Origin of the sequence: Rhabdothermincola salaria (genome assembly GCF_021246445.1) — a bacterium.
Taxonomy (GTDB): domain Bacteria; phylum Actinomycetota; class Acidimicrobiia; order Acidimicrobiales; family Acidimicrobilacustridaceae; genus Rhabdothermincola_A; species Rhabdothermincola_A salaria.
The window spans coordinates 396,930-453,900 of record NZ_JAJQXW010000002.1 but is presented as its reverse complement, the minus strand read 5'-3'; the positions used below and the strand labels follow the sequence as shown (position 1 = coordinate 453,900).

The following is a 56,971-nucleotide window of genomic DNA, read 5'->3' as shown; positions in this document are numbered from 1 at the left end:
CACCATCTCCAACCTCACCGACACCACCTTCGATGAGCAGATCGGCTCCGCCACCGAGCCCGTGATCGTCGATTTCTGGGCCGAGTGGTGCGGTCCGTGCAAGATGATCGCCCCGATCCTCGAAGAGATCGCCTCCGAGCAGGCCGGCAAGCTCTCCGTGTCGAAGCTCAACGTCGACGACAACCCCGATGTGGCCCGCCGCTACGGCGTCATGAGCATCCCCACCATGATCGTGTTCAAGGACGGTCAGGAAGCGGCCCGCATCGTCGGGGCCAAGGGCAAGGGCCAGCTCCTCGAGGATCTGCGACCCTTCCTCTGAGCCGCTCGGGCCCCACACCCGGACCACCTGTCATCGTCGTCGATGATCCTCTCGGCCCCGGTGCGGAGGGCCCCGCTGTCCGTGATGTTCAGCAACGCTTGCACCTGACAGGCATCACTGTCGATCGGGGCGAGCTGGGGATCTTCGGACCGAGCACGCAACACGCCATCGAGGCTTTCCAGGAGCAGCGAGGTCTGCTCGTCACCGGCCTGTGCGACGACGCCACCTGGCACGCCTTGGTCGAAGCGGGCTACCGGCTGGGCGACCGTCTCATCTACCTGCGCAGCCCCATGCTGCGCGGCGACGACGTCCAGGCCCTCCAGCTCGGCCTCGGCGCCCTCGGCTTCGACGCCGGGCGCGTCGACGGCATCTTCGGCCCCCAGACCGAGAGCGCCCTGCGTCAGTTCCAGCGCAACCAGGGCCTCACCACCGACGGGGTGTGCGGTCCCGAGGTGGGCGCCGCGCTCGCCCGGCTCGGGGGCCGCACCACTTCCGACAGCGTGGCGGGCGTGCGCGAGCGCGAGCGGCTCCGGGCGGCACCACCACAGCTCGAGCGACGCCGGATCGTCATCGGTCAGCACGGCGGCCTCGACGTGCTCGCCTCCGCCATCGGTCGGCTCCTGCACGACGAAGGGGCCGTGGTGGCCGTGCTGCACCACCCCGATCCGTCCACCCAGGCGCGCGAGGCCAACGCCTTCGACGCCGACTTGTACATCGGCCTCGAGCTCCTCGCCCACGCCGAGTGCCGCACCGCCTTCTACGCCACCGAGGGCTTCCGTTCGGTCGGCGGGGCCCAGCTGGCCGAGCTCCTCACCGAACGTCTCCCCGGCGTCGCTGGGATCGACGAGAGCCGGGCCTCGGGGCTGCGCCTGCCCATCCTGCGCGAGACGCGCATGCCCGCGGTCGTGTGCTTCCTGGGCCCCGCTCCGGTGGTGGTGGAACGGTCCTCGATGGTGGCCTCGACGATCGTCGAGGCCGTCCGCAGCTGGGTCACCGAGCCGGTCGAGGGTTCATAGGCGGTCACACGGCCCAGCCGTCGACTCGACATTGACCACAGGTTTTGCCACAGCCTGTGGAGAACCCTTCACCGCCACGAGCGGGTGAGGGTCAAGCGCCGTCGCCCTCCGGGCCTTCGGCCATGACCCGGTAGATGCGCTCGAGATCCTCGAGGGTGGCGAACTCCACGACCAGTCGCCCCCGCTTGGCGCCGACCGACACCTGCACACGCGTGTCGAGCAGGTTGGCCAGCATCTCCTCGAGCTCGAGCACCGCGGCCGGGCGCACCGGCGCCGGCGCCTTGGTCGGGGGCGGCGTCGCCGGATCGTCGGTCTCGGTCTGGTGACGCCGCACCTCCTCCTCCACATCGCGAACCGTCAGGCGCTCCGCCACCGCCCGCTGGGCCAACGCCTCTTGGAACTGCCGATCCGGCGTGCCGAGCAGGGCCCGGGCATGGCCGGCCGACAGCTGGCCGTCCTGCACCAGGCGCTGGATGGTGGCCGGTAGGTGCAGGAGGCGCAGCGTGTTGGCCACCGCGGAGCGGCTCTTGCCCACCCGAGTCGCCACCTCCTCCTGGGTGTGATCGAACTCCTCGATCAACTGCTGGTAGGCCGCCGCCTCCTCCAGGGGGTTCAGGTCGGCTCGGTGGAGGTTCTCGACCAAGGCGTGCTCGAGCGAGCGGACGTCCTCGGTCTGGCGCACGAGGGCGGGGATGGTCTGCAGGCCTGCTCGGCGGGCGGCCCTCCATCGACGCTCACCGGCGATGAGCTCGTAGCGCTCCGGGCCGGCGGGTCGCACCAGCACCGGCTGCAGGACCCCCACAGCGCGGATGGAAGCCGCCAGGCTGACCAGCTGCTCCTCGTCGAAGTACTCGCGTGGCTGGTACCGGTTGGGTTCGATCTGGCTGATCGGCAGCTCGTGGAGTTGTGCTTCCTCTTCGACCGTGGCCGTGGTGGGGATCAGCGCCCCGAGCCCCTTACCCAATCCGCTTCGGCGTCCCACCACTGACCTCCTTGGCCAACTGCCGATAGGCGATGGCGCCCCGGCTACTCGGATCGAACGTGATGATCGGCTGACCGAACGACGGGGCCTCGGACAGCCGCACCGTCCGGGGGATGATCTGACGACAGACCTTGTCGCCGAAGTGGGCCCGGACCTCCGCCGCCACCTGGTCGGACAACTTGGTGCGGGCGTCGTACATCACCAGCACGATGGCGCTGACCTCCAGCGCGGTGTTCAGGTTCTTCTGGACCAGGTCCACGTTGCGCAGCAGCTGCCCCAGGCCCTCGAGGGCGTAGTACTCGCACTGGATCGGGACCAAGACCTCACTGGCGGCCGCGAGAGCGTTCACGGTCAGCAGACCGAGCGAGGGCGGGCAGTCGATGAAGACGAAGTCGTAGTCGTCGTGCACGGTGGCCAGGGCGTTGCGCAGCTTGAGCTCCCGGCTGAACGCCGGCACCAGCTCGATCTCCGCTCCGGCCAGGTCGAGGCTCGCCGGGGCCACGAAGAGGTTGCGCACCGAGCTGCCCTCGATGCAGTCCTCGAGCGGGGTGTCGGCGAGGAGGACGTCGTACATCGAGACCTCGAGAGCCCGGGGATTGATGCCGAGCCCGGTGGAGGCGTTGCCCTGAGGGTCCAGGTCGACCAACAACGTCCGGTAGCCCAGCTCGGCCAGGCAGGCCCCGAGATTCACCGTGGTCGTGGTCTTGCCCACGCCACCCTTCTGATTGGCCACGGCGATGATCCGAGGGAAGGGGCGATCCTGTGAGATGGGGGAACCCGCCTCGATCACATCGCCCATGGCCGCGAGCTCCGGGGGGATCTCGACGCTGCGCGGCTCGGCAACCGGGGCCACGGGCGCCTGTGCCGGGACGTCCGAGGGCCCGGTGTCGGCAGCGGGCGCAGCGCCGTCGGGTGGGCCCGAGGCAGGACGTGATGTGGCAGACGTGTCGTCGGGATCCATACACCCACTCAGAGGCCGAGCACGTCGCGGATCGACGTGGCGGACAGGCACCACCGAAGCGTTCTCCGGTGTGCGGGCCCATCCTGGCCGGGAGGCCACCACAGGTCAAGGACCCGAGGGTGTGTTCCACGTGAAACACACCCTCGACCATGGCCGCGTGGCGCGCCGGGCGGACGGGCCTCCCCAGCAGCACCGGCCAACTGGACAGGGGCCGGGCTCGAACGCATTGTGGGGACATGCCCGACGTCAGCGTTGCCCTTCGCCAGGCCCTCGAGCGGGCTCGGCGCCTGGGTGTCCTCGGCCCCACCCCCATCGACGAGCACCTCCGCCACGCTCACCACTTCCTCGATGCCCTGGGCTCCGGGGCCGGAACCCTCCTGGATCTCGGGAGCGGGGCCGGGCTCCCGGGCCTGGTCATCGCCGACATGCGTCCGGAGCTGACCATCACCTTGCTCGATGCCCAGGACAAACGGGTGGCCCTCCTCCGTCAGGCGGTCACCGCTATGGGCTGCGGCGAGCGGGTGCAGGTGCTCCACGGCCGGGCCGAGGCGTTGGCTCACGAGGTCGATCTCCGAGGAACGTTCGACACCGTGACGGCCCGACTGTTCGGTCCTCCGGCGGTGGTGGCTGAGTGCGGAGCACCCTTCCTCGCCCCCCAGGGACGGCTGCTCGTCAGCGAGCCACCCGGATCCGGCGACCGATGGCCCCCGGAGGGCCTCGACCGTGTGGGCCTGGTTCGCGACCCCCGCTCGTCGTCACAGCTCACCGTGCTGCGCTCCGTCCAGCCCTGCCCCACCGAACTCCCCCGCCGGGTGGGGATCCCCGCCAAGCGCCCCCTCTTCTGAGCTGCCCATCACCCTGCGACCCAGCACCGGAACCGAGGCGGCCCGCCAAGAGCTCACGGCCGATGATGATGATGGCGCCACCCGCCCGCCGCACCCGCCCGACCGCTCCGGTCTGAGGGAGGGCGACCATCGCCGCGACCACCCGGGCCCCGTCGTCACTCCCCGGGCACCAGGCGTTCAACCATGCGTTCGAGCACGAGGTCACGACCCCACGAGCCAGGCCCTCCGCGCACGAGCCGAGCTCCCCTGGCCCATCGCCACCGGCCGGACGCCGGCGCCCTCCCCAGACATGGATGCGCAGCGGGAGCCGATGCCTGAGGTGCTGCAGCTGGACCCGCCTGGGCGATCACCTTCTAGCCCTGAGCTCGGCCCCGCAGCCCCAGGGCGGTGCCGCTGCGACGCTCGCCGATGGATCGGGAGTCCGGGTCACCGCGTCGGGGGCCGGGCTCACCTGGCCGCCAACGGGTTCCCGAGCCGGACTCCGGTCGTGGCCGTGCTCTCGAACCCCTGCCGTGCCCGTCCTCCGGGTCGTCGTGGTCGGGAACGGTCGGGGGCGGCCGCCCCGGGGGACCTCCGGGCGCGCTGCGGCAGCATCGGGAGACCCTGCGGACGCCGTCCCCCGAGCGGGCCCGCGTTCGGCTCGGCGCACGACGGGTGGCTGGGGGGGGCGGGGTCGATCCCTCGACCGTCCGACGACGATGGCCTCGATGGCCGACTCCCAGCCACCCCCTCGCCCGGCCGGGAGCACCACCGGCGCGCCGCGGCGGGGTCCCACCACCCTGGTGCCGTCGCCTGCCGAGAGCAGCCGAGCCGGCAGACGCGACGGGGAGGCCTGCCGCCCCCGGTGGTCGAAGCCGACTCGTTGACCGCACAGGACCTCGACTCGCGAGGGACGAACGACCGGACCACCCCTGATGGATGGACAGCCGGTCTCGGCCCAGTCGCCCCGACCCCCGGAGGAGACCGACCACCCACGACCCTCCTGGTTGGTGGTGGCCCGCCGAGGGTGGCGACACCCAGGGGCGCCCTCGGGGGTCGACGCCACTCTGGGGACGGGGAGCGAAGCCGCCGGGTCCCCGCGCCGGGGCACAGAAGCCTCTCGGTCGTGCCGCCATCGCCCGCGTGAGGGTCACGGTCCCCAGTGCACCCCTCCCGCCGCTCGGCGGCGAACCCGTGGTGCACCCCCTGGCAGGGGAGAGGCACGGACAACGACCATCGGACACGGCTCGGCTCCCGCGCCCGGCCTCGGGCTCGGGCTCGGTCCAGACCGACCGGACCACCCCGACGCCTCTTCGAAGGGCGTCGTTGCTGCCGTCCGGCGGGCATCGGCGCTGCGTTCCAGCGCTGCGGCGATGCTGTGCGGCTGTGGGGAGTGGGGCAGTGATGCAGTGGTGGGCCACCGCAGCCCGGCGACGATGGTGTTTCACGTGAAACGGGCCGGGAACGACGAAGACCCAGCCCTCAGGCTGGGTCTTCGTCTCACCGCTGCGGGCCCGGTCGGGCCAAGGGCTCGTTCAGTCGTCGGGGGCGATCACGACTCGACGACGGGGCTCCTCGCCCTCGGAGATCGTTCGCACGCCGTCGATCTCGTTCACCGTGTCGTGGACGACCTTGCGGTCGGGGGGCGACATGGGCTCCAACGCCTTCTGCACGCCTGACTCCCGCACCTGCTCGGCGATGGACTGCACGAACCGCTCGAGGGCCTCACGACGCATCTGGCGATAGCCGGCGACGTCGACGCGAACCCGGCCCGCGGCGGTACCGGGCACCTGGCGGTGCACCACGGTGCGGGAGAGCTCCTGGACGGCCGCGAGGGTGGCGCCCTTGGGCCCGACCAGGAGGCCGAGGTCGCTGCCGGTGACCCGGACCTCGACGTTGTCGTCGTCGACCTTCTCGGCGGCGACGGTGCCCTCGGCCCCGAACGCGTCGACGAGGCCGGTGACGAAGTCGGTCACGATGGTGGTGTGGGTGTCGATGTCGACGTCTCGGTCGGTGTCGCTCACGGGAGCTCCCTGGGGGGTTTCGGCGGCTTTGGTGGACTGACCACGGGAGCTCCGACCGCGCGGCGGGCGAGCCGGGGTGGGCTCGTCCGCGGCGACGGGAGCGGGGTCGGGGGTCTCCTCGGCCTCGGTCGTGGTCTCGGTGGCCCCGGTCGAGGCCGAACGGCTGCTGCGCCCCTCACCGCCCCGCCCCTTGCCCTTGCGACGGTCACGTCGCTCGACCTTGGGCCTGGGTTGGGTGGGGCGGATGCGGGCCCGGACCCGGGCCTCCCCACGGGTACGGCCGAAGAGGCCCTGCTTGGGCTCTTCGAGGACCTCGAACTCGGCGTCCTCGTCGGCGATGCCGAGCTCGTCGAGGGCGGCGTCCTTGGCTTCTTCCAGTGACTTCCCGGTGGTTTCGACCCACTCCACGTGCGTTACCTCTTCTTCTGGTTCTTGCGAGCACGGGGCTGCAGGGTCGGGGGTGGTGTGTTCCCCGCCGCGCTCTTGCCGCTGCTCGACTTGGATGGACGTTTTGCGCCGCTCTTGGCGCCGCTCTTGGCGCTGGTCTTGGTGGCGGTGCCGCCCTTGGCGGATCCGCCGGTCTTCGCCGCGGACTTGCTCCGGGCGCCGCTCTTGGCAGGAGTGGGCTTGGCCGCCTTGGCCTTGGCGGTGGTCTCGGCGTTCTTCTTGGCCAGGCCGAACATCTCGCGGAAGGACTGCTGGGGCGCCGCGTCGTCGTCGCCACCCTTGCCGGCGAGCACCGAGGGTTGGCCCTTCTTCATCCCGTAGATGCTGCGGGAGATGAAGGCCTGCTGACCGATCCGGTAGAGGTTGGACACCGCGAAGTAGACCACCAGGCCGGCAGGGAGGCCGAAGGAGATCACCGGCAGGAAGATCGGCATGATCTTCATGATCATCTGCTGCTGGGGGTTGATCGACGCTCCAGGGTTGCGGCCCTGGATCTGGCGCTGCTGGATGAAGCCGGTGGCGCCGACGATGGCGATCAGGATGAGGAAGGGCAGGGCGGTCAGGATCCCTTCACCGAGCGCCTGGCTGGCACTCTGGCTGAGATCCATCCCGAAGGCGTCCATCTCGGTGGAGCCGGCGAGGCTCTGGTAGAGCGACGAGCTCTCGTTGACATACGATGGATCGAACGCTCGTTCGATCGCAGGTGCCTCGGTGATCGGATCGCCCGCAGCGAACAGGTTGGAGGCCCAGCCGACGTCGAAGCCCATGTCGGTCACCCGACGGGTGAGACCGCGCAGCACCTGGTAGAGGACGAGAAACACCGGCATCTGCACCAACAGCGGCAGACAGCCCCCGAGGGGGTTGATGTTGTTCTCCTTGTAGAACTTGAGCAGCTCTTCGTTGAGCTTCTGGCGATCGTCCTTGTAGCGCGTCTGGATCTTGCGCATCTCGGGCTGGAGCTGCTGCATCATCATCATGGAGCGCGTGCCCTTGAGGGTCAGCGGCGTCACCACGACCATCACGACGAGGGTGAGCATGATGATGGCGAACGCGTAGTTCGGCACCAGGTCGTAGAAGAACGCCAGCACAGCGGCGAGGGCGTCGAAGAACACCTGCATGACTTACGAGACCTTCCGAGGAGGAACGGGGTCGTGTCCGTGGCCACCCCACGGGTGGCAGCGACCCAGACGGCGCACCGACAGCCAGGTGCCCCGGACGACGCCGTGCACCTCGAGGGCTTCGAGAGCGTAGGTGGAGCAGCTGGGCACATAGCGGCAGGGCGAGATCCGCCACGCGAAGGCCCACTGGTAGGCGCGGACCGGGGCCTGCGCAGCCCGGGCCGCCAAAGAGGCCCGAGGCCCGGCGGTGTCGGCGATCGCGGTCATCGGCGTCGGTCCAACCGATCGAGGCAGCCTTCGACCAGATCGGCGATCTCGGGGCCGCCCAGCCCGGCGGCCTCGGGGCGCACCGTCACGAGGTAGGCACCGGGAGCGACGCCGCGGCGGGGATCACGGACCCGCTGGAGCAGCCGGCCCTTGACGCAGCGGCGGATGCGGTTGCGCACGACGGCGTTGCCAACCTTGCGGGGCACGGCGAACGCCACTCGGGGGTGCTGGGCAGGCGCCTCGGGATCGTCCGGGAGATGGATCACCGCGACGGGTCCACGACGGGCGCGCGTCCCCGACCGGCGGAGCTCGAGGAACGTTCGCCGGTCACGGATGCGCCAGATCAGGCCGACAGGCGCGAACGGCCCTTGAGCCGGCGAGCCCGGACCACGGCACGACCACCGCGCGTCGCCATGCGATGGCGAAAACCGTGCCGCTTGGCACGGCGCCGGTTGTTGGGCTGAAAGGTGCGCTTCACGTCCTGCCTCCTCGACCATGCGAGCCTCCCGGCCCCAGGTCTGTCACGATGATGACCATCCGCCGAATGCCGCGACGATGACGCGGCCCGGCTCTGGCTCGCCGTCACGGTAGAGCGAAGTCCACCGGTGCGGCAACATCGGCGAGCGTGCTACGGTCCGGCACCCGTTCGGCGGTAACGACCGCCTGCGGGGGAAGAACACGGGAGTCCACCGCCTGACCGGCCCGTTTCCACGGGCAGCGCTGCCTTTTTCCACACATGTGGACGTGGCTGTGGACCAGAGATCGTCGATCGAGGGCGTTTGTGCAGGTGGACCAGGCCGAATCGCTGTGGACAGCATGTGCCGAGGTCCTGCGGACGCAGGTCTCCGAGGCGGTCTGGCACACCACCTTCTCCGCCGCCGTCCCGATCGGCCTGGCCGAGGACCGCCTGTTGTTGGCCGTGCCCAGCTCGGTCGTCAAGGACCGCGTCGAGCACCGCTACCTGACCCTGGTCGAGGGAGCGCTGGCCGACATCGGCCGCCCCGAGGTGCGCCTCGCCGTCCAGGTGGTCACCGACGCCGCCCCGGTGGGCCACGACGAGGGCCCGGGCGATGCCGGCGAGGACCTCGAGCTCTTCGAAGCCGACGATGCCCCGCTGCGCCACCCGGCGCCACCGCAGCAGCACGAATCGGCCGTCGAACCGGCCAAGACCGGGCTCCCGGGCCAGCCCGTCAACGACCGCTACACCTTCGAGGCCTTCGTCACCGGCACCTCCAACCGCTTCGCCCACGCAGCCGCGCTCAGCGTGGCCGAGACCCCGGCGCGGTCGTACAACCCGCTGTTCATCTACGGCGACCCGGGACTGGGCAAGACCCACCTCCTGCAGGCCATCGCCAACTACGTCTCGGTGAACTACCCGAGCTACCGGGTCCGCTACGTCTCCACCGAGCAGTTCCTCAACCAGTTCGTCGACGCCATGCGCCTCGGCCGGGGCCGCATGGCCACCTTCAAGGAGCACTACCGAGCCGTCGACGTGCTGCTCCTCGACGACATCCAGCTCATCGAGGGCAAGGAGAACCTCCAAGAGGAGCTCTTCCACACCTTCGAGTCGCTCCACCAGGCCGACCGCCAGATCGTGCTGTCCTCCGATCGGCCCCCGGATGCCATCTCGACCCTCGAGGACCGTCTCCGCAGCCGCTTCAAGATGGGCCTCATCACCGAGATCAACCCCCCCGAGCTCGAGACCCGCCTCGCCATCCTGCGCAAGAAGGCCGAGCGCGAGCCGGTGGAACCCCCGCCCGAGGTGCTCGAGTTCATCGCCACCCACATCACCAACAACATCCGCGAGCTCGAGGGCGCCCTCATCCGGGTGTGCGCCTATGCCAGCCTCACCCGCCAACAGCTCAGCGTCCCGATGGTCCAAGAGGTCCTCGACGACATCCTCTCGGACACCCAACCCCGGGCCATCACCCCGGAACTCATCCTCGAGCGCACCTCGGAGATGTTCGGGTTCCCGATCGAGGAGATCCAGGGCAAGAGCCGGCGCCGCCCGCTCGTCACGGCTCGCCAGATCAGCATGTACGTGTTCCGTGAGCTCACCGACCTGTCGTACCCGGCCATCGCCCGGGAGTTCGGTGGCCGGGACCACACCACCGTCATCCATGCCGTGGAGAAGATCGGCGGTCTCATGAAGGAGAAGCGCCAGATCTACGACCAGGTCACCGAGCTCATCCAACGGATCAAGAACGGATGACCCCGCCTGTGCACGGATCCGTGGACATCTCGGTGGACGAGGCCGCGCCGGCCGGTGGACGATCGGTGGACGACGAGGGGTTCATCCCCCGGGGTCGGCGCACGGTGCGCGAGCCTGTGCGCAGCTGTGGACATCGCGAGGACGACCACATGGTCCCTGACCAGGGAGAACACCAGGTTGTCCACGATCCACAGGCCCTACTACGACTACTACCTAGAGATCACACTTCTTCAGTAGAGGTACGAGAAAGCGAGCTGGTGTGAAGTTCCGATGCGAACGTGATCCCCTGGTCGACGCCCTGAACGCCGCCGGGCGGGCCGTCACCAGCCGGGGCAGCTCGCTGCCCGTGCTCTCCGGGTTGCGCCTCGAGGTCAAGGGCGACCAGCTGTCGGTCACCGGCAGCGACCTCGACCTGACCATCTCGGTCCGTGCCGCCGTGAGCGGCGAGACCGACGGTGTCGCCGTGGTGCCGTCCAAGCTGTTGGGCGACATCAGCCGGGCCCTTCCGCCCGGGGCGGTCACCGTCGAGGTCACCGACGAGGAGGCCCGCATCAGCTCGGGGCGCTCGCAGTTCGCGGTGCGCACCATCCCCGCCCAGGAGTTCCCCCAGCTCCCCGAGCCCGCCGAGCGCTCCGTCGACCTCGACGCCGCCGGTTTCGCCGATGCCCTCCGACAGGTGGTCTCGGCCGCCAGCAACGACGAGTCGCGGCCCATCCTCACGGGCGTCCTGCTCGCCGCCGAGGGCGACGGGCTGCGTCTCGTGGCCACCGACAGCTACCGGCTGGCCGTGCGCGACCTGCCCGGCACGTCGGTGCTCGACGAGGGCCAGCAGGTCCTGGTGCCCTCGACCGCCCTCAAGGAGCTCTCCCGCCTCCTGGGCAGCGCCGAGACCGTCACCCTGCGCCTGGGCGAGCGCGACGTGGCGTTCGAGGTCGGCGACGTGCGGGTGACCAGCCGGTTGATCGAGGGCGACTTCCCCAACTACCGGGGCCTGATTCCGAGCAGCCAGCCCAACCAGCTCCGCGTCGGGCGCGACGCCCTGTTGGAGGCCCTGCGTCGCGTGCGGCTGCTCGCTCGCGAGGCCACCCCGGTCCGTCTCGTCATGTCCGCCGACACCCTCGAGCTGTTGGCCATCACCCAGGACGTGGGCCAGGCCCGGGAGGAGCTCGACGCCAAGTACAGCGGCAACGAGCTCACCGTCGCCTTCAACCCGGAATACCTCATCGCCGGAATAGAGGTCACGCCCGGTGACGAGATCACCCTGGAGACCATCGACGCGCTCAAGCCGGCGCTCGTGAAGGCCGTCGACAGCCCGGACTTCCTGTACCTGTTGATGCCCGTTCGGGTCTCCTAGACCGCCGGCTCGCCCGGTGCTGCTGCGGTCCCTCTGGCTGACCGACTTCCGGTCCTACCCCAGCGCCGAACTGGAGCTCGGGACCGGCCTCACGGTGCTGCTCGGCGCCAACGGCGAGGGCAAGACCAACCTGTTGGAGGCCGTGGGCTACCTGGCCACGCTCTCGTCGTTCCGGGGTGCTCCCAACGAGGCGATGGTCGCCAGCGGCGCCGCCACGGCGATCGTGCGAGCCGAGGGCGAGCGCGAGGGTCGTTCCCTGCTCATCGAGGCCGAGATCACGCCCTCGGGACGGGGACGGGTGATGGTCAACCGCCAGCGCCTCACCCGGGGACGTGACCTGCTGGGGGCGCTGAGGGTGAGCGTCTTCGCTCCCGACGACCTCGACCTGGTCAAGGGCGGTCCCGCCGGGCGACGGCGCTACCTCGACGACGCCCTGGTTGCCCGCCGGCCCGGGCTCGACGTCCTGCGCACCGATCTCGACAAGGTGCTGCGTCAACGCAACGCGCTGTTGCGCCAGGCCGGGGGTCGCATCACCGAGGAGGTCGAGCTGACCCTGGCGGTGTGGGACACCAAGCTCATCGAATCGGGCGAGGCGCTGGCGTCGGCACGCGAGGACCTCGTGGAAGAGCTGCGCCCGTTCCTGGCCCGGGCCTACGACCGCGTGGCCGGCCGACCGGCCGAGGTCACCGTCGACTACGTGGCGCCGTGGCGGGCCGAGGGCCTCGAGGCGGCGCTGGCGCGGGTTCGCCGCGACGAGGTCCGTCGGGGCGTGAGCCTGGTGGGACCCCACCGCGACGACGTGGACCTGCGCATCGGAGGTCTGCCGTCGCGCACCCATGCGTCCCAGGGAGAGCAGCGTTCCCTGGCCCTGGCCCTGCGCCTGGCCGCCCACGAGGCGGTGACCACCGCGACCGGGACACCACCGGTGCTGTTGCTCGACGACGTGTTCTCCGAGCTCGATCCCGACCGTTCGGGTGCGCTGCTGACCCACCTGCCCGAAGGCCAGACGCTGCTGACCAGCGCCGCCGGTCTTCCCCCCGGCGCTCGGCCCGACGTGGTCTTCCGCGTCGCCGGTGGCCAGGTGACCAGGGAGATCTGAGCGGTCGCACCGCATGGGTACAGTCAGCCTCGTGCCCTGGTCGCCCCTTCCCGGTTCCGCCGCCGAGGAGCCCGCGCCCATGGGCGGTGCCCTCGATCGGGTCGTGCGCCACCTCGGCGGGCCGTCCGTGGATGCCCTCGGCGCGCTCTACCAGCGGTGGGACGAGCTGGTGGGCCCTCGGCTCAGCGGGCACACCCGGCCGTTGAGCCTGCGTGGGGGCACCCTGGTGATCGGGGTCACCGACCCGGCCTGGGCCACCCAGCTCCGCTTCCTCGAGGCCACCCTCCTCGAGCGGCTGGCCGGCCTCGACGGGGCGCCGGTGACCTCGATCGAGGTCCGGGTGCGGCCCATCTGACCCGCTCTGGGTGACGCGGGCCCCGGTCCCGTGGGGGGACCCAGCGCCACCCCTCGGACGAGACGACGCGGAATCCTGGGACCGAATCGGCGCCCGATGCTCTCCGGCGCCCTGAAAGGCTCAGGATCGTCCCACCCCACTGGTAGACTGACTACCTCGCGATGTGAGCTGTCGATGTGGCCGCTGAGCCACTGGGGTCCGAGCCATCGGGGTGTCGGCGTCAGCGCCGTCCACCCGGCTCTCGACCGTCGTCACGGACCGCATCGCCGTCGTTCACCCGTCACCGAAAGAGGTTGGCCGCGCGTGGCCCAGACCACCGAAACGTACGGGGCCAAGGACATCACCGTCCTTGAAGGCCTCGAAGCCGTGCGCAAGCGCCCGGGCATGTACATCGGCTCCACCGGCGTGGGGGGGCTGCACCACCTGGTCTACGAGGTGGTCGACAACTCCGTCGACGAGGCCATGGCCGGTCACGCCAGCCGCATCGAGGTCACGTTGCTGCCCGACGGCGGGTGCGAGGTCGTCGACGACGGTCGTGGCATCCCGGTCGACTCCACCAACGACCCCCGCATGAAGGGCAAGAGCGCCGCCGAGGTCGTGCTCACCGTGCTGCACGCCGGCGGCAAGTTCGGCGGCAGCGGCTACAAGGTCTCCGGCGGCCTCCACGGCGTCGGCATCTCGGTGGTGAACGCCCTCTCCGAACGGGTCGAGGTCGAGATCGACCGCAACGGCGACCGCCACCGCATGACCTTCGCCAACGGCGGCAAGACCGTCGACAAGCTCGGCGTCATCGGCCCGGCCCCCCGCGGGCGCACCGGCACCACGGTGCGCTTCTGGCCGGACGCGACCATCTTCGAGGACACCAACTTCCGGGCCCAGACCCTCCTCGAGCGCTTTCAGATGATGGCCTTCCTCAACAAGGGCCTCGAGATCCGCTTCGTCGACAAGCGACCCGATGCCATCTCCTCGGAGCAGGTCACCTACAAGTACGCCGGCGGCATCAAGGACTTCGTCAGCCACCTCAACTCCTCCAAGGAAGCGCTCTTCAAGGGCGTCGGCTACCTCGAGCAGGTGGAGGAGGACCAAGAGGTCGAGATCGCGTTCCAGTGGAACACCGGCTTCAACGCCGACGGCCTGCACTCCTTCGCCAACGGCATCGCCACCATCGAAGGCGGCATGCACGTCGAGGGGTTCCGCAAGTCCCTCACCAACGTGGTCAACAAGTACGCCCGGGCCAAGGGCCTCCTGAAGGAAAAGGAGGAGAACCTCCAGGGCGAGGACATCCGCGAGGGCCTCACCGCCATCATCTCGGTGCGCCTGCGCGAACCGCAGTTCGAGGGCCAGACCAAGGGCAAGCTGGGCAACGTCTCCATCCGCTCGCTGGTCGAGCGGGCCACCAACGAACGGCTGGCCGACTGGTTCGAGGAGAACCCCACCGAGGGTCGCAAGGTGGTCACCAAGGCCATCAACGCCGCCCGCGCCCGGCTGGCCGCCCGCAACGCTCGCGAGGCCACCCGGCGCAAGTCCGCCCTCGAGGGGGCGGGGATGCCCGAGAAGCTCAAGGACTGCGCCAGCCGAGACCCGGCCGAGAGCGAGCTGTTCATCGTCGAGGGCGACTCCGCCGGTGGTTCCGCGGTGGCCGCCCGCGAGCCGCGCACCCAGGCGATCCTGCCCATCCGGGGCAAGATCCTCAACGTCGAGCGGGCGCGGCTCGACAAGATGCTCAAGAACAACGAGATCCAAGCCCTCATCTCGGCCATCGGTGCCGGTGTCGGCGAGGAGTTCGACATCACCAAGATCCGGTACCACAAGATCATCTTGATGGCCGACGCCGACGTCGACGGCTCGCACATCCGCACCCTGCTGCTCACGTTCTTCTTCCGCCAGATGCGCGAGCTCGTCGAGCGCGAGCACGTGTACATCGCCCAACCCCCGCTGTACTCCACGGTGGTGGGCAAGGAGAAGGTGTACCTGAAGGACGACACGTCCAAGGACGCCTTCATGGCCGAGCACCCGAACCACAAGAAGGAGTTCCAGCGCCTCAAGGGCCTGGGCGAGATGGACTACGACGAGCTCGGCGAGACCACCATGGACGCCGATCGCCGCACGCTGCTCAAGGTCTCGGTCGAGCAGGCCGCCATCGCCGACGACATCTTCTCGGTGCTGATGGGCGACGACGTCGAGTCGCGCAAGCACTTCATCCAGACCAACGCCAAGGACGTGCGCTTCCTCGACATCTGAGGCGAGCGACCCGGCACCACCCACGAGGAACCCCACCACCCATGACCGACGTGACGCCACCCGACGACGGCAACGGCGAGGGCACTGCCCTCGGCCTCGGCGGCATCGAGCCGATCGAGATCCAAGAGGAGATGGAACGCTCCTTCCTGGACTACGCCATGTCGGTGATCGTGTCGCGGGCGCTGCCCGACGCACGTGACGGCCTGAAGCCGGTGCACCGCCGCATCCTCTGGGGCATGTACGACCTGCGGGCCCTCCCGGACCGGCCCACCATGAAGTGCGCCCGCGTCACCGGCGAGGTCATGGGCAAGTACCACCCCCACGGCGACTCGTCGATCTACGACGCGCTGGTCCGCATGGGCCAGACCTTCAGCCTGCGCCACCCGCTCATCCACCCGAAGGGCAACTTCGGCTCGCTCGACGACCCTCCGGCAGCGGCCCGCTACACCGAGTGCCGTCTGGCCCCGCTGGCGCTCGAGATGCTGCGCGACATCGACGAGAACACGGTCGACTTCGGCGAGAACTACTCGGGTGAGTTCACCGAGCCGCTGGTCCTTCCCTCGCGCTTCCCAAACCTCTTGGTCAACGGCTCCCAGGGCATCGCCGTGGGCATGGCCACCAACATCCCGCCGCACAACCTGGCCGAGGTCATCGACGCCGTCGACCACCTCCTCGCCCACCCCGAGGCCACCTCCGACGACCTCATGGCGTTCGTGAAGGGTCCCGACTTCCCCACCGGCGCCCTCATCATGGGTCGCCAGGGGATCATGGACGCCTACCGGACCGGCCGGGGCTCCATCAAGCTGCGGGGCAAGGCCGAGATCGAAGAGGGCGCCCGCTCCGACTACATCGTGATCAGCGAGCTGCCCTACCAGGTGAGCCCCAACCAGTTCATCGTCAAGGTCAAGGAGCTGGTCGACAACCGCGAGCTCGAGGGCATCGCCGAGCTCAACGACGAGTCGGCCAAGGGCCAGCTGCGCCTGGTGCTGCGCCTCAAGCGCGACGCGCCGGCGCTGGTCATCCTCAACAACCTCTACAAGCGCACGCCGCTGCAGACCAACTTCTCGGTCAACACCGTCGCCCTGGTCGACGGCATCCCCCGCACGCTCAACCTGGCCGACGCCCTCCACGCCTACATCGACCACCAGAAAGAGGTCATCCGGCGGCGTTCGCAGTATCGCCTCGACAAGGCGCGGGAGCGGGCCCACATCGTCGAAGGCCTGCTCAAGGCCCTCGACCTGATCGACGAGATCATCGCCGCCATCCGGGCCAGCGACGACAAGGCCGCCGCCCGAGAGGCGCTCATGGCCGACCCCTTCGGGTTCTCCTACGAGCAGGCCGAGCACATCCTCGACATGACCCTGGCCCGGCTCACCCGCCTGGGTCGCTCTCAGCTCGAAGAGGAGATGGCCCAGCTGCGCGAGACCATCGCCGAGCTCGAGGCCATCCTGGGCGACGAGGTGAAGCTCCGCGCCGTCATCAGCGAGGAGATGGGCGAGATCAAGGCCGCCTACGCCCAGCCGCGCCGCAGCCAGATCACCTACGACGTGGGCGACATCGACATCGAGGACCTCATCGACGACGAGGACCTCGTCGTCACCATGAGCGCCAAGGGCTACGTCAAGACCGTGGCGGCCGACACCTTCCGCACCCAGGGTCGCGGCGGCCGGGGGGTGGCCGGGGCCAAGCTCAAGGACGAGGACTACGTCAACCACATCATCCACACGACGGCCCACGCCTACCTGCTCTTCTTCTCGAACCGTGGTCGCGTCTACCGCCTGAAGGCGCACGAGATCCCGATGAAGGACCGCACGGCGCGGGGCACGGCCATCGTGAACCTGCTGCCGCTGCAGCCGGGCGAGACCATCCAGGCGATCATCGACACGCGCGACTACGAGACCAACCGCTACCTCTTCTTCGCGACCAGGAAGGGCCAGGTCAAGAAGACCAAGTTCACCGAGTACGACTCGTCGTTGCGGGCCGGCCTGATCGCCATCAACCTGCGCGACGGCGACGAGCTGGTGCGGGTGATCCCCACCAACGGCGGCGAGGACATCTTCATGGTGTCGCGCAGCGGCATGACGATCCGGTTCGCCGAAAGCGACGTGCGGTTCATGGGTCGGGCCGCGGCCGGGGTGCGGGGCATGAAGCTGCGAGAGGGCGACGAGGTCGTCTCCTGCGACGTGGCTCGAGACGACGCCGCCATCCTCATCGTCACCGACGCCGGCTACGGCAAGCGCACCCAGCTCGATCGCTTCAACCAGCAGGGGCGCGGCGGTCAGGGCGTGCGGGGCATCAAGCTCACCGCCCGCAAGGGCTTCGTGGTGGCCGCCTTCATGGTGGGCATCGACGACGACATCTTCGTGATCGCCAGCGGTGGTGTCGTGATCCGCATGCCCGTCCGCGAGATCTCCTCGCAGGGCCGCGACGCCACCGGCGTCCGGGTCATGAACCTCGACGGCGACCAGACCGTCGCTGCGGTCGCCCCCGTCCTCACGGTCGAGGACTGACCGCACCCACCCTCGCCGTCCCCGACGGCCTCCTCGCGAGCTGCGGCTGGCCATCGACGAGCACCGACCACCGATGGTCGGTCGCCGATGAGGAGGATCCCACATGGACCGACGAGGTGGACGCGAGTGCGCCCGAGCCGGGCAGGTGCCGAGCCGGGCCCGACGCTTCCGGGGCGACCGAGGCCAGGCGGTGCCGGTGGTCGCCGGCGCGCTGGCCTTGGTGATGGTGCTGGGGTTCGGCGCGGTGCGCCTGGCGGGCGTGGTGACGGATCGGGCCCGGGCCCATTCGGCCGCCGACGCCGCCGCCCTGGCCGGCGCTGTCGAGGGGCGCGCCGCGGCCGATCGCCTGGCGGCGGCCAACGGGGGCCGGGTCATGGCGTTCGAGAGCTACGGCGACGAGGTCGAGGTCACGGTCAGGGTCGGTGACGCCGAGGCGGTGGCGCGCGCCCGCCTCGAACCGTTCGCCCCGGAGAGGCCCTGACACGACGGCCAAATGCCCGTGCACACGCCCGCCATGACCTGGGTAGGGGCCGGAGCGTGCCTACACTTCCTGCGATGGCGATCGACCCCCGCACTGGCGCCGCGCCCCTGCGAGGGGACGATCAGACCGACGCCGACGACGGGGACGGCGACCAGGGCGAGCCCACCATCAGCGCCCCGGTGGTGCGGGCCAGCGCTCCTCCACCCCCATATCCTCAGGCTCCTCCTTCTCGGCCTCCGACCACTGCCCCGGTCGCCAGGGCGACTGACGGCGGCCCGGTGCGCTACGAGGCCCGCCAGGTCCACCGCATCGTCACCCGGGTCGAGCCCTGGTCGGTGCTCAAGGTGTCGCTGCTGTTCGCGTTCTCCACCTGGCTGATCCTGGTCGTGGCCGGCGTCGTGCTGTGGCGGGTGGCCGTGTCCACCGGCACCATCTCCAAGTTCGAGAACTTCATGGCCGAGATCCTCGCCGAGCCTGGATGGGTGGTCGACGGCATGCAGATCTTCCGGGCCTCGGCCATCGGTGCGCTCGTCCTGGTGGTGACGGGCATGGTCTTCGCCGTGGTGTTCAGCGTGCTGTTCAACCTCATCGCCGGGCTCACCGGCGGGTTGCGGGTCAGCGTCATCGAGCTCGAGACGGCGCGTCGCGCCGGGGGGCGCCGTTCCGGGCGTCGCTGAGTCGACGCGTCAGGGGTCTGGCCCACCAGCCGGGACCGGTGGCCTCCGGGCGGCGTTGGCCCCGTCCCGGGCGATCCGTTATCGTGACCCGCTGCCCCACGGGGCTATAGCTCAGTTGGTTAGAGCGCACCCCTGATAAGGGTGAGGTCGCTGGTTCGATTCCAGCTAGCCCCACGTGAAGATGCTCCGCCGGGCCATCATGGCCCTCGGTTTCGCCACCCTCGTGGCCTCGGTGCTGCGCTTGCGCGGCACCGGCGGCACGCCGCCGCAGTCGGGCGGATGGCGTGAGCTGTCCGGTCCCGAGCTGAGCTGACATGGCTCGCGTCGGCATCGTGGGCGCCGGTGCCGTGGGGGCCCGACTCGCCCGCCAACTGCTCACGACCGGCGTCGACTCGGTCGCGGTGCGCGATCCCGATGCCGCCCGGGCCCGCGCCGTCGTCGACAGCCTCGGCGATGGCGCCGAGCACGACGACGCCGAGGTCGATGCTCCCTTCGATGCCGACGTGGTCGTGCTGGCCGGTCCCGGAGGGGTGCACGCCGACCACGCCGCCCGGTTCCTGCGCCAGGGCCACTCGGTCGTCTCCACCAGCGACGACATCGACGACGTGCGGGCGTTGCTCGCCCTCGATGCCGAGGCCAGGGAGCGGGGCCGGACCGTGGTCGTCGGCGCCGGCTTCGCGCCGGGGCTCACCTGCGTGCTGGCCGCGCACGGTGCCGGGCGCTTCGACACCCTCACCGAGGTGCACGTGGCCAAGGTCGGCACGGGAGGTCCGGCCTGCGCCCGCCAGCACCACCGAGCCCTCGGTCGCATGGCCCTCGACTGGCGCGACGGCGGTTGGGTGCAGCGCCCCGGCGGGTCCGGACGAGAGCTCAGCTGGTTCCCCGATCCCGTCGGAGCCGAGGACTGCTACCGCGGCGCGCTGCCCGACGCCCTCGTGATCGTGCCGGCCTTCCCCGGTGTGCAGCGCGTCACCGCCCGCATGGCGGCCACGCGCCGCGACCGCCTCACCGCTCGGCTCCCGATGTTGTGGCCCACCCATCCCGAGGGGGGTCCCGGGGCCGTGCGGGTGGAGCTGCGCGGCCTGCGGGGTGGGGCCACCGACGTGGTGGTGCTCGGGGCCATGGACCGGCCTGCGGTCGCCGCCGGGGCGGTGGGGGCGGTGGCGGTGCAGTGGATCCTCGATCAGCGGGTCCGGCGCCGGGGGGCGGCCGGCCTCGCCGAGCTCGTCGACCCGCTGCCGTTCCTCGCCGAACTGGCCCGGCGAGGCGTCAAGGCCGCGGTGTTCGAGGGACACGCCCACCGGGCCGCCTGACGGGCCGGCGTGTTGGGCGAGGCCGTCATCCCGTCCTCGTTCGTCGTTGTGGCCTAGCGTGAACGGGCGCGGTGTCTGCCGTGGTCGTTCCCCGACGACGACGGCCGCGCCGGCTTCGGTGGAGGAGGCGAGATGGCCCAGGCGAAGCGCCGACCCGATCCCGCCACGATGGCGCTGATCGAGGACCAGCTCCCGCTGGTGCGCCACGTCGTCTTCCAGGTGGCGGTGCACTTCCCTCGCCACGTCGACCGCGACGACCTCGCCCGCGCCGGGGCGCTCGGACTGGTGGAGGCCGCTCGTCGTTGGGACCCGGACCGGGGGGTGCCCTTCGATCGCTTCGTGGCTCGCCGGATCAGGGGAGCGATCCTCGACGCGGTCCGCGCCGCCGACTGGGCGCCCCGTTCGGTGCGGTCGGTGGGTCGTCGCCTGGCCCGCACCGAACAGGAGTTGACCAGCGAGCTGGGGCGGGTCCCCTCACCGAACGAGGTGGCGGAGCGCCTCGGGGTCGCACCGTCGGAGCTGGCGCGACTCAGCGACCGTGTCTACCGCTCGGTGGTCCTCGCCCTCGAGCAGCCGGTGCAGGACGGCGACGACAACGTGAGCCTCATCGAGGTGCTGCGTGACACCGACCAGCCCAGCGCCGAGCACCTCCTCGAGGACCGCGAGCTGCTGGCCTACGTCCACGACGCCATCAGCCTGCTCCCGGAACGCCATCGTCTGGTGATCGTCGGGTACTTCCTCGACGGCCACACCTCGGCCGACCTGGCCCGCTTCCTGGGGGTCACCGAGTCTCGGGTCAGCCAGCTGCGGTCCGAGGCGCTGGAGATGCTCCGCGACGGCATCGAAGCGCAGTACGACGCGCCGGCGGTGTCGCCGGGGCGCCCCGACCGTCGGGTGGGTGTGCGCTGGGGCGCCCAGCGGGCCGACTACGCGGCCGCCATCGCTGCCGCCTCGCGATGGCAGTCCCGGCTGGACCACCCGCCCCGGGTCCTCCCGCGCGCCGACTGACCGGCACCGCGGGGCCGGTGCCCGAGCGACCGGCCCGACGCCGTCCGGTCAGCTCTCGGAGGAGCCCCGCTTGGGTCGGTACACGAGGTAGAGGACCACCGCGCCGCCGATGATGACCACCATCACCCCGATGAACACGATCAGGCCCGAGGTGGAGCGGTCGACCTCGCGGCTGGCGATGGGGCTGTCCTCGAGCGGGGGGCGTGTGGTCGGGGTGGTGGCCGCGGCGGCTTCGGTGCCCTGGGGCTCGTCGGCCAAGGTGGCGTCGGTCGTGGTGCCCACCACGATGCTGGGCGCCGGGTAGTCGGGCTCGGGGTTCGACGCGTCGGGGATCTGGATCCAGGCCTCTTCGGCGGTGGGGCAGCCCTGGATGGTCGGGAAGTGCAGGGTGGTGTCCTCCGGGGCGGTCACGACCATGGTGGCCACGAACGGGACGGTCTCGCCGTCGGGGATCGAGCCTCCGTCCCACCGCAGCTCGTCGTCGGTCACCGTCGAGGTCCAGCCCTCTGGGGCCTCGGCGGCCACGTCGCTGACCCCGTCGGGGATCTGCACCCGCAACGAGGTGGTGGGCTGGCCGGCGCATCCGTGGTCGAAGCTGAAGGTCACGGGGGTGCGCTCCCCGGCGACCACCGGCTCCTCGGCCGAGGTGACGTGGGCCGCGGCCGGAGCGGTGGGCGCGACGAGGGCGACGGTTCCCGACAGGGCCAGCGCGGCGATGACCGCACGGGTGGGGCGGTGGCGACGCGGGCTGGATCGGTCGGGGGAGGAGTTGAAGGGGGGCATGGTGCTCCGGATGGGGGTCAGGGGATGTCGATGACGAAGGGGGTGCGGACCTCACGGAAGTCCGAGGGGCGCACGGCGAGGGCGATCTCCCAGCGACCGGGGATCGAGAGCTCGGAGCCCTCCACCACGAACGTCCCGGGACCGACCTTGACGACATCCCGGCTGATCGGGCCGAGGTCGGCCTCGGGGAGGCGGAACTCGACACGCAGGTCGGTGGCCACGTCGAGAGGTCGGCCGTCCGGGTCGAGGTACTGCACCCGGAGGGTGTTGGGCCCGGCGCGAGCGGGGTCGATGGTGAGTTCCACGGTGCCGTCGCCGGCGGCCCCCTGCAGCGAGACGGTTCCGCCGCGGTCGTCGGCTGCGGTGCGGGCCGGGGTGACGTTGACCAGGACCGCGGTGAGGGCGAGCACGGCGAGGATGACGACGATTTCCACCAACAGCGTGCCCCGCAGCCGATGCCAGCCCTCGGTGCTCGCGGCGTCGGTGGTCTCCCCGGGGTCGTCGAGGGGCTCGTCGGCGGGGGTGGAGGCGGTGGCCACTGCGTCGTCGGAAGGGTCGACGGGGACGGCGGTGAGGGAGGGGACCAGGCGTTGGCGGTTGTAGGCGCCGAGCACGACGACCGCCCCGACCAGCGCCACCTTGGCGAGCAGGAGGCGACCGTAGGTCGTGGACCACAGGGCCGAGGGCGAACCCCCGGACTGGATCCAGGTCATGGCCAGGCCGGTGACGAGCACGCCGATCACCGAGACGGTGGCGGCAGTGGAGAAGCGCCCCACCACCACTGCGGTGGAGCGCAGCAGGTCTCGACGGGCCCGCCGATCGGTGCGGACACCAGTGGGGCTGGCCGTGGCCACCAGAGCCGAGTCGTCGAGGGTGAGCGTGGTCGAGGACGGCGCCGCCACGGTGCTGAGGGTGCTGTCGGTGCTGTCGGTGCTGTCGGTGCTGTCGGTGCTGTCGGGACGCGCCGGGAGATCGGGGTCGGGGGCGCCGGCGAGCGCCGAGGCGCGTTGGCTCAGGGTGAGGGCGAGGCCGACCAGGCCCCCGAACCACACGGCGGCGGTCGCCACGTGGGTGCCGTCGGCGAGGACCGACAGCCACCGGTACGGAGCCTCGGTGGCGTGGCCCCACAGGACGAACGACGCGCTGACCGCCAACCCGCCGTAGAAGGCGCAGCCCTGGGCCACGAGGAGCTTCTGGGTGTCGGTGGACAGGTGGACGAGGGCGAGGCCGGCCAGGAGCACGACGGCCTGCCACCCCAGCGACTCGGTGAGCACGGTGCGGACGACGTCGAGGTCGGTGGCGGCGTCGAGGCCCCGGCCGGTGGCCAGGGCCGCTTGGGCGCCGACCGTGGCGAGGATCCCGAACAGGCCGGCCAGCGTGGCCAGGCGCACCACCGGAGCCAGCCTCCAGCGGTCGCGGCGTTGGTCGTGGACGAAGGCGAGGAAGAAGCCCATGCCGGCCGCCAGGAGCGCGGCGACGAAGGTGGCGAAGCGGGCCACCGTGCCGGCCACCTCCCACCCGGGGTCGGTGCGAGCGGTGAGGACGTCGAGGCCGGAGGGGTCGACGACGGTGCCGACCGCGAACAGCACCGACCCGCTGATGGGGTGGCCATCGGCGGACACGACCCGCCAGGTGCCCACATAGGTGCCCTCCGCCAGGTCCGGCTCGAGTCCGACGCTCAGGAGCCGCCCGGCGTCCTCGCTCGTCGTGTCGTCCAGGTCGACCCGGTTGCCGTCGCCGTCGAGCACGCTCAACCCGCCCAGTTGGGTGTCGACCGCCTCGGTGAAGGTCACGGTGAAGGTGGTGGGCGGCTCGGGCACCGATTGGCCGTCGGCCGGGCTGGTGGTGATCACGCTGGCATGGGCCCCGGCCGGGGCCGCCGTGGCCAGCACCAGGACCAGGGTGAGCACACCCACGGCCACCAGGACCGGCGCCGCCCGCCGGGAGGGGCAGGCCACGGAAGGGTCGACGGCGGTCACCGGGCCATGTTCGCCCACTCGCGAACGGCGGTCACGTCGGCGAACCGCGGACTGGTGGGCCACCGGGGCTTCAGTCGCCCAGGCAGGCGAGGACGTGGTCGTGCACGAGGCCGTTGGTGGCCACACCGGAGACCCTGGCCCCCGGGCGCAGATCGAGCTCGGCGCCCTCCGCGTCGGTGAAGCGACCCCCGGCCTCGGACACGATCACCGGCATGGGGGCCACGTCCCACAGCGACACCTCCGGATCGACCATGGCCTCGATGGCGCCAGTGGCCACCAGGGCGTACCCGTAGCCGTCGCCCCACGTGCGCAGCTGGAAGCCGGCGTGCTTCACGGCCAGGAGGGCCGCGTCGGGCCACCACGAGTAGCCGCTGGTGGACAGCACGCAATCGGCGGGCTCGCTGCGCCCGCTCACGCCGGTGGGGTGGCCGTCGAGGAAGCAGCCCCGTCCCCGGCCGGCCCACACGGTGTGGCCGAGCGCAGGCAGATCGATCACGCCGACCGCCGGCCCGTGCTCGTCGATGACGGCGAGGAGGGTGGAGTAGAGCGGGACGCCGCGGGTGAAGGCCTTGGTGCCGTCGATGGGATCGACGATCCAGCGACGACCGGAGGTGCCCTCGACGTCGTCCTCCTCCTCGCCCAGCACGGCGTCGTCGGGGTGGCGGGCGGCCAGCAGCTCGCGCACCCGGCGCTCGGCGGCCTTGTCGGCCGCGGTGACGGGAGTCCCGTCGCCCTTCTTCTCCACCTCGAGGCTCTCGTCGGCGAACCACCGCAGGGTGAGCGCCCCGGCCTCCGTGGCGATGGCCACCGCGTCATCGACGAGGGAAGGGTCCACGGGGGGCGCGACGTCGGTCATGGGGCCCATGCTGGCACGGACGTCCTCGACGCCGAGGGGGCTGGCAGACTCGCGGACCATGGGCGATCGGGGGGCCGAGAGCGAGTTCGTGGAGACCGACGTCGTGGTGGTCGGGGCCGGGCTGGCGGGGCTGACCGCGGCCCGGCGCCTGGTGGCCGACGGCCTCGACGTGGTCGTGGTCGAGGCCCGTGACCGTGTGGGCGGCCGCCTGCTCGACCACACCTTGGCCGACGGCTCGGTAGTGGAGGTGGGGGGCCAGTGGGTCGGTCCCGGCCAGCACCGCATCCACGCCCTCCTCGACGAGCTCGGCCTCGCCACCCACCCCACCTGGACGCGAGGCGACAGCTTGGTGGGCTTGGGCGGCGACCTGCGGCGCTACCGCGGGCCGTACCCGCGCCTCAGCCCGTTCGTGCTGGCCGACGTGCTCCAGGCCCAGACCCGGCTGGACCGCCAGGCTCGGCGGGTGCCGCTGGACGCGCCGTGGGAGGCGCCCGACGCCGAACGGCTCGACCGGATGACGTGGGAGACCTGGATCCGCCGGTCCACCTTCACCCGGGCCGGCGCCGAGTACCTCCGCACGGTCGCCGACGCCGTCTTCGCCGCCGAGCCCACCTCGTTCTCGGCGCTGCACGCGCTCTTCTACGTCCACTCCGGCACCGGGGTCGACGCCTTGTTGAGCACCCGGGGCGGGGCCCAGCAGGACCGCGTCGTCGGCGGCACCCAGCTCATCGCCGTGCGGATGGCCGCCTCCCTCGGCGACCGGGTCCGCCTGGGTCACCCGGTGCGCAGCATCGCCCACGGTCCGGCCGCCGGTGGTGGGGTCGAAGTGCGGGCCGACGGGCTCGTCGTGCGGGCCCGCCGGGCGATCGTGGCCGTGCCGCCCACGCTCGCCGGACGGATCGCCTACGCCCCGGCGCTCCCCGCCGACCGCGATCAGCTCACCCAGCGCATGCCCGCCGGCGCCGTCATCAAGACGATGGCGGTCTACGAGACCCCGTTCTGGCGCGACGACGGCCTCAACGGCCAAGCCGCCACCGACCGACCGCCGGTGAAGGTCACGTTCGACAACTCGCCGCCGTCGGGGACCCCGGGAGTGCTGCTGGCCTTCGTCGAGGGCCGGTCGGCCATCGAGCTCGGTCGGCTCGGCCCCGACGACCGACGCGGGGCGGTGCTGGGCGCCCTGGTGCACCACTTCGGGCCTCGCGCCGCCCACCCGGTGGAGTTCGTGGCCCAGGACTGGCAGGCGGAGGAGTGGACGCGCGGCTGCTACGGCGCCCACCTCCCGCCCGGCGCCTGGACGCAGCTCGGCCCCGCCCTCACCCGCCCCTGCGGGCCCCTCCACTGGGCGGGGGCCGAGACCGGCACGGTGTGGAGCGGGTACATGGACGGCGCGGTGGAATCCGGTGAGCGCACGGCCGACGAGATCCGGCGGATCCTGCGCCCGTGACCGACACCGACGGTGCCGACCCGGCCCCCGACCCACGGGGATCACGCGTGGTGCGGCTGGTGGGCGTCTACCACGCCAAGGGCAGCCTCACCGGGGAGGTGGCCTACTGGGTGGGGGCCCGCCTCGGCCGAGCCCACTGCGCCCTGTGCGACATCACCCATGGCCCGTTCCGGGCCAAGCCGGAGTTCGCCCGCTGCGCAGCCGGTCTGCCCGTGCCGTTCGACCTGGTCCACCTCGACGAACGCGCCCCCGAGGTGGTGGCCCTGACCGACGGCCGCACCCCGTGCGTGGTGGCGCTGGTGGCCTCGGCCGGGAGCGTGTCGGATCGCACCGAGGCGGTGATGGTGCTCGACGCCGGGGCCCTCGACGCCTGCGGGGGCGAGCCCGAGGCGCTGGTGCGGGCGCTCGAGGCCGCGGTCGACGACCACGGGCTGCGGTGGTCCTGAGCGTCGCAGCGCGCCGCGACCGGTGTCGTCGGATGCCCCCCGTCACGGCGTGGCGGTGTCGACGCCGACCCCCTCGAGCTGGTGGTGCCACTCGGCAGCCAGGAGCACCCCGACGCCGACGCCGGCCAGGTCCCAGCCCGGGCACAGATCCAGGACATGGGTGTCGGCCCCGTGGTGGAGCACCAGCTGGGGTCGCCACAGGGTCGGGGCCGGTCCGAGGCGCAGCTCCCACGGTTCGGCGTCGAGGAGGCACATCCCCGACAGCGGCGACGCCGCCGTCGTCCGTCGCCCGGCCGCCGCTCGCTCGACGGTGAAGCGGAGGCGACCGTCGCCCCAGCGGAGCTGGCCCTCGTGGCGGTGGCGGTCGGGGGCGTGGCGGCGAGGCGCCCAGGTGGCCGGCACCGCCACCGGATCTCGGTCCGGCGCGGCCCGCGACAGGCGGCCGGGGGTGAGGGCCTGCTCCTCGGGACCACGGCCCGTGGCGGCGGCCACCGTGTTGGCCAGCACCAGCGCGGCGACGGCCAGCCCGGGGATGACCAGCAGCCAGGGACCACCGGCCACGAGGGCCACCACCAGCACCACCAGCACCACCCACCCGGCGAGCAGCTCGACGCGGCGACGGCGCCGGGCCCGGCTCCGCAACGGGTTCGGGTCGGCGTGGGGCGCAGGGCCCGAGCCGGTGCCGTTCACGGGGTGGGGCTCAGGAGGCCCCGAGGTCGTGGAGCTGGTCGTACCACTCGCCGACGACCACCGGCCCGACGAAGGTGGCCCCCAGGTCCCAGACCGGGAACATGCGGATCAGGTGACGGCTCTCGCCCACGTCGATCTGCAGCATGGGCCGTGAGAAGCTGGGCTTCAGCGGCAGCTCGATCTTCTCGACGGGGAGGTCGAAGCGGACCTCGTCGTCGAGGGTGAAGAACGAGATCCGTCCGTCGGCCACCCGCAATCGCCCCGGCTTGGACACCGACGGACGGTTGCCCTCGAAGGCGGCCCAGTGCGCGGGCGTCTCGAAGGGCCGGTCCTCGGTTGCCTCGGCCAGCGCGTCCGGCCAGGGCGCGAAGCGTTCCGGCGCGGTGGACGAGAAGGCCAGGCGGGTGGTGGCGGCGGCGGCGACACCGAACAAGGCGGCCGGGATCCAGAAGAAGGCCTGGCCCAGGCCGGCGGCGTTGTAGACGAACACGGCCACGAAGATCCACCATGCGGCGCTCGACCACAGTCGCCGGATGCGGGCCTTGCGGGCCACCTCGAAGTCGGCGGCCATCAGGTGACCGGATCGGGGGAGGGGTCCTCGTCGAGGACGCAGAGGAACGGCTCGGGGCGGTCGACCGGGGCGTTGGCCTCGGCGATGGGCCAGCCCAGGTACACCAGGCCCACGACCGTGTCGGTCGGGTCGAAGCCGCACACCTCGGCCACGCGGGCGCTGCGGGCGGCGGCCCCGGTGGACCACAGCGACGCCAGGCCCGAGGCGGTGGCGCCCAGCAGGAGGTTCTGCACCGCCGCCGACACGGCGTCGCGGTTCTCGGCCGTGCACACCTCGTCGGGGCCGTCGCTCGATGCCACCACCAGCACCAGCGGGGCCCGGGTGTACTTCATGCGGGCCTTGGCGATCTTGGCCGGGTTCTCCTCGCCACCGCCGGCGAGCTCCTGGGCGAGCGCCGCACCGAGTGCGGTGCGGCCGCTGCCGGTGACCGCACAGAACTTCCAGGGTCGGGTCTTGTGGTGGTTGGGGGCCCAGGAGGCCAGCCGGCAGAGGCGTTCGACGAGGTCGTGGGGAATGGCGCGGTCGGGGTCGACCCGCAGGTTCGAGCGGCGCCGCCACGCCACCGCTTCGATGGTGTCGAGCTCCCCGCTGCCGTCCGGGGGAGGCGGTCGGTGGTCCGGTTCGGCGCGGTCCGTCGGGGCGGTGGGCATGCTCCGACGGTAGCGCTGCGCCCGGGTCCAACCCACCGACCCTGGTGCGCGCCCCCGCCCTGCGCTACCTTTTCGCTGTTCCCGGGCGGAGCATGGGCCTTCCTTTGATCGTCGACCGTGTCGATCGACCGAGGACCGCCATGCCCCTGCCACTCGTGTTGCCCCGCCATCGCCGCGTGCGTGTCGTCGCTGGCGCGCTCGGTGCGCTGGCCTTCCTCGGGCTCGTGCCCGCTCCTGCCCCGGCCCAGAGCGCACGGGCCGAGCGCGAGGAGGTGCGTCGCGAGCAGGCCCAGGTGGCCCGGGAGGTCGACGCCCTCAGCGCGGACCAGGCCCAGGTCACCGATGCCCTCGTCGCCCTCGAGGCGAACGTGGCGGCGCAACAGCAGGCGGCGGCCACCGCCGCCGAGGTCGCCGACGCCAGCGCGACGCGCGCCGCCGAGGCCCGCGCCGCCGCCGAGGTCCAGGCCCTCGAGCTGATGGGTCTGCAGCAACGCCTGAAGCAGTTCGCGGTGTCCGCCTACGTCGACCCGCCGGCCGACGAGCTCCTGCGCCGCCTGGAGGCCGGATCCGCCCAGGAGGACGCCACCCGCCGAGCGCTGCTGACCATGCGGACGGGTCGTGACGTCGACGTCATCGACCAGGTGCGGGTCGCCCAGCGTCGCCTCGACGAGGAGGTCCGGCGGGCGGAGGCGGCCCGGGTGGACGCCGAGGCCGACGCCGTGGCCGCCGAGCGGGCGGTGGCATCGCTGACCGCGGCCCGCGACGAGCAGGCCGCGTTCGCCGCCGCGCTGCGCGCCCGGCTCGACCAGCGGCTGTCCGATGCCGCCGCGCTGGAGGAGCTCGACGCCGAGCTGGCCCGGACCATCCGAGAAGAGGAGGCCGCGGTGGCGGCCGCGTTGGCCCGGTTGGCCCCGCCGCCGCCCCCGCCGCCCCCGCCGGCCCCTTCGGACCCGGGGCCGACGAACCCTGCCCCCGCTCCGACGGCCCCTCCCACGCAGGGTGGCGGTGCCCCGGCTCCCGCGCCGGCGCCGTCTCCCGCGCCCACGAGCCCGCCGACCACCTCTGCACCGCGTCCCAGCCCCTCGGCGCCGGCGCTGCGCACGGTCGGCGGGATCACCGTGGCCGCCTCCATCGCCGACAACGTCGCGGCCCTGCTCGACGCCGCCCGCTCCGCCGGCATCAGCCTCGGGGGCAGCGGCTACCGCAGCAGCGAGTCGCAGATCGCGCTGCGGCGCCAGAACTGCGGGACCAGCCAGTACGCCATCTGGGACATGCCTCCGGACCTGTGCTCGCCGCCCACGGCACGGCCCGGGATGTCCAACCACGAACGGGGCCTCGCCATCGACTTCACCGCCAACGGCCGCTTCATCACCAGCCGGAGCGACCCGGGGTTCGTGTGGTTGGCGGCCAACGCCGCCCGCTACGGGCTGTTCAACCTCCCGAGCGAGCCCTGGCACTGGTCGACCTCGGGTGGTTGAGCGCCGACCGGGGCCCGGGCGACCACGATCGGGCCCGGCCCGGCCCACTCGGTAGGCTGGGCGGGTGAGCACCGATGTCACCGAACGGCCCGACACCCGTCCCTCCGACCCGGGGCTCGAGGAGGGCAAGGTCGCCCACATCATCCGCAAGGACGACCAGATGCGCGGCTACGTGATGGGCGAAGAGGTGATCGCCCTGTGCGGCGAGCGCTTCATCCCGACGCGTGACCCCGAGCAGTACCCGGTGTGCGAGGGGTGCAAGCAGGCCCTGACCATGCTGCGGGCCAGCGGCGGCAACTGATCCGGGGCCATCTGGCGCCGCAGGGGTGGCCCGCGAGACGTGTGGGAAGTGTCACCCCCCGGCAGCTCGACCCGATCGCGGGCCGGGACCTACCCTCACCGCTCGTGCTGGACCTGACGACCGAACCGTGGGTCACGCTCCGCGTCACCGTCCCTGCCGAGGAGGCCGACCTGGCCGCCGGTGTCCTGTGGTCGGCCGGTGTGGCCGGCATCGAGGAGCGGTCCGTCGCAGTGCCGTGCCCGACGACGGAGGGCTCGTGCGTGCAGCTCTGGGCCGGGACCACGGCCGAGTTGGCACCGGAGGCCTTGCGGGCGCTCGATGGCCGTTGGTCCGCCGACGTGGTGCCGGTGGAGGACGACGCTTGGCTCGACGCCTGGAAGGCCTACGCCCGACCGTGGCGGGCGGGTAGCCGCCTGGTCGTCGTGCCCGCCTGGCAGGACGCCCCGGCCTGGGTCGGCGTCGACGACGTCGTCGTGCACCTCGACCCTGGTCGAGCCTTCGGCAGCGGCGCCCACGCCACCACCCGCCTGTGCATGGGAGAGCTCGAGGCCCAGGTCGCGCCGGGGGCGAGGGTCCTCGACGTCGGTTGTGGCAGCGGGGTGCTGGCCGTGGCCGCCGCGCTGTTGGGGGCCGACGAGGTGGTGGCCGTGGACATAGACCCCGAGGCCCACCGGGCCACGACCGCCAACGCGGCCGAGAACGACGTCGCCGACCGCGTCCGGGTGGTGCGGCCGTCCCTGGCCGAGGTGACGGGGGAGTTCACCGTGGTGGTGGCCAACATCGGCGCCGCCACGCTCACGGCGCTGGCCCCGATGGTGGTGGCCCGCACCGCCCCCGGTGGCACCGTGGTGCTGAGCGGACTGCTGCAGGACCAGGTCGACCTGGTGACCGCCGCCTTCGAGGCGGAAGGCGCCCAGCTGGCCACCACCGCCGCCGACGGCGAGTGGCGAGCTCTGGTGGTGCGGTGCGCGTGAGCCTCCCCGGCTCGCGTCGGTGGTCGGCCCCGGCCGGCGGCGGTGGCGGTGGCGGTGGCGACCGATCATGGAGCAGCTGGGTCAGGATGGATCGATGACGATCGGTCGAGTCGACGAGCTGTGGCGGTTCCCCGTGAAGTCCCTGCAGGGTGAGCGGGTGGACTCGCTCTCCCTCGCAGCGGGTGGGATCGAGGGCGACCGGGCCTGGGCGCTCGTCGACGGCGCCACCGGCAAGCTGCTGAGCGCCAAGCGCCATGCCGCGTTGTTCCACGGGCGGGCCACCACCGAGGGCGACCAGGTCGTGGTGGTGCTGCCCACCGGGGCCGAGTTCGTGGCCGGCGACCCCGAGGGCTCGCGGTTCGCCTCGGAGTGGCTCGACCGGGAGGTGGAGCTGCGCCACGTGGATCCGGCCACGGAGGTGGCCTACGAGATGACGTTCGACCCCCCGAACGACGCCGCCGAGATGATCGACATCCCGGCCCCCGCCGGGTCGTTCCTCGACCTGGCCGCCCTGCACCTGGTGAGCACGGCCACCCTGGCCCGGGCCCGGGCGGAGGACCCCGACCTCGACTGGGACGTGCGCCGTTTCCGCCCCAACGTGGTGATCGAGCTGGACGAGGGCGCCGACCCCGGTGCGGCGTTCACCGAGGACACCTGGGTGGGACGACAGGTCGAGGTCGACGGGGCGACGGTGGCGGTGCGCATGGCCACCGTGCGCTGCGCCATGCCGTTGCGGGGCCAGCCGGGCCTCGAGCCCCAGCCGGGCATGTACGCGGTCATGGAGGCGCTGCACGCCAACCACATCGGGGTGTACGCCGACACGGTCCGTCCGGGCCCGATCCGGGTGGGCGGCGAGCTGGCCTTGGCCTGAGCCGTCTCCCCGATCGCAGGGGGCCGCTACGGTGGCCCGATGGCCGAACCCACCAAGCCCGACGTCTCCATCCCCGCCGAGGACCCGCCCGCCGACCTCGTCGTCGAGGACCTGTCCGTCGGCGACGGTGCCGAGGCCACCAAGGGGGCCAACGTCACCGTGCACTACGTGGGCGTGGCGTGGAGCACCGGCGACCAGTTCGACGCCTCGTGGGACCGTCGCGACACCTTCGAGTTCCGCCTCGGGGCCGGACAGGTCATCTCCGGGTGGGACGAAGGGGTGCAGGGCATGAAGGTGGGCGGCCGCCGCCGTCTCACGATCCCGCCCCACAAGGGCTACGGGGCCCAGGGCGCCGGCGGCGTCATCAAGGGCGGCGAGACCCTCGTCTTCGTCGTCGACCTGGTGAACGTCGGCTGATCGCCCGGACCCGGGGAGAGGGTCACGTCCGTGAAGTCGCCACCGTTCGCCTACCTCGCGCCCGAGACGCTCGACGACGTGGTCCGGGGGCTCGCCGAGGCCGGTGAGGACGCCAAGGTGATCGCCGGCGGCCAGAGCCTGCTGCCGGTGCTGGCTCTGCGCCTGGGTCGTCCGAGCGTGCTCGTCGACGTGGCTCGGGTGCCCGGCCTCGACACGATCGACGTCGTGGGCGACGAGGTGGTGCTCGGCGCTCGCGTCACCCACGCCACCCTCGAGCGCCATCCGCTGGTGGCGGCCCACGCCCCCCTGCTGGCCGAAGTGGCCCCCCTGATCGGGCACGCCGCCATCCGGACGAGGGGCACCCTCGGAGGCAGCCTGGCGCACGCCGACCCGGCCGCCGAGCTGCCCGCGGTGGCGATGCTCACCGACGCCACCATCGACGTGCGCGGCCCCGACGGTACGAGGTCGGTGCCGGCCCGCGACTTCTTCGTCGGTTATCTGACGACGGTGCTGGCCCCCGACGAGGTGGTGGAGGCGGTTCGGCTGCCGGCCCGTGGGGCGAGGGTGGGCGACGCCTTCGCCGAGGTGAGCCGACGCCACGGCGACTTCGCGCTCGTCGGCGCCGGAGCCCGGGTGGGCCTCGACGAGGACGGTCGGGTGGCCGAGCTCCGATTGGCCTTCCTCGGGGCGGGCAGCACCCCGGTGCTCGACGTCGAGGCGGGTGCCGCCGCGGTCGGACGGGCCCCGGACGCCGCGGTGCTCGGGGAGGTGGGGCGGGCGGCCGCCGCCCGCCTCGATCCCCACGACGACCTCCACGCGTCGGCGTCGTACCGGCGTCGCGTGGCCGGGGCGTTGGCCGCCCGCGTGCTGGCCACCGCGGCTCGCCGGGCCGGAGCGGCGTCGTGAGCGCCGAACCGCGCCTCGAGGCGACGGTGTCGCTGCGGGTGAACGGTGAGGACCGGCAGGTGCACGTCGAGGCTCGGCGCTCGCTGGCCGACGCCCTGCGCGACGCCCTCGGCCTCACCGGCACCCACCTCGGCTGCGAGCACGGCGTGTGCGGCTCGTGCACCGTGCTTCTCGACGGTGGCCCGGTGCGGTCGTGCCTGGTGCTGGCGGTGCAGGCCGAGGGCCACGACGTGGTCACCGTGGAGGGCCTCGGGACCCCCGACGACCTGCACCCGGTGCAGCACGGGTGCCTCGAGGCGCACGCGTTCCAGTGCGGGTTCTGCACCCCCGGGATGCTCATCAGCGCGGTGGCGCTGCTGGCCGAGAACGACGACCCCGACGACGCCGAGATCCGCGAGGCGTTGGGCGGCAACCTCTGCCGGTGCACCGGCTACGAGAGCATCGTGGCGGGCGTGCGCCGAGGCGCCGAGCTGCTGCGTCTCGACGGGGAGGGCTGAGCCGGTGGTCGCCCGTCTCACCGGCACCAGCGTGCACCGGGTGGAGGACCCCCGGATCCTCACCGGCCGGGGCCGCTACATCGACGACCTCGCCGTGCCCGACACGGTGCAGGCCGCCTTCGTGCGCAGCCCCTTCCCTCACGCCCGGGTGCTCGGCATCGACGTCTCCGACGCCCTCGCCGGCCCCGGGGTGGTGGCGGTGCTCACCGCCGACGACCTGGCCCGGGTGGCGGCCGATCTGAAGCCCGCCGGCCCCGCCGATCTGCGCCTGCCCGTCTTCGGGGCCCTCGCCCGCGACGTGGTCCGGCTGGTCGGCGACCCGGTGGCGGTGGTGCTGGCCGAGAGCCGGGCCCTGGCCGAGGACGCCGCCGAGCTGGTGGAGGTCGACTACGACCCCCTGCCCGGAGTGGGCGACATGGACCGGGCCATGGAGCCCGACGCCCCGCTGGTCTTCGCCGAGCTGGGCACCAACGTCGTACACCGCTCCACCCACCGCTACGGCGACACCGAGCGCGCCTTCGACGGCGCCGCCCACGTGGTGCGCGAGCGGTTCGTGCAGCACCGTCACGCCAACGTGCCCATGGAGGGGCGGGGCATCCTCGCCGTGCCCGACCCGTCCGGTGGCGGTCTCGACGTGCACACCAGCCACCAGTCGCCCCACGCCCTGCGCATGCACCTCGCCGACGTGCTGGGCGTGCCCGGCCACGCCCTGCGAGTGCGCTGCGGCGACATCGGCGGGGCGTTCGGGCAGAAGAGCGGCCTGGCCCGCGAAGACGTGGCGGTGGCCGGCGCCGCCCTCCTGGTCGGCCGGCCGGTGGCCTGGATCGAGGATCGGGTCGAGAACCTCACCGTCGGGGGCCAGGCGCGCGAGGAGCGCCTGGACGTGGAGGCCGCGGTCGGCCCCGACGGTGAGCTGCGCGGCCTGCGGGTGCGCATGGTCCTCGACCAGGGCGCCTATCCCCAGGTGGGGTTCCCCACCACCGGCTACACCTCGATCGTTCGGGCGTTGCTCCCGGCCGCCTACCGCCTCGAGCACTTCGACTTCGAGGCGGTGGTGGTCACCACCAACAAGGCCACCTACGTCCCCTACCGGGGGCCGTGGGAGGTGGAGACCTGGGTGCGCGAGCGGGTGCTCGACGTCATCGCCCGGCAGATGGGCGTCGAGCCGGTGGCGGTGCGCGAGCGCAACCTGCTCACCCCCGCGTCGTTTCCCACCACCAGCTGCACCGGGGTGGAGCTGCAGGGCTTCGACCCCCGCCGCACCTTCGACGACGCGGTGGCGGCCATGGACCTCCCCGCGTTCCGGGACGCCCAGGCCGAGGCGCGCGCCGAGGGCCGCTTGCTCGGGTTCGGGCTGGCCAACGTGGTCGAGCCGGCGCCCGTGCCGCCCAGCCTCATCCGGGCCATGGGCATCATGGCCGCCCCCCGCACCGTGCAGGAGGCCCGGTCCCGCCTCGAGCCCGACGGCACGGTCACGGTGTTCACCAGCCAACAGCCCCACGGCCAGAGCCACGAGACCACCCTGGCCCAGCTCGCCGCCGACGAGCTCGGCATCGCCCTCGACCGGGTGCGGGTGGTGCACGGCGACACCATGCTCACGCCGTTCAACCTGGTGGGCACCGGGGGCTCACGGGCCGCCACCCTGGCCAGCGGGGCCGTGGTGGGCGCGGCCCGGGCCGTGCGCGAACGGGTGCTGCACGTGGCCTCCGAGCTGATGGAGATCTCCCCGGGCGACCTGGAGCTGGTCGACGGCGCGGTGGTCGCCCGAGGCGCGCCCAGCGTGCGCACCGAGCTGGCCGAGATCGGGCGCCTGGCCCACCTCCGGCCCGGGCTGGCCAACGCCGACGGACGACCGGGCATCGAGGAGTCGGCCACCTTCGACTCCGCCGAGGGCACGTGGTCGGTGGCCACCCACGCCTGCACGGTGGAGGTCGATCCCGTGACCGGCCTGGTGCAGATCCTGCGCTACCTGGTGGTGGGCGACTGCGGGGCGGTGATCAACCCGGCGGTGGTCGACGGCCAGGTGCGCGGCGGGGTGGCCCAGGGCATCGGCGCGGTGCTGCTCGAGCGCTCGGCCTACGACGACGACGGGCAGTACCTGGCGTCCACCTTCATGGACTACCTCCTGCCGACCACCACCGACATCCCGTCCATCGAGGTGCGCCACGTCCACCACGAGCCCACCGGAGGCATCGACTACCGCGGGGTCGGGGAGGGTGGCGCCATCGGTGCCCCGGCCGCGCTCACCAGCGCCATCGAGGACTCCCTCGCCCACCTCGGCGTCCGGGTGCTCGACCAGCACCTGCCCCCGAACCGCATCGTCGAGCTCCTCGACGACGCTGGCTACGAGCTGGGCTGATCTCGACCACGGACCGCCAACCGGCCGGATCCGGTCGTCGTGGCGCGTCGGGTGCGCCAACGCGTGTAGCGGCTCGGCCGGGGCCAGCTGGTGAGGTCGGGGACGAGCGGCTCGGCCACCCGCGCCTTGATCGCACCGGCCCAGACCCCCGTGCTGTAGGCGACGTGGTCGGCCACCCGCCATCCCAGCCACCGCACCGGATCGAGCGGGGGGCGGTCGCGGGCCCACTCCCACAGCGACGGCGCCACCACCGCGGCGGCGACCAGGGGCCGGGCTCGGCGGGAGACGACGACGGCGCCGAGGGCGAGCGGCCACCACGGCCGCAGGACCGCCTCGGCCAGCAGCCGACCGGCGCCCAGGTGCCCGAGTCCGGCCAGGCGCAGGGCGAGCGGCAGCCGGTCCGGCACGTCGTCGAGGGTGCGGGTGAGCAGACCGACGGACGTGGCGGCCACGCCTGCTGCCGGAACGGGGTGGCCGGTGGCGGCCAGGCCCCAGACGCCCAGGCTCCATGTCGACGCCTCGACGGGGACCAGCGCGCCCGGGTGGCGCACGGCGAGGGGGCCGGCCGACGTGCCGTAGTCGAACCGACGGCGCAGCCAGGGGCCGAGCGACGTGCGGTGGTCGTGGGCCACCTCGCCACCGGGTTCGTAGCGCACGGTCCAGCCGGCCTCGTCGAGGCGCCACACCAGGTCGACGTCCTCGCCCACCCGCATGTCCTCGTCGAAGCCGCCCAGGGCGCGCAGCACGTCGGTGCGCACCACGAGTGCGGCCGACGGCACGTAGGACACCCGGGTGCGGGCTCGCACCCGGGCGGGGCGGGGCCCGAGGTCGAGCGGCGACCGGTGGGCCTCGTAGCGGGCGAGGGTGGTGAGGGGCTCGGGGCCCGGATCGTCGGTCGCCACGATGCGAGGAGCGGCGGCCGCGACGAAGGGGTCGGCGAAGTGGGGGAGGAGAGCATCGAGCCAGCCCGGGGTGGGGACGCAGTCGGCGTCGACGAAGGCCACGTAGGGGGTCTCGACCCCGGCCAGGCCGGTGTTGCGGGCGGCCCCGGGCCCACCGTTGGTGTCGCGGCGGACCACGGTGCCGCCCTCGGCGGCCACCGCGACCGGGACGGGGCTGGCGTCGTCGACCACGACCACCCCGGCCACCCGCCCCTCCGAGGAGCTCTGCGGGAGGGCGTCGAGCAGGCCGCGCGTGGGCGTGCCCCGCAACGGCACCACGATCGTGACCGCCGAGGGCGGGGGTCCGGTGCCCGGGGCGACGACGGGGTGGACGAGTCCCCCGTCGAGGAGCCGGCGGGTGAGGGAGGTCGCGCCGGGGCCGCTCGGCACGGGCGCGCCGTCGAGGAGGCGTCGGGCGACGTCGGCGCCGGTGCGGCTGAGGCGCACCACCCGGAGAGGCGAGCCGCCCACCAGGACGGTGCCGTCGTCGCTGGCGCGGACCGAGGGATCGGGTGCCACCACGCTCCCGGCCAGCTCCGCCCCCGCGGTGGGGAGCCCGCCGGCGTCCTCGCTCACCGCCTCGACCATCCCTGGGTCAGCTCGGCGAGCAGGGCGGTGAGCTCGTCGACCATGGCCGCCACCAGCCGCCGGCCCTCGTCGGCCGAGGCGTCGGAGGGATCACCGAGCACGCCGTTGGGGGCGACCCCCTTCACGCCGGCGTGCCGCAGGTCGTCGATCAACTCGGCCACGGGAGCGGTGGCGCCGACCTCCGCCCGGTCGATCTGCACGACCGACGGGTCGAGGTGCAGCAGCATCGAGGTCTCGGTGCGTCCGGCGTGGGCGTCGCCGTCGCCCACCCGGGGGAACCACGCCCGAACCGCCCGACCCTCACCGGTGAGCGTGCGCACCGCCCGTGCGACCGGTTCCGCGTTGCCGGCGTGACCGCAGACCAGGACCACGCCTCCGAAGACGTCGGCCGAGCGCACCAGCTCCACCACGAGCGCTTCGAGCGCTTCCTGTCCGATGGAGAGGGTTCCCGGGAAGCCGGCGTGCTCGCCGCTCGATCCGTAGGCGACGGCGGGTGCCACCACCACGCCGGAGACGGTCGCCGCCGCGGCCCGGGCGAGGGCCTCGGCGATGCGGGTGTCGGTGTCGAGGGGCAGGTGCGGTCCGTGCTGCTCGGTGCTGCCCAGGGGGACCAAGAGCACCGGCGGTCGCTCGGCGGTCGCGGCCCCGACCTCGGGCCAGGTGAGGTGGCCGAGCGGCCGGTGGGGGGACGACACGTCCCCCAGTGTCGCGCTCCACCCGTGCGTCGCCGTCGTGATCGAGCGCCGCCGTCGCGCCCCCGACGGTAGTTGCATGCTTTCGTCGCGCTGGAGAGCGACGAAAGCATGCAAGAAGCAGGGTTGGGGGCGGTCAGCCGGCGAAGGCGTCGGTCATCACCTGGGGCACCGCGCTCGGCCCGGTGAGGGTGAGCCAGCGGGCCCCGACGGCCTCGGCCAGGTCCCGGGCGTCGGCGTGGTCGTCGGCAGGGGCGACGATCACCAGCTCGTCGAGGGCGGCGGCGTCGCGGGCCGGGTCGCCACCGGCGGTGGGACGGGCGTCGGAGAGCACCACCGCCACCCGCCGGCGAGCGTCGGAGCGCTCGAGCTGGTGGCGGGCGGCTCGCAGGGCCAGGGCCAGGTCGGTCGGCCCGTGCCCGCGCAGGCACAGCAGGTCGTCGACCACCGCGTCGACGGGTCGCAGGGAACCCTGGGGGGCCACCACGATCACCCGGTCGGAGAACGCCAGCACCGACGAGTCGGTGGGGGCGCGCAGCACCGTGGCGGCCGCCGCGATGGCGGCCGTGGCCAGCCGTTCGCCGCCCATCGATCCCGACCGGTCCACCACCAGGCTCACGGCCAGGTCGGGTCGGCCCCAGTCGCGGGCGCGCAGGTCGGCCAGGTGGGGGCTCTCGCCCCGGCTCCGGGCGCTGAGCAGGGCGTCGAGGGACCGGTCGAGGTCGAGGTCCGCCGTCCCGCGGTCGGCGGGGACCTCCCGCAACCGGCCGACGCCTCGACGGCGGACCGGTCCGGTGCGACCGAGATCGACGGCTAGTCGCCCGGCCAGGCGTCGGGCCCGGGCCCGCAGGCGTTCGTCGGTCGCGCCGGTGAGATCGGCCAACAGACCCAGGGCGGCGTCGGGGTCGGCCTCGAGGGCGTCGTCGAAGGCGGCCTCGTCGAGCGCGCCGACCTCCGGGGAGACCTCGTCGAAGTGGTCGTGGCGTCCCAGCTCGCGCCGTGAGGAGGTGCGGCGGCGGGCGTCGTCGAGGGCCTCGGTGGCGGCGTCGCCTTCGTCGACGGCGTCGTCGTCGCCCCCGTCGCCGGGGGTCAGGCTTTTCCCGCCCCTCCCGGTGGGGTCGGGGCCCCGGTGGGGGACCGGTCGCCCGGGTCGGTGTCGTCGCGGTCGCCCGCGGCGTCGTCGGCCTCGGCCGGGTCATCGGCGAGCTCGGCCCATAGCTGGCGCACCACGTCCTCGGCTGAGCGGCCGCATCCTTCGCGGATGCGCACGCGCCCGGACAGGGCGGCCAGGGCGGCGTCGAGGCCCACGGCGTCATCGGTCGGCTCGCCGTCGCGCAACCGGGCCAGGCGGTCGGCGACGGTCACCAGGTCGATGGCACCTCGAACCGAGGAGCCGAACCGCACGTCGGCGTGGTCGCGGGTGGCGCGCACGACGCGCACCGCTCGTCGGACCAGCGCCGGCGGGGCGTCGGGGTCGGCGCGGTGCACGATCTCGCGCTCGGCGGCCTCGTCCTGGTAGCCCATGGCCACCCGGCACACCCGGTCGTAGACCGCGGAGGAGATGCGCGCCGTGCCGATGGCGTCGAACGGGTTCATGGCCGCCACCACCCGGAAGCCGGGCTCGGCCACGACCTTCCCGAGGCGGGGCACGTGCAGCTCGCGCTCGCTCATGGCGGTGATGACGACGTTGAGCGTCTCCTCGGGGACGCGGTTGATCTCCTCGAGGTAGAGCAGGGCCCCGGTGCGCAGGGCTTCGACGAGCGGCCCGTCGAGGAACACCTCGGGGGTGTAGCCGTCGGTGAGCACGCGGGCGGGATCGAACGTGCCGGTGAGGCGACCGGGGGTGAGCTCGGCGTTGCCCTCGACGAAGACCATCTCCAAGCCGGCCGCCTCGGCGAGGGTGCGCAGCAGCGTGGACTTGCCGGTGCCGGGGGGACCCTCGAGCAGGACGTGGCGGTCGGCGGCGAGGGCGGCCAGCACCACCTCGATCTCGCCCCGGCGTCCGACGATGGCCTCGTCGAGGGCGTCGACCACCGCCTTGGTGAGCTCGAGGGTCACGGCGCGGCGGTCACGGGCGGAACCCGCCGTCGACGTCGAGCACGGCGCCGGTGAGGGCACCGGGGGCCTCGGTGCACAGCCAGGCCACGGCCGCGGCGATCTCGTCGGGGTCGATGGCGCGCTGGATGCGGGTCTGGCGGGTGAACGAACCCGGCTCGGGCAGGCCGTAGATGGCGGCGCTGGCATGGAGCATGTGGGTCATCGTGGAGCCGGGGGCGACGGCGTTGGCGGTGACGCCGGTGGGGCCGAGCTCGGCTGCCAGGGCCCGGACGAGGCCGGCCACGCCGTGCTTGGAGGCGCTGTAGGCGGCCAGGCCGGGCAGGCCGTGGTGGGCGGCGGTGGAGGCGATGCCGACGAAGCGACCCGAGCGCGGTTCGGGCCGGGCCAACAGGTGGGGCACCGTGGCCCGCACCAGGTGGAACATGCCGGTGAGGTTGACGTCGATCATGGCGTGCCACACCTCGTCGGTGGCCTCCCAGATCGGTGGCCCACCGGCCACGGCGCCGGCCGCGGCCACCACGGCGTCGAGGCGACCGTGGCGAGCGACCACGGAGTCGACGGCGGTGGTGACGGTTGCCTGGTCGCGCACGTCGACCAGATGGGACTCGGCTCGTTCGCCGCAGGCCGCCTCGGCCTCGGCGAGCTCGTCGAGGGTGGCCGGGCAGTAGGGCTCGGGCAGGTCGGTGGTGCCCGGTTCGGGGGACGGGGCACCCAGGTCGAGCAGGGCCACGCGCCACCCGGCGGCGGTGAGGCGCTCGGCCGTGGCCCGACCCATGCCGCGTGCGGCACCGGTGATCACGGCCACGGGCTCCGGTGCGGTCATGGCTGCAGGTAGCCCCAACCACGGAGCTGCTCGACGATGGCGTCGGCGGCCTCGTCGGGCTCGGCGGCGACCGTGCGCGGTGGGGTGCGTTCGGTGAGGGCGCCCGTGAGGGCGATGATGCGTTCGTTGACCGGCGCCGACGGATCGGGCGCATGCATCACCCGAGCGCGGGGCCGGTAGGCGCGCCGGTGTTCGACGCGCACGGTGGCGCGCTGGGGGGCCAGGCCGGCGTCGACCACGGTGATGGGTGCGGTGCGGGCGGCCAGCACCGAGGCCAGGGGCGCACGCCGCAACTCGGCCAGGCCGCCCTCGAGCGACACGACTGCCGGCCCGGCCACCCGCAGGCGCTCGCGACGTCCGAAGTCGAGACGGCGGTCGACGGTGAGCTCGCCCGCTGCGCCGGGCGCGACGGCGATGACCCCGAGCGCCTGGGCGGCGCCGAGCCGGGCCGCCAGCAGGGCCGGCACCGACCCGGAACCGCGGTCGACGCTGTGCACCCCGCACAGCACCAGGTCGGCTCCCTGGACGGCCGAGCCCAGGGCGGCGGCCACGTGCTCGCTGGGACGATCGAGCGCCATGTCGACGCGCCGGGCGTCGTGGGCGCCGAGGGCGAGCGCGTCGCGCAGGACGGGGTCGGCTCCGGCGGGCCCGGCGGTGACGACGGTGAGGCGGGCGCCCCAGCGCTCGGCCAGGCGCAGGCCCCACTCGAGGGCGCCCTTGTCGGCCTCGGAGGCGTCGAAGAAGCGCTCGTCGTGGACGACCTCGCCGCTGAGGGGGTCGACCTCGGGCCGCAGGTCGGCCCACTTCAGGCACACGGCGATGCGCACGTTCGGCCGTCCGTCCCGGGTCAGCCGCGGCGGAACACGACGCCGTGCCCGCCCTCGGGATAGGCCCAGGTGATGGCCCCTTCGTTGTTGCAGACCATGTAGCAGGTGCCGCACTCGAAGCACTGCTCGTAGTTGAACAGGATGCCCCCGTCGCTGGTGGGCACGAAGAGGTTGGCCGGGCAGGCGTGGATGCACTGCTTGGCCGGGCAGCCCTGGCACACCTCGTTGTCGACGACGATGTGGGCGTCGGGGGCCACCCGGAAGTCGACGGTGGCCATGCGGTCCTCGAAGCTCATCGGCGCCCAGGCGGGAACCCCCGTGGGGGCACCGGCGCTGCTGGTGGTGGAGGCGAGGGCCATGGGCTGATCCTACGGCCCACTGCGGTCGACGGTCACAGCCCACTCCCGTTCCTGCATGATCGCGACGTCGCAGAGAGCGACGAGGACATGCGAGAAGCGGGGTTCGGTCGCGCGTCGGGGGCGACACCGGGGGAGGGTCTGGACGGGGCGCGGTGAGGTCGCGCGTGTGTTCGCCCTGGCGCTAGGGTGGCCTCGTGGCCGGCAAGGGTGGCGATCCAGAAGCGCGCGGTCGCCGCGGCACGACCACCTCCAACTTCGGTGTGTCCAAGCGCGAGAGCCACGACGCCTCGGGCTTCTACGGGCGGTTCCGTCCCCCGGAGCTGACCACCGACGACGTCGTGGCCTCCCCCGAGCCGGTCGCCGACCCGTTCGTGTGCGGCGACGCCCGGCGGATGGACGCCGTGGCCGATGGGTCGGTGGCCCTCGTCGTCACCTCACCCCCCTACTTCGCCGGGAAACAGTACGAGGAGGAGCTCGCACGCGACGGCGTGCCCGCCTCGTACCTCGAGTACCTTGAGATGCTCCGCGACGTGTTCGCCGAGTGCGCCCGGGTGCTCGAACCGGGTGGCCGCATCGCCGTCAACGTGGCCAACCTCGGCCGCAAGCCCTACCGCTCGCTCTCGGCCGACGTCATCCGCATCCTCCAGGACGACCTCGGCCTGCTGCTGCGGGGCGAGGTGGTGTGGCAGAAGGCCGAAGGGGCCAGCGGGTCCTGTGCCTGGGGCTCGTACCGCAGCGCCACCAACCCGGTGCTGCGCGACATCACCGAGCGCATCGTCATCGCCAGCAAGGGCCGCTTCGACCGGGCCCTGTCGGCGAAGAAGCGCCAGACCAAGGGTCTGCCCCACCGCAGCACCATCGGCACCGACGACTTCATGGCCCTCACCCTCGACGTGTGGTCCATCCCCCCCGAGAGTGCTCGCCGGGTCGGCCACCCCGCTCCGTTCCCGGTGGAACTGCCTGAAAAGCTCATCCGTCTCTACACCTTCGCCGACGACCTCGTGCTCGACCCGTTCATGGGCAGCGGCTCCACCCTCGCGGCCGCCGCTCGCCTGGGTCGGCGCTACGTGGGCTACGACCTCGACCCCACCTACGTCGACATCGCCCGCGAGAGGGTGGTCGCCGCGGAGCTCGACGCCACCAATGGCGGCGAGTACGGCGGCGGCGAAGACGGGGCCGCGCACCCGGTGGGTGGAGGCGAGCCCGCCCACGACCCCGGCCTGGCCGCCCCGAAGCGGGCCGAGGCCGCCCTCGAACGGGCCGGGTTCGGCGTCGACGGTCACAGCGTGAAGGTGCCCCGCAGCGGGGTGGCGGTCACGCTCACCGCCCGCGACGCGGCGGGGCGACGCTGGTGGTTCGACGTCGCCGGCCCGGCCGCCAGCCACCGCGGCGGGCTCCTGCGCAACGAGGTGGTGTGGCGCACCCTCGGCCGGGCCGCGGCGGTGCGCGGCGCGTTGCGGGGCACCGCCGACGGCGCCGCTCGCTACGTCGTGCTCACCACCGCCCGACCGAAGCGCAACGCCGAGGGCGACGTGGCCCTGCGCGCCGCCGGCCCGACGGTGCTCTTCGACGTGGTCGACCTGGGTCGCGCCGGCGACCTCGACCGCCTGGCCGCCTACGCCGCCGGCGACCGCTCCGGGCCCCTGTCCGGCTTCTGGACCGACGCCGACCTGGCCCGCGCCGACGACACCGACCCCACCTAGGTCGGGTCGGGCGCGCCATGTCCTCGCTGCTCACCGAGATCACCGAGCTGGCCACCGCGCTCGGCACCATGGCCGAGGACCTCGACGGCGCGCTGGCCCGACGGCCCGGGGAGCTGCGCCAGGTCCCCGACCAGACCTGGGAGCGCGTGGTCGCCGCCCGCCTGGAGGGTGGTCACGACGACGCCTTCGCCACCGCCTTCGCCAACGGACGGGCCTTCCTGGCCGCCCTCGACGGCCTCCGGGGCCGCCCGCCCCGCCTGGTGGAGTGGAAGGGCCCGCACCGGCCACCCGGCGACGACGTGGTGCCCGCCGACCTGCGCATCGACCACGTGTACCAGGTCAGCTGCAAGTACCTGTCGAGGATCACCGTCAACGCCGGCCCCGCCCGGCTCTTCGACCGCCTGCTCGTCGGCGAGGAGCGCTCCGGCGGCGACTGGTTCGCCACGGTGGCCCCGGCCGAGTACCAGATGCTCTACGCCACGGTGCGCGACCACGTGGGCGCCGCGAGCCTGCCCGACCACGTCGACGACCTCGACCGCGCCCATCGCGAGGTGCTCAAGCGCCAGCTGCGGGGCCGCGCCTGGCCCGACGAGCTGCGAGCCCCCTGGGCCCACCTGTGCGACGCGGTCGCGACCGGCTCGGCCCGGCGCTGGGACGCCTCCCTCGGCGACCGGCGGCGCCGGCTGCGGATGTTCTGGCGCCTGGTGCGCATCGGCGACGCCCCGTACTTCGTGCTCGGAGCCGACGGTCGCACGCACCTGCGACTGCGCATCGGGTCGACCTGGGACTGGGTGCAGGCCTTCGAGCTGCGCAGCCTCGACACCTTCGGGCGGTCGGCTGGGCAGCCCGAGGTCGGATGGCGTGCGGTGGTGCGCGACCGCCAGGCCGACGTCGACCGGGTGGTCGAGGGCCACGTCGAGGTGCGGTGGAGCCACGGCCGCTTCCAGGGCTCGCCCGAGGCCAAGGTGTACCTCGACACACCGCACGTGGAGGTCCCGGGCCACCACCCGCTGGTCTGAGAACGGCGCCCGTCTGGCCAGCGCGACGGGGGCCACCGGTAGGATGGGCCACTCGCCCGATTCGTCCAGAGGGGGACACCCGTGGAGCAGACCATGGAGCGCACCGACGCCACCGAGCCCGAGGTCGACACCGCCGCCGACCCCGAGGTCGTCGAAGAGGAGCTCCTCATCGAGGAGATCTCCATCGACGGCATGTGCGGCGTCTACTGATCGAGCCGCCCCGAGGCACGCGGGACCCCGTCCTTCGTGCCGGCGCCGCATGAGCACCGCCGTCACCGCCACCTTCGACGCCGACCGCCCCTGGCGATTGCACGAACGGGTCGCCCTGCGGCCCGAGCCGTTCGGCGCGCTCGCCTACCACTACGGCAACCGGCGCCTCACGTTCCTGCGCTCGCCCGACCTCGTCACCGTCGTCGAAGGGCTGGAGGCGGCGCCCGACGCCCGTCACGCGTTCGCCGCTGCCGGCCTCGACGAGCGCCGCTGGCCATCGTTCGAGAAGGCCCTCACCTCGTTGGCCGCCGGATCGTTCATCGTCCCGAAGGACCCTTCATGACCGCTCTCACCGACGAGCTGACCCTCGGCCTCAACGCTCCCATCTGCCTCACCTGGGAGTGGACCTACGCCTGCGACCTGCAGTGCGTGCACTGCCTCTCGAGCTCGGGGCGCCGCGACCCGAACGAGCTCTCCACCGACGAGATGAAGGCCGTCGTCGACCAGCTGGCCGAGATGCAGGTGTTCTACGTGAACATCGGCGGCGGCGAGCCCATGTTGCGCACCGACTTCTTCGAGATCGTCGAGTACTGCGTGGCCAAGGGCGTCGGCGTGAAGTTCTCGACCAACGGCGGCCGCATCACCGCCGAGAGCGCCCGCCGGTTGGCGGCGATGGACTACGTCGACATCCAGATCTCCCTCGACGGCGTCGACGAGGCCACCAACGACGCCGTGCGCGGCGAGGGCACCCACGCCCGGGTGCGCCGGGCCATGGACCACCTGCGCGACGCCGACTTCGGCTCGTTCAAGCTCAGCGTGGTCATGACCCGCCAGAACGTCGAGCAGGTCGACGCCTACGAGGCCCTCGCCGACGAGTACGGCGCCGAGCTGCGCCTCACCCGCTTCCGTCCCTCCGGCCGTGGCATCGAGACCTGGCACGACCTGCACCCCACCGCTCAGCAGCAGCGCGACCTCTACCACTGGCTGCTCGAGCGCCCCCACGTGCTCACCGGCGACTCGTTCTTCCACCTCTCCGCGCTGGGCGAGCCCCTTCCCGGCCTCAACCTGTGCGGCGCCGGTCGGGTGGTCTGCCTCATCGACCCCGTCGGCGACGTCTACGCCTGCCCGTTCGTGCTCCACGACGAGTTCAAGGCCGGCTCCATCCGCGACGAGGGCGGGTTCGCCGCCGTGTGGAACTCGAGCGACCTGTTCACCTCGCTGCGCGAACCGTCGTCGCCCGGCGCGTGCGCCTCGTGCGGCAGCTACGACGCCTGCGGAGGCGGGTGCATGGCCGCCAAGTTCTTCACCGGCCTGCCCCTCGACGCCCCCGACCCGGAGTGCGTGTTCGGCCACGGTGAGGACGCCCTCGCCGCCCTCGCCGCCGACGGCGAGGTGGTGCGCCCCACCGTCAGCGCCGACCACTCCAAGCCGGTCAGCCTCACCCGCAAGGGTCGGTCGTCGTTCGACGCCGAACGGGGCCGCCAGGCCGAGCGCACCCTCCTCCCGCTCGCTCCGTCGGGCGGCTGAGCATGGCGCAGGGCCGCACCCCGTGAAGCTGCTCGAGCCCGTCGCTCTCGGGCCGGTCACCGCACCCAACCGCATCCTGTTCGGACCCCACGAGACCAACCTTGGTCGGGGGCGGGCCTTCTCCGAACGCCACCTCGCCTACTACGAGCGCCGCCTGGCCGGCGGCTGCGGCGTCGTCGTGGCCGAAGAGGCGTCGGTGCACCCGAGCGACTGGCCCTACGAACGCGCGCCGCTGGCCGGTGAGTGCGGTCCGGGGTGGGCCGTGTTGGCCGAGGCGGCCCACCGCCACGGCGCGGTGGCCCTGGCCGCCATCGGCCACGCCGGCGGACAGGGGTCGTCGGCCTACAGCCAGCGCGAGCTCTGGGCCCCCTCAGCGGTGCCCGAGGTGAACAGCCGCGAGGTGCCCAAGGTGATGGAGGCAGCCGACATCGACGCGGTCGTCGCCGGCTTCGGCGACGCGGCGTCGTTGGCGGCCTCGTCCGGGTTGCACGGCGTGGAGGTGAACGCCGGGCAGTACTCGTTGGTCCGCCAGTTCCTCTCCGGGCTCACCAACATGCGCGGCGACGACTACGGCGCCGACCGGCTCCGCTTCGCCCGCGAGGTCCTCGCTGCCGTGCGTGCCGCCATCGGCCCCGACCGGGTGCTGGGCATGCGCCTGTCGTGCGACGAATTGGCCCCGTGGGCCGGGCTCACCCCGGAGTCGGCCGCTGAGGTGGCCGCCGCCCTGGCCGAGCACGTCGACTACCTGGTGGTCGTTCGGGGTTCCATCTTCTCGGTCAACGCCACTCGCCCCGACGGCCACACCGAGCCCGGCTTCAACCTCGACCTGGTCCGCCAGGTTCGAGAGGTGGTGCACGCGGTGGCGCCGGAGGTCGTCGTCGTGGCCCAGGGCTCCATCGTCGACCCCGCCATGGCCGAGGCGGCACTGGCCGAGGGTCGGTGCGACGCGGTGGAGATGACCCGGGCCCAGATCGCCGATGCCGAGCTGGTGGCCCACCTCCGCCTCGGGCCCGAACGGGTCCGGCCCTGCATCCTGTGCAACCAGGTCTGCCAGGTGCGCGACGCCCGCAACCCGTTGGTCACCTGCGTGGGCGATCCCCGCTCCGGTCACGAGACCGTCGACCACGACCCCCTCGGGGCCCGCACCGGCACCGGCGCCGCCACCGACGTGCTCGTCGTCGGCGGTGGAGTCACCGGTCTGGAAGCGGCGCGTGTCCTGGCCGAGCGCGGGCACACCGTCCGCCTCGTTGAGCGCACCGATCGTCTCGGGGGCTCGTTGCGGGTGGCCGCGGCCGGCGCCGGACGCCACCACCTGGCGCGCCTGGCCGACTGGCTGGACAACGAGTGCCGCCGGCTGGGGGTCGTCCTCGAGCTCGACACCGACCTCACCCCGGACCAGGTGGAGGCGGCCTCGGCCGCCGGCAGCCGCGTCGTGCTGGCGACGGGGGGCACCGACGTGGCGCCCGCCTTCGACACGGCCGCCGGCGCCGTCGTCCGCTCGGCCGGCGAGGTGCTCGCCGCCCTCGGTGCCGGCGATGTCACCGGCGGCCTGCCGGACGGGCCCGTCCTCGTGTGGGATCCACTCGGCGGGCCCATCGGCGTGTCCGTGGCCGAGTCCCTCGCCCTCGGCGGGCGCCCGGTGGAGATGGGCACCCCCGACGTCATCGGGGGCCAGCTGCTCTCGCGCTCCGGCGATCTCGCCCCCGCCAATGTGCGCCTGGCCCAGCTCGGCGTCACCCTCCACAAGCGGGTGGCTCTCCGTGGTGTCGACGCCGACGGAGCCCGCCTGGAGGACCGCTACACATCGGTCGCCACCACGGTGGCGTGCGTCGCCGTCGTCGACGCGTCGCACCGCGTCCCCGACCTCACGTTGTGGGCGGCCACGGGCGAGCGCCACGCCCGCGCCGGCGACGCCATCGCCCCGCGCACGGTCCACGAAGCCGTCCTCGAGGCCCGGCGGGCCGCCCTCGCCGTCGAGGGCATCGGCCCGGACCCGGGTCACGGCACCAGCGTGCTCACCGGTGCCCTGGCCGGCGGACCCGTCGGCGACCGCGCCGGCCGCGCCGCCACCACCGACCCCACCACCCTCACCGGGGGGCACTGACATGAGCGGCGGCCAGTACCGCTACCTGTTCTCGCCGTTGCGCCTGGGGCCGGTCACCGTCCCCAACCGCATCGTGTTCTCGGCGCACCTCACCAACTACGCCGAGGACGGCATGCCGTCCGAGCAGCACGCCGCGTACTACGCGGCGCGCGCCGCCGGGGGCGCCGGGCTCATCATCACCGAGGAGCACTCGGTCCACCCGACCGACTGGCCCTACGAGAAGATGATCCACGCCTTCCACCCCGAGGTGGTGCCGGGCTACCAGCGCATCACCGAGGCGGTGCACCGCCACGGGGTGCCGATCTTCGCTCAGATCAACCACAACGGCGGCCAGGCGTCGAGCATGTACACCCGTCTGCCTGTGTGGGCGCCCTCCGCGGTTCCCGACCCGTTGTTCCGCGAGGTGCCCAAGGCCGTCGACCGGCGAGAGATCGCCGAGATCGTCGAGGGCTACGCCACTGTGGCCGCCCGGTGCGTCGAGGGCGGCTTCGACGGCATCGAGCTGCAGTGCTCGCACTCGTCGATCGTGCGGGGCTTCCTGAGCCGGGCCACGAACCAGCGCACCGACGCCTACGGGGGCAGTCTCGAGAACCGGGCCCGCATCCTCCACGAGATCGTGGCCGCGGTGCGAGAGGCCATCGGGCGCAACATCGCCCTCGGGGTGCGCCTCTGCGGCGACGAGCTCATCGAGGACGGCATCACCCTCGACGAGACCGTCGAGGTGGCCCGCATGGTCGAGGGCCGAGGCCAGGTCGACTACCTCAACACCTCGATCGGCGTGGCCACCGCCTCGCTGTTCATGATCGAGGCGTCGATGCACATCCCGCCCGAGTACGCCATGTTCATCCCCTCGGCCCTGCGCAAGGCCGTCGACCTCCCGGTGGTCGGGGTGGGCCGGTTCAAGGACCCGCTGCAGGCCGAGAAGGCCCTCGCCGAGGGCCATGCCGACCTCATCGGCGTGGTGCGTGGCCAGATCGCGGATGCCGACTTCGCGGCCAAGGCCCGCTCCGGCAACGCCCACGACATCCGCCTCTGCCTGTCGTGCAACCAGGAGTGCGTGGGCCGCATGGGCCTCAACCGCTGGTTGGGTTGCATCGAGAACCCCCGCACCGGGCGCGAGGCCGAGCTCGGACCGGTCATCCCCGTCGGACGGCCCAAGGACGTGCTGGTGGTCGGCGCCGGCCCCGCCGGACTGCAGACCGCCATCACCGCCGCCCAGCACGGCCATCGGGTCACGGTCGTCGAGCGTGACGACGAACCGGGCGGGCAGGTGCGCTTCGCCGCCAGCGTGCCCAACCGGGCCGAGTTCGGCGACATCGTGCGCAACCTGGTGCACGAGAGCGAACGCCTGGGCGTCACCGTGAAGTACGGCGAGGAGGTGACCCCGGCACTGGTGAGGGCCATGCGCCCCGACGTCGTGGTGGTGGCCACCGGGGCCGTGCCCGTGCGGCCGTGGTGGGCGCCGTCGCCCGACGACGCCGAGGCGGTGCCGGTGGTCGACGTGCTCGATGTGCTGCGCGGCGACGTGCACCCCGAGGGCTCCGTCGTCGTGTTCGACGAACTCGGCTTCCACCAGGCCACCAGTGTCGCCGAGCTCCTCGCCGACCGCGGGTGCGACGTCGAGATCATCACCCCCGGCATGGTCGTGGGCCAGGACCTGGGCATCACCCTCGACCAGGAGAACTTCTGGATCCGGGCCCACGCCAAGGGCATCCGCCAGACCACCGACACGCTCGTCAACGCCGTCGACGGACCCGTCGTGCAGACGATGCACCACCCCACGGGCACCCCGGGCGAACGCAGGCCCGACTGGGTCGTCCTGGCCGTGCCCTACGCCCCCGCCGACGGGCTGTACCACGCCCTTCGCGACGAGTTGGCCGACACCGAGATCGCCGTGCACCGGGTGGGCGACGCCGTGGCCCCCCGCCGAGCCCACACCGCCGTCATCGACGGCCGTCGCGTCGGGTCGGCGCTGTGAGGTCGCCTCGATGAGCCCCAACGGTCGTCCGACCCCTTCCCCAGGGCCCGCCGAAGAGCCTGCGGCCCAGCGGGTCGCGGCCTCGGATCCGCCCGCCGCCAAGAAGCGGGCCGCCAAGAAGCCGGCCGCCAAGAAGACCAACGCCACCACGGCCTCACGACGGCGGTCCGGCGCGGCCAAGGCCGGCGGGCCGTCGATGCTGGCCGTGGTGCCGGTGCGCGACGGCCACCTCCCCCTCGGGGGCGACGAAGCGGTGGCCGAAGCCGGCGGTCGGGCTCTGCTCGTCGGCGACGGCACCGCGCAGGCGGCCGCGGCTCTCGCCAGCGCCCGGGGCACCGTGCAGGTCTGCGAGCAACCCGACTTCGCGCCCGGCGCCTGGGCCGCCGGCCTGGCCGCCACAGTGACCGGCGCCGATGTGGTGATCGTCCCCGCCTCGCCCGATGGGCGCGATCTGGCTCCCCGCCTGGCCGACGTGCTCGGCCGTCCGCTGCTGGCCGGTGCCGTGGCCGTGCGCCCCGACGGCGCCACCGTGGCCCGGCGGGGCGGGCTGGTCACCGAGGCCCACGTGGTGGCGGGCCCGTTCGTGGCCACCCTCCAGCCCGGTGTGCGCGGCGTCGACCGCCACCACGGGCCGGCCCGCAAGCCCCGCACCCGCAAGGTCGATCTCGTGCCCGCCGACGCCGGATCGGTGCCGCCCGATCCCGAGCTGCTCGAGCTGTTGCCCGCCGATCCCTCCACCATGGACCTGGCCGAGGCCCCCCGCCTGCTGGGTGCCGGCGCCGGTCTGGGAAAGCCGGAGGCCATCGAGGTGATGGCCGAGGTGGCGGACTCCCTCGGCGCCTCCACGGGCGGCACCCGGGTGGTCACCGACTGGGGCTGGATGCCCGTCGAGCGCCAGATCGGCACCACCGGCGTCACCGTGCAGCCCGAGCTCTACCTGGCGTTCGGCATCTCCGGCGCGGTGCAGCACACCGCCGGCCTGGGCCAGCCCGAGCACGTCATCGCCGTCAACATCGACGCCAGCTGCCCGATGATGGCCATGGCCGATCTGGCGGTGGTGGCCGACGCCCCGGCCGTGCTGGCGGCCCTGGCCGAGCGCCTGTCCCAGATCACCACCGTCGACGCCCCCACCCAGGGCGACGACAACGAGCTCCAGCCGTCGTTGCCGGCCGGTGCCGTTCCCACCGGGGAGGACCGATCCCGTGGTTGAGCACGCCCCCTCCCGCACGCCCACCATGGTGGCGCCCCCCGAGCGCTACGACTTCGACGCCATCGTGGTCGGGGCCGGCCCGGCGGGCGCGACCGCGGCGCTGGTCCTGGCCCGCGCCGGGCGCTCGGTCTGCCTCGTGGAGCGCGGACCGTTCGCGGGTTCCAAGAACGTCTACGGGGGCGTGATCTACGCCCGCATCCTCGACGAGCTCATCCCCGGCTGGTGGGACGAGGCCCCCGTGCAGCGCTGGGTCACCCGCCGGGCCACGGTGCTCATGACCGACCACCAGGCCCTCACCGTCGACTACCGCACGTCGGCCTGGGGTGAGCCCCCGTACAACGGCGCCACCGCGTACCGCCCGGACTTCGACGCCTGGTTGGCCGACAAGGCGGTGGAGGCCGGCGCCGTGCTGGTCACCTCCACCACGGCGCGGGGTCTGCTGGTCGACGAGCTCACCGGCCAGGTGTGCGGCATCCGCACCGACCGTCCCGACGGAGACCTCACTGCCCGGGCCGTCATCGCCTGCGACGGCGTCAACAGCTTCCTGGCCAAGGAAGCCGGCATGTACCTGCACCCCGAGCCCGAGCACTTCACGCTCGGGGCCAAGGAGGTGCTGGCCCTGCCCCGCGAGGAGATCGAGAAGCGCTTCGCCCTGTCGGGCCGAGAGGGCGCCGACTTCGAGATCGTGGGCTGCACCCAGGGCATCCCCGGTGGCGGGTTCGTCTACACCAACCTCGACACCGTGGCGGTGGGCGTCGTGGTCAGCCTCACGGGCCTGTCGGCGTCGGGCATCCGACCCGAGGAGCTGATCGCCGGCCTCAAGGCCCACCCCATGATCGCCCCGCTGGTCGAGGGGGCCGAGCTCAAGGAGTACTCGGCCCACCTCATTCCCGAGGGGGGCTACGACACCATGCCCGAGCTCACCGGCGACGGCATCCTCGTGGCCGGCGACGCAGCATGCATGTGCCTGGCCGCCGGGATCTGGTTGGAGGGCGTGAACTTCGCCATCGGCTCGGGGGAGGCGGCCGGGCGGGCGGTCGACGAGGCGCTGGCCATGGGCGACACGTCCGCCGCGGGGCTGGCCGGCTACCGCCGGCGCCTCGAGGGCGGTTTCGTGCTCCAGGACCACCGCAAGCTGCGCCGGGCCCCCCACCTGGTGCTCTCCGACCGGGTGCAGAACGCCTACCCCACCCTGGCCTGCGATCTGGTCGAGCAGCTGTTCACGGTCACCAACCCGGTGCCCAAGAAGGGCGCGGTGAAGGCCTTCCTCGAGGGCTACCAGCGAGCCGGGCTCAAGGTCGGCGACCTGGCCCGCGACGGCTGGGCCGCCATCCGCACCTTCGGCTGAACCCGGCGTGTGCCCGCACGCCTGGACCCATCGACGCTCTCGCCGCTGGCACCCGACCAGCGTGTCCTCACACGGCACTTCGGTGACGGTCGCTCGCGCGACGTTGGGCCTGTCGCAGAGCGACCTCTGTCGCTGAGAGCACTGAAACCACCGGCGCCGGCGGAAGGGTTGCGTCACCCCCTGCGCGCGGGCACAGTGACATCGGTGAGGGCAGTGCTGATCTTGTTGGTCCTCGGAGCATGGGGGGCCTGTGTGGCCGGAGCGGTCGGCATGAGCACCTTCCTCATCGCTGCGGTAGCACGCCGGGTCAGCGGTCGGCCAGCAGTCGAGCTTCCCCGCGGCTCAACAGTCGGGTTCACGCTGTATGCAGCGGCGATGGCCGTCGCCGCAGCCGGGCTCGCCGGCCTGGTGCTGTCCGGCGGCAACAGCGGCACCTCCGGCACGCCGCTCAGCGCCGCCGCGTGGGCTGCGCTTCCCGCATGGGCGGCGGTCACCGCCGTAGCTGCCGCCGTGCTCGCCTGGAAACCCGCTCCTCGGGTCTGATTGATCGGCCCTCAGGCCCAAAGGGAGCAGCGAGTCTCGGCACACCCTGCCCCAGACCGCCGGGCGGGGGCGCGTATGACAGCTGCCGTCAGGTAGCCAGTTCGCGCAGGCCGTCGAGTGTTCTGACGGTGATGCCGAGTTCGTCGAGGAGCGGCCCGTCGTCGCACAGTCGAGCAGTCAACTCGGGCTCACACTCCCCAAGCGCGAGGGCCGCTTCGGCCATCACCTCGACAGGGTTGAACTGATCGGCCGAAATCCGCCCCTGTAGATGCGACACCGCACCCTCGCTCGCCACCGGCTTGATGGGTTGGAGTGCGTTGACGCGGATGCCGGTGCCGTAGAGCTCGATACCGAGCAGGTTCGAGTAACGGTTGAGGGCGGCTTTGCTCGAGCCGTAGGCACCCTGGGTGGTACCCATGGGCGACCACGGGAACGGAGGCGGGCCTGGCGTCAACTCCGAGCTGCTCGACGAGATGTTGATGATCCAGCCTTCGCGTCGTTCCCGCATCGATGGGATGACGGCCTGGGCCAGATCGACCGGTGCGTGGAAGTTCACCTCGAGCATGATCCGACGATGCTTCAAGCTCAGCTCGGCGGCGGGTCGGTGGATGCCGGCAGCGGCATTGTTGATCAGCACGTCGATCGGTCCGTCGAGAAGAGCCTCGCTCTCGCCAATCACACGAGCACGATCCTCGGGATCAGCCAGATCCGCGACCAGCGGAAACACCATCGAGCCGTAGCGGGAGCATCGCTCGACGGTCTCATTGAGACTGCCGTGCAGTTCCTTGATCGGATCGAGCGTGCGGGCAGTGACCACGACGCTGGCACCCTCGGCCGCATACCGCTCGGCCATACCAGCCCCGATCCCACGGCTTGCCCCGGTAACAATGATCCTACGACCCGAGAATCTCCCCACCGCCGCACCCTAACGGTCCGGCGCAGAGTCGAGATGGAGTGGAGCGGGAGCTGACGTCGACGATGCGCCGCGGCGTCCCAGATCGCCGGCTCAGGGGGCGCAGTCGACGGCGATGGCGAGCGGCCTGGCACACCTGCGCGATCCGGCTGCTGGCTCGGCGGCGATGCTCAGCGCGTTCCCAGGTCTCAGCGGGGCGGCGCCTCGGCGGCACAACGGAGGCAATGGCTCGCGGTGACCAGTGCGTCGAGGCGCTCGGAGGCGATCTCGTCACCGCAGCGCAGGCACCGCCCGTAGGTGCCCTCACGCAGACGCGCCCGGGCCTGGTCCAGCTCGACCAGCCGCTTCTGCGCCTGGCGGAGCATCGCGGTGGCCTTGGCTCGCTCGTAGGCATTGGTCGCGCCCTCGGGATCGTGCTCGTCGTCGTTGTTCGACAGCGACATCGACTCGACGATCTCGTCCAGTTCGACGGACAGAGCGCCGACCAGGTGAGTGGCCTCGGCGTGCTCGCGGCCGATCCGCTGTTCGGCTCTGGGCCGGTCGATCTCTTCCACGTCTCGTTCCTATCGGTGCCTCAGCCGAACGGCGACACCCCCTGAGGATCTGTTCGAATCGCTCCAGTCGTCAATGAAAGAAAGAGCAATCATGTTGGATCTCGAACATGTGTCTGATAGCATGGCTCGCATGTTCGAAGGGGCTGGGACCGGGGGGATGGGCGACACCGCCGACGTCAGCGCGGCCGCCCTCGGCGGCGGGCCTGATGCGAACGGCCCCACCCTCGCCGGGCCCGGTGCGGGCGGCGAGCACCTCGGCCCCGGTGATCGATCGGGCGCGGGTGAGGGTGCCGACGTTTCGGCGGGCTTGGCGGTCTCTGATGGTGAGTTGGTGGCGTTGTCGCGGCGTATCGATGGGTTGGAGGCGCGGCGGGTGGTGGGTCTGGTGGGGTTCTTCGCCGCTGATGGGCACCGGGCTGAGGGGTTCGGTACCAAGGCGTCGTGGGTGCGGGCCCGTCTGGGGTTGACCGAACCGGCGGCTCGGGGGTTGTTGGTGCGGGTGGCCCGCATGGCTGTCTGGTCCGAGATGCGGTCGCTGTGGCAGCGCGGTGAGTTGACGGGGGCGCAGGTGGAGATGGTGTGCCGGTTGATCCCGAAGTCGTTGGTCGAGCTGTACGCCGAACACGACGCAGTGTGTTCGCCGGTGCTGGTCGGGTTGTCGTTGGCGGACACCAAGGTGGTGGTGGAGGACTGGGTGTGCCGTGCTGATGCGGTCACCGACGCGGATCCGGCGGCGTTGGAGGCTCCGCCGGTGGTGGCGCCGTCGGAGACGCAGTGGGCGCGCACCATCGGCGATCGTGGCGAGCAGCGCAGCACCTTCGCGCCGGGAGATGCCACCGTGATCGAGAACGCCCTACGGGTCGCGGAGAGGGCTGATGAACCTGGTGAGGTGCGTACCGCGGCGCAACGCCGGGCCGAGGCGTCGGTGGCGATCGCCCAGTTCTTCCTCGACCACCACGACAACCCCGATCGGCGTCCGGGGCGTCAGCATCCTCACATCCTCGCCGTCGCCGACCTCGATGCTCTGGCTGGGTCGGTGTTGTGGGGCGCCGGGATCACCACCGCCGCGCAGCTCCAAGCCTGGTGCGCCCTGCACGGGTACACGGCGGCCACCGAGGCGTTCCTCACCCACGCCCTGGCC

At 72.7% G+C, this 56,971-nt stretch carries 57 protein-coding genes and 1 tRNA gene (2 of these 58 only partly in view); 36 read left to right on the top strand and 22 right to left on the bottom strand.

The genetic code is table 11. From position 1 onward, the window contains the following. Positions 1–319, top strand: the 3' portion of a protein-coding gene (gene trxA, locus LUW87_RS11400) for a thioredoxin (protein WP_232671298.1). It extends 8 nt beyond the left edge of the window; 319 of the gene's 327 nt are visible here — the last part of the coding sequence; its start codon lies beyond the left edge, outside the window; its stop codon occupies positions 317–319. Further along, a complete protein-coding gene (locus tag LUW87_RS11395; RefSeq protein WP_283251096.1) occupies positions 316–1,335 on the top strand; it encodes a peptidoglycan-binding protein in 1,020 nt (339 codons plus the stop codon). The genes trxA and LUW87_RS11395 overlap by 4 nt, the downstream gene beginning before the upstream one ends. Positions 1,336–1,426: 91 nt before the next feature. Here the strand turns inward: LUW87_RS11395 and LUW87_RS11390 are convergent, their stop codons facing one another. Further along, positions 1,427–2,317, bottom strand: coding sequence for a ParB/RepB/Spo0J family partition protein (locus tag LUW87_RS11390; RefSeq protein ID WP_232671296.1), 891 nt, complete (start codon positions 2,315–2,317; stop codon positions 1,427–1,429). After that, a complete protein-coding gene (locus LUW87_RS11385; protein WP_430300538.1) occupies positions 2,292–3,278 on the bottom strand; it encodes a ParA family protein in 987 nt (328 codons plus the stop codon). Before LUW87_RS11385 ends, LUW87_RS11390 begins: the two co-directional genes overlap by 26 nt. Before the next feature lie 236 nt (positions 3,279–3,514). Here LUW87_RS11385 and LUW87_RS11380 point away from each other — a divergent pair, with 236 nt between their 5' ends. Beyond that, positions 3,515–4,123: a 16S rRNA (guanine(527)-N(7))-methyltransferase RsmG gene (locus LUW87_RS11380; RefSeq protein ID WP_232671295.1), complete on the top strand. Its 609-nt coding sequence runs from the start codon at positions 3,515–3,517 to the stop codon at positions 4,121–4,123. A gap of 1,514 nt (positions 4,124–5,637) precedes the next feature. On the opposite strand, the gene jag is transcribed toward LUW87_RS11380, so the two are convergent. Genes jag through rpmH form a run of 5 tightly spaced genes read right to left on the bottom strand, consistent with a single transcriptional unit; the run spans position 5,638 to position 8,436 of the window. Then, the gene (gene jag, locus LUW87_RS11375; RefSeq protein WP_232671294.1) at positions 5,638–6,534 is read right to left on the bottom strand and encodes an RNA-binding cell elongation regulator Jag/EloR; all 897 of its coding nucleotides are present in this window, start codon (positions 6,532–6,534) and stop codon (positions 5,638–5,640) included. 5 nt (positions 6,535–6,539) lie between these two features. After that, positions 6,540–7,691, bottom strand: a complete 1,152-nt coding sequence (locus LUW87_RS11370; protein ID WP_232671293.1) for a YidC/Oxa1 family membrane protein insertase — start codon at positions 7,689–7,691, stop codon at positions 6,540–6,542. Positions 7,692–7,694: 3 nt separating this feature from the next. Beyond that, positions 7,695–7,958, bottom strand: coding sequence for a membrane protein insertion efficiency factor YidD (yidD, locus tag LUW87_RS11365; protein ID WP_232671292.1), 264 nt, complete (start codon positions 7,956–7,958; stop codon positions 7,695–7,697). Continuing rightward, positions 7,955–8,293, bottom strand: a complete 339-nt coding sequence (locus LUW87_RS11360; RefSeq protein ID WP_232671668.1) for a ribonuclease P protein component — start codon at positions 8,291–8,293, stop codon at positions 7,955–7,957. Before LUW87_RS11360 ends, yidD begins: the two co-directional genes overlap by 4 nt. An 8-nt stretch (positions 8,294–8,301) precedes the next feature. Beyond that, positions 8,302–8,436: a 50S ribosomal protein L34 gene (rpmH, locus tag LUW87_RS11355; protein ID WP_232671667.1), complete on the bottom strand. Its 135-nt coding sequence runs from the start codon at positions 8,434–8,436 to the stop codon at positions 8,302–8,304. 309 nt (positions 8,437–8,745) lie between these two features. Between rpmH and dnaA the strand changes: the two genes are divergently transcribed. The 12 genes from dnaA (at position 8,746) to LUW87_RS11295 (ending at position 21,208) form a co-directional block, all read left to right on the top strand. After that, positions 8,746–10,170, top strand: coding sequence for a chromosomal replication initiator protein DnaA (gene dnaA, locus LUW87_RS11350; protein WP_232671291.1), 1,425 nt, complete (start codon positions 8,746–8,748; stop codon positions 10,168–10,170). A 259-nt stretch (positions 10,171–10,429) separates the two neighbouring features. Next, positions 10,430–11,524, top strand: coding sequence for a DNA polymerase III subunit beta (dnaN, locus tag LUW87_RS11345; protein ID WP_232671290.1), 1,095 nt, complete (start codon positions 10,430–10,432; stop codon positions 11,522–11,524). A gap of 16 nt (positions 11,525–11,540) precedes the next feature. Further along, entirely contained in the window at positions 11,541–12,623 is a 1,083-nt protein-coding gene (recF, locus tag LUW87_RS11340; protein WP_232671289.1) for a DNA replication/repair protein RecF, read from the top strand. A 31-nt stretch (positions 12,624–12,654) separates the two neighbouring features. Then, positions 12,655–12,978 (top strand): DciA family protein, encoded by a 324-nt coding sequence (locus LUW87_RS11335; RefSeq protein ID WP_232671288.1) that lies wholly within the window; start codon positions 12,655–12,657, stop codon positions 12,976–12,978. Between the two features lie 174 nt (positions 12,979–13,152). Continuing rightward, complete coding sequence (gyrB, locus tag LUW87_RS11330; protein ID WP_430300537.1) at positions 13,153–15,219, top strand: DNA topoisomerase (ATP-hydrolyzing) subunit B; 2,067 nt, start codon at positions 13,153–13,155, stop codon at positions 15,217–15,219. Positions 15,220–15,260: 41 nt separating this feature from the next. Continuing rightward, the gene (gene gyrA / locus LUW87_RS11325; RefSeq protein WP_232671286.1) at positions 15,261–17,729 is read left to right on the top strand and encodes a DNA gyrase subunit A; all 2,469 of its coding nucleotides are present in this window, start codon (positions 15,261–15,263) and stop codon (positions 17,727–17,729) included. A 103-nt stretch (positions 17,730–17,832) separates the two neighbouring features. Further along, positions 17,833–18,210: a pilus assembly protein TadG-related protein gene (locus LUW87_RS11320; protein WP_232671285.1), complete on the top strand. Its 378-nt coding sequence runs from the start codon at positions 17,833–17,835 to the stop codon at positions 18,208–18,210. Positions 18,211–18,284: 74 nt separating this feature from the next. Next, the gene (locus tag LUW87_RS11315; protein WP_232671284.1) at positions 18,285–18,887 is read left to right on the top strand and encodes a DUF3566 domain-containing protein; all 603 of its coding nucleotides are present in this window, start codon (positions 18,285–18,287) and stop codon (positions 18,885–18,887) included. Between the two features lie 100 nt (positions 18,888–18,987). Continuing rightward, positions 18,988–19,061, top strand: a tRNA-Ile gene (locus tag LUW87_RS11310). Position 19,062: 1 nt separating this feature from the next. Next, positions 19,063–19,200 carry a hypothetical protein gene (locus tag LUW87_RS11305; RefSeq protein ID WP_232671283.1) on the top strand — a complete coding sequence of 46 codons (138 nt, stop codon included), beginning with the start codon at positions 19,063–19,065 and terminating at the stop codon, positions 19,198–19,200. A gap of 1 nt (position 19,201) precedes the next feature. Continuing rightward, positions 19,202–20,200 carry a saccharopine dehydrogenase family protein gene (locus LUW87_RS11300; protein WP_232671282.1) on the top strand — a complete coding sequence of 333 codons (999 nt, stop codon included), beginning with the start codon at positions 19,202–19,204 and terminating at the stop codon, positions 20,198–20,200. Between the two features lie 132 nt (positions 20,201–20,332). Continuing rightward, the gene (locus tag LUW87_RS11295; RefSeq protein ID WP_232671281.1) at positions 20,333–21,208 is read left to right on the top strand and encodes a sigma-70 family RNA polymerase sigma factor; all 876 of its coding nucleotides are present in this window, start codon (positions 20,333–20,335) and stop codon (positions 21,206–21,208) included. 48 nt (positions 21,209–21,256) lie between these two features. Here LUW87_RS11295 and LUW87_RS11290 read toward each other — a convergent pair whose 3' ends face one another. The 3 genes from LUW87_RS11290 to LUW87_RS11280 form a co-directional block, all read right to left on the bottom strand. Beyond that, positions 21,257–21,991, bottom strand: a complete 735-nt coding sequence (locus tag LUW87_RS11290) for a DUF1775 domain-containing protein (protein ID WP_232671280.1) — start codon at positions 21,989–21,991, stop codon at positions 21,257–21,259. A gap of 17 nt (positions 21,992–22,008) precedes the next feature. Then, a complete protein-coding gene (locus LUW87_RS11285) occupies positions 22,009–23,970 on the bottom strand; it encodes a copper resistance CopC/CopD family protein (RefSeq protein WP_232671279.1) in 1,962 nt (653 codons plus the stop codon). Positions 23,971–24,040: 70 nt separating this feature from the next. Beyond that, positions 24,041–24,826, bottom strand: a complete 786-nt coding sequence (locus LUW87_RS11280; protein ID WP_232671278.1) for an inositol monophosphatase family protein — start codon at positions 24,824–24,826, stop codon at positions 24,041–24,043. Between the two features lie 58 nt (positions 24,827–24,884). Here LUW87_RS11280 and LUW87_RS11275 point away from each other — a divergent pair, with 58 nt between their 5' ends. After that, entirely contained in the window at positions 24,885–26,273 is a 1,389-nt protein-coding gene (locus LUW87_RS11275) for a flavin monoamine oxidase family protein (protein WP_232671277.1), read from the top strand. Next, complete coding sequence (locus tag LUW87_RS11270) at positions 26,270–26,719, top strand: hypothetical protein (protein WP_232671276.1); 450 nt, start codon at positions 26,270–26,272, stop codon at positions 26,717–26,719. Before LUW87_RS11275 ends, LUW87_RS11270 begins: the two co-directional genes overlap by 4 nt. Before the next feature lie 42 nt (positions 26,720–26,761). Here LUW87_RS11270 and LUW87_RS11265 read toward each other — a convergent pair whose 3' ends face one another. The 3 genes from LUW87_RS11265 to LUW87_RS11255 are packed head-to-tail and all read right to left on the bottom strand — an operon-like array spanning position 26,762 to position 28,630. After that, positions 26,762–27,409 carry a hypothetical protein gene (locus LUW87_RS11265; RefSeq protein WP_232671275.1) on the bottom strand — a complete coding sequence of 216 codons (648 nt, stop codon included), beginning with the start codon at positions 27,407–27,409 and terminating at the stop codon, positions 26,762–26,764. Positions 27,410–27,419: 10 nt separating this feature from the next. Then, positions 27,420–27,980 carry a hypothetical protein gene (locus LUW87_RS11260; protein WP_232671274.1) on the bottom strand — a complete coding sequence of 187 codons (561 nt, stop codon included), beginning with the start codon at positions 27,978–27,980 and terminating at the stop codon, positions 27,420–27,422. Further along, the gene (locus LUW87_RS11255; protein WP_232671273.1) at positions 27,980–28,630 is read right to left on the bottom strand and encodes a nitroreductase family protein; all 651 of its coding nucleotides are present in this window, start codon (positions 28,628–28,630) and stop codon (positions 27,980–27,982) included. Before LUW87_RS11255 ends, LUW87_RS11260 begins: the two co-directional genes overlap by 1 nt. A 140-nt stretch (positions 28,631–28,770) precedes the next feature. Here LUW87_RS11255 and LUW87_RS11250 point away from each other — a divergent pair, with 140 nt between their 5' ends. The 8 genes from LUW87_RS11250 (at position 28,771) to LUW87_RS11215 (ending at position 36,433) form a co-directional block, all read left to right on the top strand. After that, entirely contained in the window at positions 28,771–30,108 is a 1,338-nt protein-coding gene (locus LUW87_RS11250) for a M15 family metallopeptidase (RefSeq protein WP_232671272.1), read from the top strand. 64 nt (positions 30,109–30,172) lie between these two features. Beyond that, positions 30,173–30,409, top strand: coding sequence for a DUF3039 domain-containing protein (locus tag LUW87_RS18420; protein WP_232671271.1), 237 nt, complete (start codon positions 30,173–30,175; stop codon positions 30,407–30,409). A gap of 104 nt (positions 30,410–30,513) precedes the next feature. Continuing rightward, positions 30,514–31,383 (top strand): 50S ribosomal protein L11 methyltransferase, encoded by an 870-nt coding sequence (gene prmA / locus LUW87_RS11240; RefSeq protein WP_232671270.1) that lies wholly within the window; start codon positions 30,514–30,516, stop codon positions 31,381–31,383. A gap of 94 nt (positions 31,384–31,477) precedes the next feature. Beyond that, positions 31,478–32,254: an MOSC domain-containing protein gene (locus LUW87_RS11235; RefSeq protein WP_232671269.1), complete on the top strand. Its 777-nt coding sequence runs from the start codon at positions 31,478–31,480 to the stop codon at positions 32,252–32,254. Between the two features lie 39 nt (positions 32,255–32,293). Further along, positions 32,294–32,671 carry an FKBP-type peptidyl-prolyl cis-trans isomerase gene (locus LUW87_RS11230; protein WP_232671268.1) on the top strand — a complete coding sequence of 126 codons (378 nt, stop codon included), beginning with the start codon at positions 32,294–32,296 and terminating at the stop codon, positions 32,669–32,671. A gap of 30 nt (positions 32,672–32,701) precedes the next feature. Continuing rightward, positions 32,702–33,577 carry an FAD binding domain-containing protein gene (locus LUW87_RS19275; RefSeq protein ID WP_232671267.1) on the top strand — a complete coding sequence of 292 codons (876 nt, stop codon included), beginning with the start codon at positions 32,702–32,704 and terminating at the stop codon, positions 33,575–33,577. Continuing rightward, entirely contained in the window at positions 33,574–34,074 is a 501-nt protein-coding gene (locus LUW87_RS11220; protein ID WP_232671266.1) for a (2Fe-2S)-binding protein, read from the top strand. The genes LUW87_RS19275 and LUW87_RS11220 overlap by 4 nt, the downstream gene beginning before the upstream one ends. Before the next feature lie 4 nt (positions 34,075–34,078). Next, a complete protein-coding gene (locus LUW87_RS11215; RefSeq protein WP_232671265.1) occupies positions 34,079–36,433 on the top strand; it encodes a xanthine dehydrogenase family protein molybdopterin-binding subunit in 2,355 nt (784 codons plus the stop codon). On the opposite strand, the gene mftF is transcribed toward LUW87_RS11215, so the two are convergent. The 7 genes from mftF to LUW87_RS11180 form a co-directional block, all read right to left on the bottom strand. Continuing rightward, positions 36,418–37,950, bottom strand: coding sequence for a mycofactocin biosynthesis glycosyltransferase MftF (gene mftF, locus LUW87_RS11210; RefSeq protein ID WP_346742506.1), 1,533 nt, complete (start codon positions 37,948–37,950; stop codon positions 36,418–36,420). The two genes, LUW87_RS11215 and mftF, sit on opposite strands and share 16 nt — an antisense overlap. Further along, positions 37,947–38,657 (bottom strand): mycofactocin biosynthesis peptidyl-dipeptidase MftE, encoded by a 711-nt coding sequence (mftE, locus tag LUW87_RS11205; RefSeq protein WP_232671263.1) that lies wholly within the window; start codon positions 38,655–38,657, stop codon positions 37,947–37,949. The genes mftF and mftE overlap by 4 nt, the downstream gene beginning before the upstream one ends. Positions 38,658–38,790: 133 nt before the next feature. Next, complete coding sequence (locus LUW87_RS11200) at positions 38,791–39,537, bottom strand: vWA domain-containing protein (RefSeq protein WP_232671262.1); 747 nt, start codon at positions 39,535–39,537, stop codon at positions 38,791–38,793. A gap of 206 nt (positions 39,538–39,743) precedes the next feature. Continuing rightward, positions 39,744–40,712: an AAA family ATPase gene (locus LUW87_RS11195; protein WP_232671261.1), complete on the bottom strand. Its 969-nt coding sequence runs from the start codon at positions 40,710–40,712 to the stop codon at positions 39,744–39,746. A gap of 10 nt (positions 40,713–40,722) precedes the next feature. Continuing rightward, positions 40,723–41,535: a mycofactocin-coupled SDR family oxidoreductase gene (locus tag LUW87_RS11190; RefSeq protein ID WP_232671260.1), complete on the bottom strand. Its 813-nt coding sequence runs from the start codon at positions 41,533–41,535 to the stop codon at positions 40,723–40,725. Next, entirely contained in the window at positions 41,532–42,362 is an 831-nt protein-coding gene (locus LUW87_RS11185; RefSeq protein WP_232671259.1) for a mycofactocin-associated electron transfer flavoprotein beta subunit, read from the bottom strand. The genes LUW87_RS11190 and LUW87_RS11185 overlap by 4 nt, the downstream gene beginning before the upstream one ends. A gap of 20 nt (positions 42,363–42,382) precedes the next feature. After that, entirely contained in the window at positions 42,383–42,658 is a 276-nt protein-coding gene (locus LUW87_RS11180) for a ferredoxin family protein (RefSeq protein WP_346742555.1), read from the bottom strand. A 257-nt stretch (positions 42,659–42,915) separates the two neighbouring features. Between LUW87_RS11180 and LUW87_RS11175 the strand changes: the two genes are divergently transcribed. The 10 genes from LUW87_RS11175 (at position 42,916) to LUW87_RS11130 (ending at position 54,363) form a co-directional block, all read left to right on the top strand. Next, on the top strand, positions 42,916–44,424 hold the full coding sequence (locus LUW87_RS11175) for a DNA-methyltransferase (RefSeq protein ID WP_232671257.1): 1,509 nt from the start codon (positions 42,916–42,918) through the stop codon (positions 44,422–44,424). A 17-nt stretch (positions 44,425–44,441) separates the two neighbouring features. Then, positions 44,442–45,443 carry a hypothetical protein gene (locus LUW87_RS11170; RefSeq protein WP_232671256.1) on the top strand — a complete coding sequence of 334 codons (1,002 nt, stop codon included), beginning with the start codon at positions 44,442–44,444 and terminating at the stop codon, positions 45,441–45,443. An 81-nt stretch (positions 45,444–45,524) separates the two neighbouring features. Further along, positions 45,525–45,653 carry a mycofactocin precursor MftA gene (gene mftA / locus LUW87_RS11165; protein WP_232671255.1) on the top strand — a complete coding sequence of 43 codons (129 nt, stop codon included), beginning with the start codon at positions 45,525–45,527 and terminating at the stop codon, positions 45,651–45,653. A gap of 49 nt (positions 45,654–45,702) precedes the next feature. Next, positions 45,703–45,996, top strand: a complete 294-nt coding sequence (gene mftB / locus LUW87_RS11160) for a mycofactocin biosynthesis chaperone MftB (protein WP_232671254.1) — start codon at positions 45,703–45,705, stop codon at positions 45,994–45,996. Beyond that, on the top strand, positions 45,993–47,180 hold the full coding sequence (mftC, locus tag LUW87_RS11155; RefSeq protein ID WP_232671253.1) for a mycofactocin radical SAM maturase: 1,188 nt from the start codon (positions 45,993–45,995) through the stop codon (positions 47,178–47,180). Before mftB ends, mftC begins: the two co-directional genes overlap by 4 nt. A gap of 22 nt (positions 47,181–47,202) precedes the next feature. Further along, on the top strand, positions 47,203–49,284 hold the full coding sequence (locus LUW87_RS11150; protein ID WP_232671252.1) for a mycofactocin system FadH/OYE family oxidoreductase 1: 2,082 nt from the start codon (positions 47,203–47,205) through the stop codon (positions 49,282–49,284). Between the two features lies 1 nt (position 49,285). Further along, entirely contained in the window at positions 49,286–51,262 is a 1,977-nt protein-coding gene (locus tag LUW87_RS11145; RefSeq protein ID WP_232671251.1) for a mycofactocin system FadH/OYE family oxidoreductase 2, read from the top strand. Between the two features lie 10 nt (positions 51,263–51,272). Then, positions 51,273–52,472, top strand: coding sequence for a mycofactocin-associated electron transfer flavoprotein alpha subunit (locus tag LUW87_RS11140; RefSeq protein ID WP_232671250.1), 1,200 nt, complete (start codon positions 51,273–51,275; stop codon positions 52,470–52,472). Positions 52,473–52,497: 25 nt separating this feature from the next. Then, complete coding sequence (locus LUW87_RS18830) at positions 52,498–53,820, top strand: FAD-dependent oxidoreductase (RefSeq protein WP_283251093.1); 1,323 nt, start codon at positions 52,498–52,500, stop codon at positions 53,818–53,820. 204 nt (positions 53,821–54,024) lie between these two features. Then, the gene (locus LUW87_RS11130) at positions 54,025–54,363 is read left to right on the top strand and encodes a hypothetical protein (protein ID WP_232671249.1); all 339 of its coding nucleotides are present in this window, start codon (positions 54,025–54,027) and stop codon (positions 54,361–54,363) included. Positions 54,364–54,451: 88 nt separating this feature from the next. Here LUW87_RS11130 and LUW87_RS11125 read toward each other — a convergent pair whose 3' ends face one another. Continuing rightward, positions 54,452–55,279 (bottom strand): SDR family NAD(P)-dependent oxidoreductase, encoded by an 828-nt coding sequence (locus LUW87_RS11125; RefSeq protein ID WP_346742501.1) that lies wholly within the window; start codon positions 55,277–55,279, stop codon positions 54,452–54,454. 185 nt (positions 55,280–55,464) lie between these two features. Further along, a complete protein-coding gene (locus tag LUW87_RS19270) occupies positions 55,465–55,830 on the bottom strand; it encodes a TraR/DksA family transcriptional regulator (protein ID WP_232671247.1) in 366 nt (121 codons plus the stop codon). 130 nt (positions 55,831–55,960) lie between these two features. On the opposite strand from LUW87_RS19270, the gene LUW87_RS11115 reads away from it, so the two are divergent. After that, positions 55,961–56,971 carry the 5' portion of an HNH endonuclease signature motif containing protein gene (locus LUW87_RS11115; protein ID WP_232671246.1) on the top strand. It continues 825 nt past the right edge of the window, so only the first 1,011 of its 1,836 coding nucleotides appear in the window; the start codon lies at positions 55,961–55,963; its stop codon lies beyond the right edge, outside the window.

Excerpts from the sequence above, each read along its gene's own strand:
- LUW87_RS11385 (WP_430300538.1), bottom strand. The coding sequence starts at position 3,278 with ATGGATCCCGACGACACGTCTGCCACATCACGTCCTGCCTCGGGCCCA.
- LUW87_RS11380 (WP_232671295.1), top strand. The coding sequence starts at position 3,515 with ATGCCCGACGTCAGCGTTGCCCTTCGCCAGGCCCTCGAGCGGGCTCGG.
- LUW87_RS11370 (WP_232671293.1), bottom strand. The coding sequence starts at position 7,691 with ATGCAGGTGTTCTTCGACGCCCTCGCCGCTGTGCTGGCGTTCTTCTAC.
- yidD (WP_232671292.1), bottom strand. The coding sequence starts at position 7,958 with ATGACCGCGATCGCCGACACCGCCGGGCCTCGGGCCTCTTTGGCGGCC.
- gyrB (WP_430300537.1), top strand. The coding sequence starts at position 13,153 with ATGTGGCCGCTGAGCCACTGGGGTCCGAGCCATCGGGGTGTCGGCGTC.
- gyrA (WP_232671286.1), top strand. The coding sequence starts at position 15,261 with ATGACCGACGTGACGCCACCCGACGACGGCAACGGCGAGGGCACTGCC.
- LUW87_RS11320 (WP_232671285.1), top strand. The coding sequence starts at position 17,833 with ATGGACCGACGAGGTGGACGCGAGTGCGCCCGAGCCGGGCAGGTGCCG.
- LUW87_RS11315 (WP_232671284.1), top strand. The coding sequence starts at position 18,285 with ATGGCGATCGACCCCCGCACTGGCGCCGCGCCCCTGCGAGGGGACGAT.
- LUW87_RS11300 (WP_232671282.1), top strand. The coding sequence starts at position 19,202 with ATGGCTCGCGTCGGCATCGTGGGCGCCGGTGCCGTGGGGGCCCGACTC.
- LUW87_RS11295 (WP_232671281.1), top strand. The coding sequence starts at position 20,333 with ATGGCCCAGGCGAAGCGCCGACCCGATCCCGCCACGATGGCGCTGATC.
- LUW87_RS11290 (WP_232671280.1), bottom strand. The coding sequence starts at position 21,991 with ATGCCCCCCTTCAACTCCTCCCCCGACCGATCCAGCCCGCGTCGCCAC.
- LUW87_RS11280 (WP_232671278.1), bottom strand. The coding sequence starts at position 24,826 with ATGACCGACGTCGCGCCCCCCGTGGACCCTTCCCTCGTCGATGACGCG.
- LUW87_RS11275 (WP_232671277.1), top strand. The coding sequence starts at position 24,885 with ATGGGCGATCGGGGGGCCGAGAGCGAGTTCGTGGAGACCGACGTCGTG.
- LUW87_RS11260 (WP_232671274.1), bottom strand. The coding sequence starts at position 27,980 with ATGGCCGCCGACTTCGAGGTGGCCCGCAAGGCCCGCATCCGGCGACTG.
- LUW87_RS11255 (WP_232671273.1), bottom strand. The coding sequence starts at position 28,630 with ATGCCCACCGCCCCGACGGACCGCGCCGAACCGGACCACCGACCGCCT.
- LUW87_RS11250 (WP_232671272.1), top strand. The coding sequence starts at position 28,771 with ATGCCCCTGCCACTCGTGTTGCCCCGCCATCGCCGCGTGCGTGTCGTC.
- LUW87_RS11235 (WP_232671269.1), top strand. The coding sequence starts at position 31,478 with ATGACGATCGGTCGAGTCGACGAGCTGTGGCGGTTCCCCGTGAAGTCC.
- LUW87_RS11230 (WP_232671268.1), top strand. The coding sequence starts at position 32,294 with ATGGCCGAACCCACCAAGCCCGACGTCTCCATCCCCGCCGAGGACCCG.
- LUW87_RS11190 (WP_232671260.1), bottom strand. The coding sequence starts at position 41,535 with ATGACCGCACCGGAGCCCGTGGCCGTGATCACCGGTGCCGCACGCGGC.
- LUW87_RS11180 (WP_346742555.1), bottom strand. The coding sequence starts at position 42,658 with ATGAGCTTCGAGGACCGCATGGCCACCGTCGACTTCCGGGTGGCCCCC.
- LUW87_RS11170 (WP_232671256.1), top strand. The coding sequence starts at position 44,442 with ATGTCCTCGCTGCTCACCGAGATCACCGAGCTGGCCACCGCGCTCGGC.
- mftB (WP_232671254.1), top strand. The coding sequence starts at position 45,703 with ATGAGCACCGCCGTCACCGCCACCTTCGACGCCGACCGCCCCTGGCGA.
- mftC (WP_232671253.1), top strand. The coding sequence starts at position 45,993 with ATGACCGCTCTCACCGACGAGCTGACCCTCGGCCTCAACGCTCCCATC.
- LUW87_RS11145 (WP_232671251.1), top strand. The coding sequence starts at position 49,286 with ATGAGCGGCGGCCAGTACCGCTACCTGTTCTCGCCGTTGCGCCTGGGG.
- LUW87_RS11140 (WP_232671250.1), top strand. The coding sequence starts at position 51,273 with ATGAGCCCCAACGGTCGTCCGACCCCTTCCCCAGGGCCCGCCGAAGAG.
- LUW87_RS18830 (WP_283251093.1), top strand. The coding sequence starts at position 52,498 with ATGGTGGCGCCCCCCGAGCGCTACGACTTCGACGCCATCGTGGTCGGG.